Origin of the sequence: Pseudonocardia sp. NPDC046786 (assembly GCF_040645415.1) — a bacterium.
In the GTDB taxonomy this organism is placed as follows: domain Bacteria; phylum Actinomycetota; class Actinomycetes; order Mycobacteriales; family Pseudonocardiaceae; genus Pseudonocardia; species Pseudonocardia kongjuensis.
In genome coordinates, this window is record NZ_JBEYYF010000001.1 from 327439 (window position 1) to 383589 (window position 56151).

The 56151-nt window shown below is 74.2% G+C and carries 57 protein-coding genes and 1 pseudogene (2 of these 58 cut by a window edge); 24 read left to right on the forward strand and 34 right to left on the reverse strand.

Annotated elements, in window-relative coordinates:
* The 4 genes in view from ABZ881_RS01650 to ABZ881_RS01665 are tightly spaced (at most 10 nt apart) and all read left to right on the forward strand, a layout consistent with a single transcriptional unit that may run on beyond the window.
* Positions 1-62: the end of a class I adenylate-forming enzyme family protein gene (locus ABZ881_RS01650; protein WP_358480931.1), read on the forward strand. It extends 1318 nt beyond the left edge of the window; 62 of the gene's 1380 nt are visible here — the last part of the coding sequence; its start codon lies off the left edge, out of view; the stop codon is at positions 60-62.
* Complete coding sequence (locus ABZ881_RS01655) at positions 59-1180, forward strand: thiolase family protein (protein ID WP_358480933.1); 1122 nt, start codon at positions 59-61, stop codon at positions 1178-1180. Before ABZ881_RS01650 ends, ABZ881_RS01655 begins: the two co-directional genes overlap by 4 nt.
* A 10-nt stretch (positions 1181-1190) precedes the next feature.
* On the forward strand, positions 1191-1868 hold the full coding sequence (locus tag ABZ881_RS01660; protein ID WP_344024205.1) for an ABC transporter ATP-binding protein: 678 nt from the start codon (positions 1191-1193) through the stop codon (positions 1866-1868).
* Complete coding sequence (locus ABZ881_RS01665) at positions 1865-2650, forward strand: energy-coupling factor transporter transmembrane component T (RefSeq protein ID WP_358480935.1); 786 nt, start codon at positions 1865-1867, stop codon at positions 2648-2650. Before ABZ881_RS01660 ends, ABZ881_RS01665 begins: the two co-directional genes overlap by 4 nt.
* Before the next feature lie 141 nt (positions 2651-2791).
* Here ABZ881_RS01665 and ABZ881_RS01670 read toward each other — a convergent pair whose 3' ends face one another.
* Positions 2792-2932 (reverse strand): hypothetical protein, encoded by a 141-nt coding sequence (locus tag ABZ881_RS01670; RefSeq protein WP_358480937.1) that lies wholly within the window; start codon positions 2930-2932, stop codon positions 2792-2794.
* Between the two features lie 88 nt (positions 2933-3020).
* On the opposite strand from ABZ881_RS01670, the gene ABZ881_RS01675 reads away from it, so the two are divergent.
* Positions 3021-3509: a MarR family transcriptional regulator gene (locus ABZ881_RS01675; RefSeq protein ID WP_358480938.1), complete on the forward strand. Its 489-nt coding sequence runs from the start codon at positions 3021-3023 to the stop codon at positions 3507-3509.
* Positions 3506-4363, forward strand: coding sequence for an alpha/beta hydrolase (locus ABZ881_RS01680; protein ID WP_358480940.1), 858 nt, complete (start codon positions 3506-3508; stop codon positions 4361-4363). Before ABZ881_RS01675 ends, ABZ881_RS01680 begins: the two co-directional genes overlap by 4 nt.
* Here ABZ881_RS01680 and pseI read toward each other — a convergent pair whose 3' ends face one another.
* The 4 genes from pseI to ABZ881_RS01700 form a co-directional block, all read right to left on the reverse strand.
* Positions 4364-5422 (reverse strand): pseudaminic acid synthase, encoded by a 1059-nt coding sequence (gene pseI / locus ABZ881_RS01685; RefSeq protein WP_358480942.1) that lies wholly within the window; start codon positions 5420-5422, stop codon positions 4364-4366.
* Positions 5423-5683: 261 nt separating this feature from the next.
* Positions 5684-6061, reverse strand: coding sequence for a hypothetical protein (locus tag ABZ881_RS01690; protein ID WP_358480944.1), 378 nt, complete (start codon positions 6059-6061; stop codon positions 5684-5686).
* Positions 6062-6133: 72 nt separating this feature from the next.
* A complete protein-coding gene (locus ABZ881_RS01695) occupies positions 6134-6676 on the reverse strand; it encodes a DUF3558 family protein (protein ID WP_358480945.1) in 543 nt (180 codons plus the stop codon).
* A gap of 86 nt (positions 6677-6762) precedes the next feature.
* The gene (locus ABZ881_RS01700; RefSeq protein WP_358480947.1) at positions 6763-7761 is read right to left on the reverse strand and encodes a putative sugar O-methyltransferase; all 999 of its coding nucleotides are present in this window, start codon (positions 7759-7761) and stop codon (positions 6763-6765) included.
* A 127-nt stretch (positions 7762-7888) separates the two neighbouring features.
* Here ABZ881_RS01700 and ABZ881_RS01705 point away from each other — a divergent pair, with 127 nt between their 5' ends.
* From ABZ881_RS01705 to wecB, 3 genes are read left to right on the forward strand one after another with little or no spacing between them, the layout of a single operon-like run.
* Complete coding sequence (locus tag ABZ881_RS01705) at positions 7889-8566, forward strand: glycosyltransferase family 2 protein (RefSeq protein WP_344024185.1); 678 nt, start codon at positions 7889-7891, stop codon at positions 8564-8566.
* A gap of 4 nt (positions 8567-8570) precedes the next feature.
* On the forward strand, positions 8571-9035 hold the full coding sequence (locus tag ABZ881_RS01710) for a DUF2304 domain-containing protein (protein WP_358480948.1): 465 nt from the start codon (positions 8571-8573) through the stop codon (positions 9033-9035).
* 45 nt (positions 9036-9080) lie between these two features.
* Entirely contained in the window at positions 9081-10142 is a 1062-nt protein-coding gene (gene wecB / locus ABZ881_RS01715) for a UDP-N-acetylglucosamine 2-epimerase (non-hydrolyzing) (protein ID WP_358480949.1), read from the forward strand.
* Here wecB and ABZ881_RS01720 read toward each other — a convergent pair.
* The 5 genes from ABZ881_RS01720 to ABZ881_RS01740 form a co-directional block, all read right to left on the reverse strand.
* Entirely contained in the window at positions 10125-11306 is a 1182-nt protein-coding gene (locus ABZ881_RS01720) for a glycosyltransferase family 4 protein (protein ID WP_358480950.1), read from the reverse strand. The genes wecB and ABZ881_RS01720 overlap by 18 nt on opposite strands.
* Complete coding sequence (locus ABZ881_RS01725) at positions 11303-12295, reverse strand: Gfo/Idh/MocA family oxidoreductase (protein WP_344024177.1); 993 nt, start codon at positions 12293-12295, stop codon at positions 11303-11305. The genes ABZ881_RS01720 and ABZ881_RS01725 overlap by 4 nt, the downstream gene beginning before the upstream one ends.
* On the reverse strand, positions 12295-13386 hold the full coding sequence (locus ABZ881_RS01730) for a DegT/DnrJ/EryC1/StrS family aminotransferase (protein ID WP_358480952.1): 1092 nt from the start codon (positions 13384-13386) through the stop codon (positions 12295-12297). The genes ABZ881_RS01725 and ABZ881_RS01730 overlap by 1 nt, the downstream gene beginning before the upstream one ends.
* A gap of 172 nt (positions 13387-13558) precedes the next feature.
* Positions 13559-15046 (reverse strand): oligosaccharide flippase family protein, encoded by a 1488-nt coding sequence (locus ABZ881_RS01735; RefSeq protein ID WP_358480955.1) that lies wholly within the window; start codon positions 15044-15046, stop codon positions 13559-13561.
* Positions 15043-16020, reverse strand: a complete 978-nt coding sequence (locus ABZ881_RS01740; protein WP_358480957.1) for a hypothetical protein — start codon at positions 16018-16020, stop codon at positions 15043-15045. The genes ABZ881_RS01735 and ABZ881_RS01740 overlap by 4 nt, the downstream gene beginning before the upstream one ends.
* A 43-nt stretch (positions 16021-16063) precedes the next feature.
* Here ABZ881_RS01740 and ABZ881_RS01745 point away from each other — a divergent pair, with 43 nt between their 5' ends.
* Positions 16064-17260 (forward strand): hypothetical protein, encoded by a 1197-nt coding sequence (locus tag ABZ881_RS01745; protein WP_358480959.1) that lies wholly within the window; start codon positions 16064-16066, stop codon positions 17258-17260.
* On the opposite strand, the gene ABZ881_RS01750 is transcribed toward ABZ881_RS01745, so the two are convergent.
* Both ABZ881_RS01750 and ABZ881_RS01755 read right to left on the reverse strand, forming a co-directional pair.
* On the reverse strand, positions 17221-17814 hold the full coding sequence (locus ABZ881_RS01750) for an acyltransferase (RefSeq protein WP_358480961.1): 594 nt from the start codon (positions 17812-17814) through the stop codon (positions 17221-17223). The genes ABZ881_RS01745 and ABZ881_RS01750 overlap by 40 nt on opposite strands.
* Positions 17807-19096: a nucleotide sugar dehydrogenase gene (locus ABZ881_RS01755; RefSeq protein ID WP_358480963.1), complete on the reverse strand. Its 1290-nt coding sequence runs from the start codon at positions 19094-19096 to the stop codon at positions 17807-17809. Before ABZ881_RS01755 ends, ABZ881_RS01750 begins: the two co-directional genes overlap by 8 nt.
* A gap of 169 nt (positions 19097-19265) precedes the next feature.
* Between ABZ881_RS01755 and ABZ881_RS01760 the strand changes: the two genes are divergently transcribed.
* Positions 19266-21296, forward strand: coding sequence for a DUF6541 family protein (locus tag ABZ881_RS01760; RefSeq protein WP_358480964.1), 2031 nt, complete (start codon positions 19266-19268; stop codon positions 21294-21296).
* 20 nt (positions 21297-21316) lie between these two features.
* Positions 21317-22264 carry an NAD-dependent epimerase/dehydratase family protein gene (locus tag ABZ881_RS01765; RefSeq protein WP_358480966.1) on the forward strand — a complete coding sequence of 316 codons (948 nt, stop codon included), beginning with the start codon at positions 21317-21319 and terminating at the stop codon, positions 22262-22264.
* Positions 22265-22280: 16 nt separating this feature from the next.
* Here ABZ881_RS01765 and ABZ881_RS01770 read toward each other — a convergent pair whose 3' ends face one another.
* The 3 genes from ABZ881_RS01770 to ABZ881_RS01780 all read right to left on the reverse strand — a co-directional run bounded on the left by ABZ881_RS01770 (position 22281) and on the right by ABZ881_RS01780 (position 25094).
* Complete coding sequence (locus ABZ881_RS01770; protein ID WP_358481104.1) at positions 22281-23174, reverse strand: decaprenyl-phosphate phosphoribosyltransferase; 894 nt, start codon at positions 23172-23174, stop codon at positions 22281-22283.
* A gap of 247 nt (positions 23175-23421) precedes the next feature.
* Entirely contained in the window at positions 23422-24015 is a 594-nt protein-coding gene (locus ABZ881_RS01775; RefSeq protein WP_358481106.1) for a phosphatase PAP2 family protein, read from the reverse strand.
* 239 nt (positions 24016-24254) lie between these two features.
* On the reverse strand, positions 24255-25094 hold the full coding sequence (locus ABZ881_RS01780) for an HAD family hydrolase (protein WP_358480969.1): 840 nt from the start codon (positions 25092-25094) through the stop codon (positions 24255-24257).
* A gap of 81 nt (positions 25095-25175) precedes the next feature.
* On the opposite strand from ABZ881_RS01780, the gene ABZ881_RS01785 reads away from it, so the two are divergent.
* Positions 25176-26288 (forward strand): nucleotide disphospho-sugar-binding domain-containing protein, encoded by a 1113-nt coding sequence (locus ABZ881_RS01785; protein WP_358480971.1) that lies wholly within the window; start codon positions 25176-25178, stop codon positions 26286-26288.
* A 27-nt stretch (positions 26289-26315) separates the two neighbouring features.
* Here ABZ881_RS01785 and ABZ881_RS01790 read toward each other — a convergent pair whose 3' ends face one another.
* The 3 genes from ABZ881_RS01790 to ABZ881_RS01800 are packed head-to-tail and all read right to left on the reverse strand — an operon-like array spanning position 26316 to position 28572.
* Positions 26316-26768: a DUF350 domain-containing protein gene (locus tag ABZ881_RS01790; protein ID WP_344024157.1), complete on the reverse strand. Its 453-nt coding sequence runs from the start codon at positions 26766-26768 to the stop codon at positions 26316-26318.
* Positions 26769-26799: 31 nt separating this feature from the next.
* Positions 26800-27966: a glutathionylspermidine synthase family protein gene (locus ABZ881_RS01795; protein WP_358480973.1), complete on the reverse strand. Its 1167-nt coding sequence runs from the start codon at positions 27964-27966 to the stop codon at positions 26800-26802.
* Between the two features lie 3 nt (positions 27967-27969).
* Complete coding sequence (locus ABZ881_RS01800) at positions 27970-28572, reverse strand: hypothetical protein (RefSeq protein WP_344024153.1); 603 nt, start codon at positions 28570-28572, stop codon at positions 27970-27972.
* Between the two features lie 248 nt (positions 28573-28820).
* On the opposite strand from ABZ881_RS01800, the gene ABZ881_RS01805 reads away from it, so the two are divergent.
* Positions 28821-30212: a septum formation family protein gene (locus tag ABZ881_RS01805; protein ID WP_358480975.1), complete on the forward strand. Its 1392-nt coding sequence runs from the start codon at positions 28821-28823 to the stop codon at positions 30210-30212.
* A gap of 4 nt (positions 30213-30216) precedes the next feature.
* On the forward strand, positions 30217-30567 hold the full coding sequence (locus ABZ881_RS01810; RefSeq protein ID WP_358480977.1) for a metallopeptidase family protein: 351 nt from the start codon (positions 30217-30219) through the stop codon (positions 30565-30567).
* A gap of 12 nt (positions 30568-30579) precedes the next feature.
* Here the strand turns inward: ABZ881_RS01810 and ABZ881_RS01815 are convergent, their stop codons facing one another.
* The gene (locus ABZ881_RS01815; protein ID WP_358480979.1) at positions 30580-31734 is read right to left on the reverse strand and encodes an LLM class flavin-dependent oxidoreductase; all 1155 of its coding nucleotides are present in this window, start codon (positions 31732-31734) and stop codon (positions 30580-30582) included.
* Positions 31731-32540 (reverse strand): alpha/beta fold hydrolase, encoded by an 810-nt coding sequence (locus ABZ881_RS01820; RefSeq protein WP_358480980.1) that lies wholly within the window; start codon positions 32538-32540, stop codon positions 31731-31733. Before ABZ881_RS01820 ends, ABZ881_RS01815 begins: the two co-directional genes overlap by 4 nt.
* A gap of 232 nt (positions 32541-32772) precedes the next feature.
* On the opposite strand from ABZ881_RS01820, the gene ABZ881_RS01825 reads away from it, so the two are divergent.
* A complete protein-coding gene (locus ABZ881_RS01825) occupies positions 32773-33774 on the forward strand; it encodes an AraC family transcriptional regulator (RefSeq protein WP_358480981.1) in 1002 nt (333 codons plus the stop codon).
* Between the two features lie 132 nt (positions 33775-33906).
* On the opposite strand, the gene ABZ881_RS01830 is transcribed toward ABZ881_RS01825, so the two are convergent.
* Entirely contained in the window at positions 33907-34896 is a 990-nt protein-coding gene (locus ABZ881_RS01830) for an AraC family transcriptional regulator (protein ID WP_358480983.1), read from the reverse strand.
* 201 nt (positions 34897-35097) lie between these two features.
* Here ABZ881_RS01830 and ABZ881_RS01835 point away from each other — a divergent pair, with 201 nt between their 5' ends.
* Positions 35098-36294 (forward strand): acyl-CoA dehydrogenase family protein, encoded by a 1197-nt coding sequence (locus ABZ881_RS01835; RefSeq protein WP_358480985.1) that lies wholly within the window; start codon positions 35098-35100, stop codon positions 36292-36294.
* Positions 36295-36300: 6 nt separating this feature from the next.
* On the opposite strand, the gene ABZ881_RS01840 is transcribed toward ABZ881_RS01835, so the two are convergent.
* From ABZ881_RS01840 to ABZ881_RS01850, 3 genes are read right to left on the reverse strand one after another with little or no spacing between them, the layout of a single operon-like run.
* Complete coding sequence (locus ABZ881_RS01840) at positions 36301-37026, reverse strand: histidine phosphatase family protein (protein ID WP_358480987.1); 726 nt, start codon at positions 37024-37026, stop codon at positions 36301-36303.
* On the reverse strand, positions 37023-37991 hold the full coding sequence (gene pheA, locus ABZ881_RS01845; protein WP_358480989.1) for a prephenate dehydratase: 969 nt from the start codon (positions 37989-37991) through the stop codon (positions 37023-37025). Before pheA ends, ABZ881_RS01840 begins: the two co-directional genes overlap by 4 nt.
* A gap of 4 nt (positions 37992-37995) precedes the next feature.
* Positions 37996-38904 (reverse strand): hypothetical protein, encoded by a 909-nt coding sequence (locus tag ABZ881_RS01850; RefSeq protein ID WP_358481107.1) that lies wholly within the window; start codon positions 38902-38904, stop codon positions 37996-37998.
* 138 nt (positions 38905-39042) lie between these two features.
* On the opposite strand from ABZ881_RS01850, the gene ABZ881_RS01855 reads away from it, so the two are divergent.
* A complete protein-coding gene (locus tag ABZ881_RS01855; protein WP_358480990.1) occupies positions 39043-39825 on the forward strand; it encodes a DUF2470 domain-containing protein in 783 nt (260 codons plus the stop codon).
* A gap of 8 nt (positions 39826-39833) precedes the next feature.
* Here the strand turns inward: ABZ881_RS01855 and ABZ881_RS01860 are convergent, their stop codons facing one another.
* On the reverse strand, positions 39834-40157 hold the full coding sequence (locus tag ABZ881_RS01860; protein WP_358480992.1) for a DUF3817 domain-containing protein: 324 nt from the start codon (positions 40155-40157) through the stop codon (positions 39834-39836).
* Complete coding sequence (locus ABZ881_RS01865; RefSeq protein WP_358480994.1) at positions 40154-40666, reverse strand: hypothetical protein; 513 nt, start codon at positions 40664-40666, stop codon at positions 40154-40156. Before ABZ881_RS01865 ends, ABZ881_RS01860 begins: the two co-directional genes overlap by 4 nt.
* A gap of 56 nt (positions 40667-40722) precedes the next feature.
* On the opposite strand from ABZ881_RS01865, the gene ABZ881_RS01870 reads away from it, so the two are divergent.
* A complete protein-coding gene (locus ABZ881_RS01870; protein WP_358480995.1) occupies positions 40723-41547 on the forward strand; it encodes a CPBP family intramembrane glutamic endopeptidase in 825 nt (274 codons plus the stop codon).
* Here ABZ881_RS01870 and ABZ881_RS01875 read toward each other — a convergent pair.
* The gene (locus ABZ881_RS01875; protein WP_358480996.1) at positions 41514-41738 is read right to left on the reverse strand and encodes a hypothetical protein; all 225 of its coding nucleotides are present in this window, start codon (positions 41736-41738) and stop codon (positions 41514-41516) included. The genes ABZ881_RS01870 and ABZ881_RS01875 overlap by 34 nt on opposite strands.
* A gap of 98 nt (positions 41739-41836) precedes the next feature.
* On the opposite strand from ABZ881_RS01875, the gene ABZ881_RS01880 reads away from it, so the two are divergent.
* Entirely contained in the window at positions 41837-42856 is a 1020-nt protein-coding gene (locus tag ABZ881_RS01880; protein ID WP_344024132.1) for a hypothetical protein, read from the forward strand.
* 336 nt (positions 42857-43192) lie between these two features.
* Positions 43193-43729, forward strand: coding sequence for a ferritin (locus ABZ881_RS01885; protein WP_358480998.1), 537 nt, complete (start codon positions 43193-43195; stop codon positions 43727-43729).
* 62 nt (positions 43730-43791) lie between these two features.
* On the opposite strand, the gene ABZ881_RS01890 is transcribed toward ABZ881_RS01885, so the two are convergent.
* Positions 43792-44724, reverse strand: coding sequence for a DUF5926 family protein (locus ABZ881_RS01890; RefSeq protein WP_358481000.1), 933 nt, complete (start codon positions 44722-44724; stop codon positions 43792-43794).
* A gap of 21 nt (positions 44725-44745) precedes the next feature.
* On the opposite strand from ABZ881_RS01890, the gene ABZ881_RS01895 reads away from it, so the two are divergent.
* The 3 genes from ABZ881_RS01895 to ABZ881_RS01905 all read left to right on the forward strand — a co-directional run bounded on the left by ABZ881_RS01895 (position 44746) and on the right by ABZ881_RS01905 (position 47413).
* On the forward strand, positions 44746-46056 hold the full coding sequence (locus ABZ881_RS01895; protein WP_358481002.1) for a cytochrome P450: 1311 nt from the start codon (positions 44746-44748) through the stop codon (positions 46054-46056).
* A gap of 192 nt (positions 46057-46248) precedes the next feature.
* Positions 46249-46842, forward strand: coding sequence for a hypothetical protein (locus ABZ881_RS01900; protein ID WP_358481004.1), 594 nt, complete (start codon positions 46249-46251; stop codon positions 46840-46842).
* Positions 46843-46984: 142 nt separating this feature from the next.
* Positions 46985-47413: a hypothetical protein gene (locus ABZ881_RS01905; RefSeq protein WP_358481006.1), complete on the forward strand. Its 429-nt coding sequence runs from the start codon at positions 46985-46987 to the stop codon at positions 47411-47413.
* Between the two features lie 965 nt (positions 47414-48378).
* Here the strand turns inward: ABZ881_RS01905 and ABZ881_RS01910 are convergent.
* The 6 genes and pseudogenes from ABZ881_RS01910 to ABZ881_RS01935 form a co-directional block, all read right to left on the reverse strand.
* A complete protein-coding gene (locus ABZ881_RS01910; protein ID WP_358481008.1) occupies positions 48379-49623 on the reverse strand; it encodes a DUF4328 domain-containing protein in 1245 nt (414 codons plus the stop codon).
* A gap of 4 nt (positions 49624-49627) precedes the next feature.
* A complete protein-coding gene (locus tag ABZ881_RS01915; protein ID WP_344024366.1) occupies positions 49628-49957 on the reverse strand; it encodes a rhodanese-like domain-containing protein in 330 nt (109 codons plus the stop codon).
* A 387-nt stretch (positions 49958-50344) separates the two neighbouring features.
* Positions 50345-51937 (reverse strand): annotated as a pseudogene (locus ABZ881_RS01920) (cation acetate symporter); the annotation flags it as partial.
* The gene (locus ABZ881_RS01925; protein WP_358481010.1) at positions 51934-52290 is read right to left on the reverse strand and encodes a DUF485 domain-containing protein; all 357 of its coding nucleotides are present in this window, start codon (positions 52288-52290) and stop codon (positions 51934-51936) included. The pseudogene ABZ881_RS01920 and the gene ABZ881_RS01925, both read right to left, overlap by 4 nt.
* 206 nt (positions 52291-52496) lie before the next feature.
* On the reverse strand, positions 52497-54254 hold the full coding sequence (locus tag ABZ881_RS01930) for a cation acetate symporter (RefSeq protein WP_358481011.1): 1758 nt from the start codon (positions 54252-54254) through the stop codon (positions 52497-52499).
* Positions 54251-56151: the 3' portion of a hypothetical protein gene (locus tag ABZ881_RS01935; protein ID WP_358481013.1), read on the reverse strand. 271 nt of this gene lie beyond the right edge of the window; only the last 1901 of its 2172 coding nucleotides appear in the window; its start codon lies beyond the right edge, outside the window; it ends in the stop codon at positions 54251-54253. Before ABZ881_RS01935 ends, ABZ881_RS01930 begins: the two co-directional genes overlap by 4 nt.

The window sequence follows — 56151 nt, forward strand, 5'->3', positions numbered from 1 at the left end:
CCCTGCGCGACGGCACCCTCGGCACGCGGCCGTTCCCCGAGCCGTCCGGTGGCCGGGCGTGACCGGCGATCTCACCCCGGTCGTGATCGCCGCCCGGCGGACCCCGATCGGCACCGCGGGCGGCGCGCTGCGCGCGTTCACCGTCGACGAGCTGGCCGCCCCGGTCCTCGCCGCGCTCGCGACGTCCCTCGACACCCCGGCCAGGACCGGCACCCCGGTCGACGACGTCCTGCTCGGCAACGTCTTCGGCCCCGGCGGCAATCCCGCGCGGGTCGCGGCCCTGCGCGCCGGGCTCGGCGACCACGTCCCCGGGATGACCGTCGACCGGCAGTGCGCGAGTGGGCTCGCCGCGATCGTCATCGCGGCCACCGCGATCCGGGCCGGAGCCGGCTCGGCGTACCTGGCGGGCGGCACCGAGTCCCCGTCGACGGCACCGGCGCGGCTCCGGCCGGACGGCACCGCCTACACCCGCGCACCGTTCGCCCCCGCCGGGTGGCCGGACCCGGACATGGGCCCGGCCGCCGACGCGGTCGCCGCCCGGTGCGGCGTCTCCCGGGAGCGGCAGGACGCCTTCGCCGCCCGCAGCCACGCCCGTGCCGTCGCCGCCCAGCGGGCCGGCCGGTTCGACGCCGAGATCGTCGCGGTCGGCGGCGTCGGCACCGACGAACGCCCGCGCGACCGGTTCACCCCGGAGCGCCTCGCCCGGTTCCGGCCCGCGTTCACCCCGGACGGCACCGCCACCGCCGCCAACTCCTGCGGCGTGAACGACGGCGCCGCCGCCGTGCTCGTCGTCTCCGAGCAGCGGCGCCGGGAGCTCGGCGTCCCCGGGCTCGCACTGGATGCCGCCGCCACCCGCGGCTGCGATCCCGCGCTGCTGGGTCTCGGCGCGGTCCCGGCCGTCCGGGCGCTGCCCGGTCCCGCACCGGACGTCGTCGAGTTCACCGAGGCGTTCGCCGGCCAGGTGCTCGCCTGCCTCGACGCCGGCGGCCTCGACGAGCGCACGGTCAGCCCGGACGGCGGCGCGCTCGCGCTCGGCCATCCGTGGGGCGCGTCCGGCGCGGTACTGGTGGTACGGCTGTTCCACCGGCTCGTCGTGCAGGGTCACGGTGAGACCGGTCTGGCGGCGCTGTCGTCCGGCGGCGGGCTCGGCGTCGCGACCCGCTGGCGGGTCGTCCGGTGAGGGGAAGACGATGATCGAGTTCAGCGGGGTCGGGCACCGCTACGGCGAGCGGACCGTGCTCGACGGCGTCGACCTCACGCTGCCCGAGCGCCGGGTCGCGCTGGTGGGCGCGAACGGCTCCGGCAAGTCGACGCTTGCCCGGACGGTCAACGGGCTCGTCACCCCCACCGCGGGGTCGGTCCGGGTCGACGGCCGCGACCCGGCCCGCCAGGGCTCGGCGGTCCGCCGTCGGGTCGGGTTCGTGTTCAGCGACCCGGACTCCCAGATCGTCATGCCGACCGCAGGTGAGGACGTCGCCTTCTCCCTGCGCCGCACCGTCCGCAACCACGCCGAACGCGCGCGGCGGGCCGCCGAGGTGCTCACCGGGTTCGGCCTGGGCGATCACGTCGAGCACCCGGCGCACCAGCTCTCCGGCGGGCAGAAGCAGCTGCTCGCGCTGTGCTCGGTGCTCGTGCTCGATCCGGACGTCCTGGTGTGCGACGAGCCCACCACCCTGCTCGACCTGCGCAACAAGCGGGCGTTCGCGCAACGCCTGGCCGGCCTGCGACAGCAGGTGCTGCTCGCCACCCACGATCTCGACCTGCTCGACGACTTCGACCGGGTCGTGGTCCTCGACGAGGGCCGGGTGGTCGCCGACGACGAGCCGGGCCCCGCCGTCGCGTACTACCGGAAGATCTGCGCGGCGTGACCCCGCTCGGCCTCTACGAGCCCGGCACCAGCCTGCTGCACCGGACGCCCGCCGGGCCGTCGCTGCTCGCGCTGCTGGTGTTCGCGGCGGGCACCGTCGCCGTCGCCGATCCGCGGCTGCTCGCCGGGGCGTGCGGGCTGGTCGCGCTCGGGTTCGTCGTCGCCCGGATCCCGTGGCGCCGGATCCGGCCGCTGCTGCGGACGCTGGTGCTGGTGCTGGTGCTGGTCGGCGGCATCCAATGGTGGCTGCTCGGGCCGGAGCGGGCGACGGTGATCGCGCTGCGGCTGGTCGCGGCGATCGGCGCGGCGACCCTGTTCACCCTGACGACCCGGGTGGACGACCTGGTCAGCGCGGTACAGCGGGCGATGGGGCCGCTGCGGCGGTTCGGCGTCGATCCGGAGACCGTCGGTCTTCTCGTCGGTCTGACGATCCAGTCGGTGGGGACACTGTCGGGGATCGCCGGGCAGGTCCGTGCGGCGGCGAAGGCGCGCGGGGCCGGCGGATCGGTGACGGCGTTCGCGGTGCCGTTCATGGTCCGCACGTTGCGGCACGCGGACGCGCTCGGCGAGGCGCTCGCCGCCCGCGGATGGGGCGACAGCGGCGACAGCCGGGAGGACGGGCAGGACGGGCAGGACGGCACGAACGACGGCCGTGGCGACCCCGGCAGCCGGACCACCGGCAGCACATCCAGCGCAGCCAGCGCAGCCAGCGCAGCCAGCGCCGACGATCCCAGGGCCGGCAGCGCCGATGGTGAGGCCCGTCGCCCGACCGGCACCCCCTGACCCCTCCGGCCCTCGGCAGCCCCGGCCCGGACCGTCCCGCCCGCGCCCCGGCTCGGCGAGCTCCCGAGCCGTGTGCCGCTCCGCCCGGCACCAGCGCCCCGGCACCGTCAGCAGTCCGGCACCGTCAGCAGCCTGGCACCGTCAGCCGGTCGGGACCGGCTCGTCCGGCTCGGGGGCGGGCTCGCCCGACGGCACGTCCGGCTTGGCGGGCACCTCCTCGTCCGGATCCTGCTTCCCGGGATCCGGCGAGCGATCGGGATCGGCGGCCATCGTGGTCGTCATGCCTCCCGGGTACCGCAGGCGCGGCCGGCCGAAACACCCGCACATACAGTTGTTGCAGTAATTGCTGCAATGACTGTACGGTCATCTCATGACACCGACGGAACCTGAGCTCGACTTCGTCGACGAGGTGGCCGCGTCATTCGAGCGGGAGGGCATGCCGCTGATCACCGGACGGGTGATCGGCTGGTTGTTGATCAGCGACCCGCCGGAGCAGTCCGCCGCCGACCTGGCCGCCGTGCTGGGTGTGAGCCGCAGCTCGATCAGCACCGCGACCCGGATGCTGACGCCCGGCGGGCTGGTCGAGCGGGTGCGCCGCCGGGGCGACCGCGTCGAGCTGTTCCGGATCGCACCGGACGGCTGGAGCCGGATGCTGGCCGCCCGGTACGCACGGGCGACCGAGTTCCGGGCGGTGCTCGAACACGGGTTGGACGCCCTGACCGGCGCCCCTGCGGCCCGTCGCGAACGGCTCGCGCACGTGCACGAGCTCTACCTGTTCCTGGAGGCCGAGCTGCCGGCGCTCTGGGAACGCTGGGAGGCAGGCCGCGCGCAGCAACACGACGCCGGAGGAGACCGATGACCACCCTGCGCGAACACGTGATCGACCGCCCCGAGGGGCGGCTGCACGTCCACCTGGCCGGCGACACCGGCCCCCCGGTGCTGCTGCTCTCCGGCGCCGGGATGGACAACGCGAATCTCAGCTGGGCCCGGATGATCCCGGACCTCGCCCGCGACCACCGGGTGATCGCACCGGACTGGCCGAAGCAGGGCCGCAGCCGCCCGTGGCACGGTCGCGCCACGCACGACGTCCTGCTCCGCACGATCACCGACGTGCTCGACGACCTCGGCGTCGAGCGGGCCGCCGTCGTCGGGCTGTCCCAGGGTGGTGCGCTGACGCTGGCCTACGCGATCGAGCATCCCGAGCGGGTGGAACGCCTGGTCGCGCTGGCCCCGGCCGGAACGCTGTCGTTCCCCCCGGTCGTCCATCAGCTGCTGTGGCTGACGGCGAAGCTGCCGCTGCTGAACCGCACGCTGCCGAACCTGGCCTTCCGGAACCGGCCGACCGTCGCGTGGTTCGTCCGGAGGGCGCTGTTCGGAGCCGGCGTCCCGGACGACTTCGACGCGATCGTCGACGAGTGCCTGGCCGAGGCCCGCCGGGGTGGCGCGACCAGCTCGGACTGGCAGAACGACTCGATCGGGTTCCGGCGGATGCGGGTCGACCTGCGACCCCGGCTGGGGGAGATCCGGTGCCCGGCGCTGTTCGTCCAGGGCGACCGGGACGCCGGGGTCCCGGTCGCGCGCACCCGGGAGGTGGCGGCCGCCGTGCCGGGTTCCCGGCTCGAGGTGCTGCCCGGGCGCGGGCACTGGTCGAACCGGGAGTCCCCGGACGAGGTGAACGCCCTGGTCAGAGCCTTCCTCGCGGAGGGTCGCTGATCAGATCAGGTCCCAGGTGAGCGGTGTGCCGCGGGCGACGTCGCGGGTGAAGGTCCGCCCCAGGACGGTCCCGATGGTGTCGGTCGGCAGTCCGCCTGCGGGCCGGATGGAGCGCACGTTCTCCTCGGTCACCTTGTCCCCGGCGGCGACGTCGGCGACGACGTAGAGCGACCGGCGCAGCGCCAGGGTGTCCCGCTCGGACTCCCGCGGCCCGAACCGGGCGGGGCCCATCGCACGCCGGGCCACGTCGGTCTCGGTGACGAGCGCGGCCAGCTCGGCGGGCTCCAGCGAGAAGTCGGAGTCGACGCCGCCGTCGGCCCGCTGCAGTGTCACGTGCTTCTCGATCGCGACCGCGCCGAGTGCGACGGCGGCGACCGGGACGCCGATCCCCGGGGTGTGGTCGGACAGTCCGATCGGCACGCCGAACGCCTCGCGCAGCGCGGGGATCGTCTGCAGGTTCGCGTCCGCCGGGTCGGCCGGGTACGAGGCCGTGCAGGCGAGGAGCACGATCTCGGTCGCCCCGCCCTCCCGGGCGGCGGCCAGCGCGGCGTCGATCTCGGCCAGCGTCGCCATCCCGGTCGAGACGACCAGCGGCTTCCCGGTGGCGGCCATCGCCCGGATCAGCGGCAGGTCGACGAGCTCGGCGGAGGCGACCTTGTAGGCCGGCGCGTCGAGGGACTCCAGCAGCTCGATCGCCGTCGGGTCGAACGGCGACGAGAACGGGACGAGGCCCAGCTCGCGGGCCCGGGTGAACAGCGGCTCGTGCCACTCCCACGGCGTGTGCGCCTGCTCGTAGAGCTGGTAGAGGTTCCGCCCGCCCCACAGGCCGTGGTCGTCGCGGATCCGGAAGGCCGGGCCGTCGGCGTCGATGGTGATGGTGTCGGCCCGATAGGTCTGGAACTTCACCGCCTGCGCACCGGAGCCCGCGATCGCCTCGACGATCTCCAGGGCGCGGTCCAGCGACCCGTTGTGGTTGCCGGAGACCTCGGCGATGACGAAGGGCTTCTCGCCGGGGCCCACGCGGTGGCCGCCGAGCTCGATCGGGTCCGGGGTGCGCATGTCCCCGAGGGTAGCCAGCGTCCCCGACAGCGTTCCGGGCGACGGACGGACGTGACCGGGTTCGGCTGGAACATCTGCTGGGCGTCGCGCGACACCGTGCGTCGATGTCCGTGCCGGCGACGGCAGGAGGCCCGGCGATCGACCGGAGTGTCCTGGGAACGGCCTCCGCGGACCCGCCGGACACCCCGCGAGCACGACGTCCACCACGAACACCACACACACCCACGGAACAGATCGAGCCACCCGGTCCCTCGAAGATCATCAAGAAGGGCCCCGGGCTTGACCCGACGGGGTCTCGACGGAGCCGAACGATCCGGCGGCCTCGTCCTCGACCAGCCCGTACTGCCGGGCCGCTTCGCCCAGCCGGGCGCACGCCTCGTCGAGCTCGGCGACGTGTGCCCGATGCGCAGCGAAGATCGAGTCGATCTTCGCCTGGAACATCCGCTGGGCGTCCCGCGACACCGGATCGTCGCCGCAGCGCCCGATGTTCGCCAGCCCGTACGCTTCCCTCAACGCCTTCTGGATGGAGCGGGCCTGCTGGGCGAGTGCGTCCCGGACCTGCAACACGTTGCCGATGTCGATCTGCGTCATCAGGCTGTCCGAGGCGGTCCCGCGGGGCAGTCGTGCGTCGATGTCCATGCCGGCGAACCGTAGGAAGCTCGACCTCCGACGGAGCCCGGTCCGGCGGAACCGGTTCGCTCGCGCGAACGCTCAGGGCGCCGCCGCGCCGAGGTTCCGGATCGCCGTCGACGCGAGGGACCTGGCCCGGCCGCACACCGTCTCGAACGACGGGATACCGGTCGCGTCGTCCTTGGTCGCCTGCGCCTGGACCCGGATCGCCTGGGCGTCGGAGACGTCGACGTAGACGCTGCAACCCGGCGCCGACGCACCGTGCGCCGTCGCCACGACCACCCCGTACCCATCGATGACATCGACCGTCGTGTCCTCGCCACCGACCGCGACCACGGCAGCGTCGGCGATCGTCTGGACCCCGTAGTTGTAGCCGTCGACGTAGTTGCTCCACCCACAGATGCGGGTCGGACCGTTGGACAGCTCCCCGGTACTGGCCTCCCCCGGTTCGACACCCAGCTCGGCCTGCTCCTCCGCGGTGAGAGCGCGACAGAGGTCGACGGTGGACACGTCGATCTCGGCCGGACGCTCCGGGAAGGGGCTCTCCGGCTCGCCGCTACCGCACCCGGCGAGCAGCGCACCCACCGTGACCAGCACGAACAGGATCAGGACAGGGCGGGCCACCTGGACCTCCGGAGAACTCGGAAGATCCACAGGCTAGTGCCGGACCGGCCCCCGCGGACGCGATCGGCGGAACCGGCGGCCGTCCCTCACTTGCGCGCGAGCACCATCACCTCGGACACCGTGCCCTCGGAGTCCTGCCCGTACAGCCCGGCGTCGGAGTCGACGAGCTCGTAGTGGTCGAAGAACTCCAGGTAGCGGTGCCGCAGCATGGGCTCCCGGACGTTCGGCTTGCCGGTCGGCGAGTTGCGCAGCAGCAGCCAGCGGGCGCCGAGATCGGTGACGAGGTTCGCGTAGTTCTGCACCACCTCGGGCTCCATCTCCTGGAACGAGATGAAGTTGGCGAACAGGTCGACGGTCCCGGTCAGCCGCGGCAGCTGCCACGGGCAGAGCACCGTCGCGGGCTCGGCGATCTCGTCGATCACGATCTTCTCCTGCTCGCGGGTCGCCGCGTAGTCGAGCACCCGGGAACCACCGAGCACCTCGCGCAGGTAGTGCGTGGCGACCGCGGCGACCGGCGGGATGTCGACGTCGATGTAGCGGATGCCGTCGTTGCGCGGGACCAGGATCTCGCCGAGCGTGCCGAACCCACCGCCGATCTCCAGCACCGTCGAGACGTCCAGATCGGGGGCGGCCCGCTTGAGCATCACCAGGCCACGCAGGTAGTTCAACGACGAGCGGCTGAACCGGCGGCCGTCGAACACCAGCTGCTCGGTCGGGGCGCCGACCGTCGACTCGGAGAAGCCGTCCAGGTACGGGGCCCGGTCGGCGGGATCGAGCGCGCGCACGGTGGCGTGGTGCGCCCGCGCCACCGGGACCTGGTCGATCCGCTCGGAGATCAGCTTGCCGGGCGTTCCGGCCATGCCGAACGCGCGCGACAGCGCCGCCGCCGGACGCGAGACGGGCGCGTACCGCGGCGCGTAGAAGAAGGTCGCGCTCGGGTGCCTGCGGAACTCGGCGAAACCGCGCTCACGCAGGTCGGCGACCACCTTCTCCAGCCCCGTCTGCCAGAAGTTCGTCGGCCGGTAGAGTTCCGGCGCGCCTTCCAGATCAGACAGCATCAGCTCGAGCAGCGTCCTGGGGTCCACCGGACCACCGTACGAAATGTCACGTGAGTCCGGTTCGTTGCCCCACCGTCCCGGGACGCCGCGAGCGGGGGCGATAGCCTGCCCGGGCGGCGCACGACAGCCGTCCGGCCGTGACGAAGGAGTGGACGTGGTCGCCGACACCGGCACCTGGGTGGTGGTCCCCGTGTACAACGAGGAGACCGTCATCGCCGACGTCGTGACCGAGATCCGCACCCGGTTCCCGAACGTCGTGTGCGTCGACGACGGCAGCCGCGACGCCTCCGCCGAGCGCATCGCGGGCACCCGGGCGCATCTCGTCCGGCACCCGATCAACCTCGGCCAGGGCGCGTCCCTGCAGACCGGGATCGACTACGCGCTGCGGCAGGGCGCGAAGCGGATCGTCACGTTCGACGCCGACGGCCAGCACGACATCGACGACGCCGAGCGGATGGCCGCGATCGTCCGCGACGGCGAGGCCGACGTCGTGCTCGGGTCGAGGTTCCTCGCCTCCACCGAGCCGATCCCGCTGCTCAAGCGGATCGTGCTGCGCACCGTCGCGACCCTGTCGCCGGCCAGCCGCAAGCTGAAGCTGACCGACGCGCACAACGGCCTGCGGGTGCTGTCCCGGCCGGTCGTGGAGGAGCTGCGGATCTCGATGAACGGGATGGCGCACGCCTCCGAGATCGTGGCGGCGCTGGCCTCCTCGTCGTGGCGGATCCGTGAGGAACCGGTCACGATCCGCTACACCGAGTACTCCCGGTCCAAGGGCCAGTCGTTGTTCAACGGGGTGAACATCCTGTTCGACCTCTCCGTCCGACAGAGGTGACGCCGTGATCGTGCAGATCGTCCTCGTGGCCGCGGCGCTGGCGGCGCTCGTCTACTTCGTCCGCAGCGGGCAGAACGTCGGGATCCGGGCCAGCAAGCGGCTCGCGTTCGGCCTGTTCGTGCTGCTCAACATCTACGCGGTGCTCCGCCCGGAGGACGTCACCGCGCTCGCGCGGATGGTCGGCGTCGGCCGCGGGACCGACCTCATCGTGTACCTGCTGGTCGTGGCGTTCGTGTTCGGGATGCTGAACACCTACCTGCGGGACCGGGAGATCAGCCAGCACCTGACCAACCTGGCCCGGCAGATCGCGATCCGGGACGCCGAGCTGGCCCGGCGCGAGGAGGAGCTCACCGCGATGCTGCGGCGGCACGAGGCGCCGGACGCCGGGAGCGCGGAGACTGCGGAGACCACGGTCGGCGCCTCGCCGAACGGCAGCCGCTCGGCCAGGGATCACGAGACGACGTCCTGACGGCCGATGCGAGCGGGTGACGCACCCGTCCGTATGCTCCGCCGCGTGCGCGTGCTCAGTGTCGTCGGTGCCCGGCCGCAGTTCGTGAAGCTGGCCCCGGTGGCCGCCGCGGCCGCCGGACGGGTGGAGCACCTCATCGCCCACACCGGCCAGCACTACGACGCCAACATGAGCGACGCGTTCTTCGCCGATCTGGGCATCCCCGCGCCGGACGTCAATCTCGGTGTCGGCTCGGGCAGTCACGGCGCACAGACCGCGGCGATGCTCGAGGGGCTCGAGAAGGTCGTGCTGGAGACCCGGCCGGACTGGGTGCTGGTCTACGGCGACACGAACTCCACGCTCGCCGGCACGCTCGCCGCGGTGAAGCTGCACGTCCCGGTGGCGCACCTGGAAGCCGGGTTGCGATCGTTCAACCGGCGGATGCCCGAGGAGCAGAACCGGGTCCTGACCGACCACGCGGCGGACCTGCTGCTCGCTCCCACCGAGACCGCGGTCGGGCACCTGGGTCGGGAGGGGCTGGCCGAGCGGACGGTGCTGGTCGGCGACGTCATGACGGACGTGCTGCTCAGGGTGCGCGAATCGGTGGCCGGCGCCCCGCTGCCCGTCCCGGGCATCGAGCCCGGCGGGTACCACGTCGCCACCGTGCACCGGCCGGACAACACCGACGAGCCCGGACGGCTGCGGGCGATCGTGGCCGGGCTCGCCGCGGTCGACGGCCCGGTGCTGCTGCTCGCCCATCCACGGCTCAGGAGCCTCGCCGAGCGGCACGGGATCGCCCTCGACACCGGCTCGATCCGGGTCTGTGACCCGCTCGGCTACCCCGAGCTGGTGAACGCGGTCGCGCACAGCCGTGGCGTGATCACCGACTCCGGCGGGCTGCAGAAGGAGGCGTTCCTGCTCCGCGTTCCGTGCACGACGCTGCGGCCCGAGACCGAGTGGGTCGAGACGGTCGATCTCGGCTGGAACGTGCTGTTCGACGAGGGCTTCAACCGGCTGGCCGCGATCGTCGCCCGGCCCGCGCCGCAGGCGACGGAGGCGACCCCGTACGGCACCGGCGCGGCGGCCGCCGCGGTGATCGACGCCCTGGAGTCAGCCCGGGTCGGGTGACGGGCGGGCCGGCACCACGCTGCGGGTGGCGCATTTCTGCTCGATCCACCGTGCGGCTCGCCTGCCGGTGGAACGCAGCGAGGCGTTCTCCTCGGTCCAGCGCACGAGATGATCGGGATCGATCGCGGCGCCCGTGAGCAGATCGATCATCCGGTCCGCGACGTCGTCCGGGTTGTGGTCGGCGACCAGCCCCAGCCCGTTGTCCCGGACCAGGGCAGCGGCGTCGCCGGCGCCGGCGAACAGGACCGCGGTGCCGCAGGCGGTCGCCGCGTAGATCTTGGTCGGGCGGGCGAAGTCGTACCCCCGGCCGGGCACGATGCTGACCAGCGCACCCCGCGCGGACCGCAGCAGCCGGGCGGCCGCCTCCGGCGGGACGATCCCGCCGAACTCGACGGCTCCGGGCGCCAGTCGCGAGGCCAGCTCACGCAGCTCCGGCTCGGCCGATCCCTGGCCGAGGAAGACCAGCCGCGCGTCCGGCACGCTCCGGCGGACCTTGGGCAGCGCCCGGACGAACACGTCCGCCCCCTGCCACTCCGACATCGTCCCGGTGTAGACCAGCAGCGGCCCGGGGTCGTCCTCCTGGTGCGGACCGGGGGTGAACGTCGCGGTGTCGATACCGTTCGACACCACCTCGACCCGCCCGGGGGTGGCACCGAGTGCGACCGCCCGCTCCGCCACGCCGTCGGACACCGCGAGCACCCCGGTCGCCCGCCGCAGCGCGATCCGTTCCAAGCCGCGCATCACCGCGACCACCGGTCGTGGTGCCCCGGCGGCGACCAGCGCGTCGCTCCAGATGTCGGCCGCGTAGTAGAAGAACGGCACACGTCGCAGTGCGCAGACCGCCGCGACGACCACACCGGTGCTCGGCGGCGGTTCGCAGACCACCGCGTCCATCCGGCGCAGGAGCAGGCGGAACGCGAGCGGGACGTCGAAGCTCGCGTACTGCAGGTAGCCGCGGACGCTGCCGCTGCGGTCGCGCAGCACCGGCCGGCGCAGCACCCGGGCACCGGTCTCCGGTGGCGGTCCGGCGGCTTCCGGGGCCCTGGTCGTGAGCACGGTGACCTCGTGGCCCGCCCCGGCGAGCGCGTCGGTCAGCGCGCGGAGGCGGAACGCCGCCGCGGCGACCTCCGGGACGAACAGGCGGGACGCCAGCACGACCCTCATGCGGGCACCCCCTCCATCCGCGCTGCGGCCCCCGCGCTGATCAGCCACTCCGCGGTGCGCAGCGTCGCGAGCCCCTCGGCCAGCGTCACGATGCCGGTCCCGATGCCGAGGACGGCGTCACGGAAGCTCTCGTGCTCGGTGCGCAGCGGCTCCGGCTTGGGGATGGCGAACCGGGTCACGTCGCCCTCGCTGACGCCGCGGAAGTTCGCGACGGAGTCCCACTCCGTGTCGATGACGCCGTTCCCGTGGAAGGTGAGATCCGCGGTGAGGGTGTCGGCCACGAACGCCCCCTTCTCGCCGGTCACCACCGTGACCCGCTCCTTCATCGGCGACAGCCAGTTGACCAGGTGGTTCGTGATCACCCCGTTCGCCAGCCGGCCGGTCGCCGCGACCATGTCCTCGTGCTCCCGGCCCGACCGGCTGGTGACCTGCGAGTGCAGCTCCACGTAGGACGACCGGGCGAGCCACATCGTCAGGTCGATGTCGTGGGTGGCCAGATCCTTGACGACGCCGACGTCGGCGATGCGCGCCGGGAAGGGCCCCTGCCGTCGAGTGGCGATCTGGTAGATCTCGCCGAGATCGCCGTTCGCCATCCGCGCACGCAGCGACTGCAGCGCCGGGTTGTACCGCTCCACGTGACCGACGGCGCCGACCAGCCCGCGCGCGGTGAACGCCTCGGCGAGCCGCTCCCCCGCCTCGACGCTGTGCGCGATCGGCTTCTCGATCAGCGTGTGCACCCCGGCCTCGGCGAGCGCCAGGCCGACGGCCTCGTGCTGCGCGGTGGGCACGGCGCAGACCGCCATGTCGATGCCGGCCTCGATGAGCTGGTGCACGTTCTCCAGCGCGGTCAGCGGCCCGGCGACACCGTGCACGTCGCCGAACGGGTCCGCGACGGCGACCAGCTCGACCCCGCTGGTCTCGCGGACGACCCGGGCGTGGTGCCTGCCCATCATCCCGAGTCCGATGATGCCCACACGCAGATCGCTCATCAGGCTCCCGCCCTCGCCAGCGCGTTGACCGCGGTGACGATCCGTTCCCGGTCCTCGTCGTCGAGTGACGGGTGCACCGGCAGCGACAGCACCCGGTCCTTCGCCCACTCGGTGTTCGGCAGCCGCTCCTCCCTGGCGAACGCGGGCAGCCGGTGCACCGGCGTGGGGTAGTAGACGCCCGCACCGATCGCGTACTCCTCGCGCAGCGCGGCTGCGAAGCCGTCGCGGTCCTCGGGAACGGTGATCGTGTACTGGTGGTAGACGTGCACGACGCCGTCGCCGACGGCGGGGAGCCCGACACCGCGCAGGTTCGCGTCGAAGAACTGGGCCGTTGCCCGGCGGGCCTTGGTCCGCTCCGGCAGCGCCGCGAGCTGGACCCGGCCGATCGCCGCGTGGACGTCGGTCATCCGAGCGTTGAAGCCGACGATCTCGTTCGCGTACTGGGTGGCCATGCCCTGGTTGCGCAGCAGCTGCACGGTCCGGGCCAGCTCGCCGTCGGCGGTGGCGACCATGCCGCCCTCGCCGGAGGTCATGTTCTTGGTCGGGTAGAGGCTGAACGCCCCGAACCGGCCGAAGGTCCCGGCGAGCCGGCCGTGCAGGCTCGCGCCGTGCGCCTGGGCGGCGTCCTCGTAGATGTCCAGGCCGTGCTCGGCCGCGATCCGCTCCAATCCGCCCATGTCGGCCGGGTGGCCGTAGAGGTGGACCGGCATGATCCCGCGGGTCCGCTCCCCGACCAGCGCTTCCACATGCGCGGGATCGATCGTGTAGTCCGCGCGCCGGATGTCGGCGAAGACCGGGGTGGCACCGGTGAGTGCCACCGCGTTCGCCGTCGCGGCGAACGTGAAGGACGGGACGATGACCTCGTCACCCGGTCCGACGCCTGCGGCCAGCAGGCCCAGATGCAGGGCGGACGTGCCGGAGTTGACGGCGACCGCCGCGCGGCCGTCGAGCAGGTCGCGCCCGAACTCCTGCTCGAACGCGGCGACCTCCGCACCCTGCGCCAGCATCCCCGAACGGAGCACGGCATCGACCGCACTGCGTTCGGCACTACCCACTACCGGCTTCGCTGCCGGAATGAATTCAGTGCTCACCCGGTGTCCTTGTTACGCCTATGTGTCGGAGCGACAGTATCTCCACCTGCCTGACGTGGATCGCAGGGTCCATCCCCGACACACGCCGTGCATGTTTTCGACACCTGAATGCAACAACGCTCGAAGGGGCCCCGGCGATACGTTCACCGGGCGAGCCGAGCGGCGGGTCGTGTCAGGAGCCCCCGGAACGCCCGGAGCGCCCCGGCCACGGCAACCGGGCGGCGTCCCTCCGGTTGAGGGCGATCCATCCGATGAGGAACACGAGCGCCGCAACCACGTCGAGGCCCAGCGGCAGGCCGAACCGGTCCTGCGCGTCGTACAGCACTGCGAGCACGACGACCGCCGCGGCGATCCTCAGGTAGAGCCTGGCCCAGCGCTGCCGGGAGGTGCGCCAGACGTACCCGATCGGGATCGCGGCGATGACCAGAGTCCCGGCCAGGTAACCGGTGGCCACCCCGATCCCACCGGACGACGGCGCCACGACGGCCCAGACCGCCGCGCCGACCACCAGCCCGGTCAGGCTCGCCGCGACGTTGATCGCCATTCCGCGCTGCGACCGGGCCGTCATCGCGTTCACCGCGACGACCCCGAGCGTCGTGCAGAGCACGGCGACCGCGAGGACGGCGAGGATCGGTGCGGCGCCGGCGTAGGTGTCGCCCCAGACGACCCGGATCAGCAACCGGCTGCAGAGCACGATCGACCCGAAGACGGCGACGACGACGACGGCCAGCGACCGGTTGGCCTGGTCGGTGCGGGCACGGAACGCCGCCTCGTCGGCCCGGCCCAGGGTCTCGGACAGCGCAGGCAGCAGCACCAGTGACAGCGACACCGCGAGCATCGACGCGGGCGTGGCGAGCGCGACCGCCGCCGCGTACTCCCCGGCCCCCTCGTCCCCCGAGACGAGCCGGGTCACGATCTGGGAGAGCTGGAGGAACCCGGCGCTCGCGAGCGAGCCGACCGCGCCGAGCGCGACGAAGCCGTCCATCTCCCGGCGCCGGGCGGGCTCCGGTTTCCCGCCGCCGCCGAACGGCCAGCCCGCGACGGCGTACACGCCGTAGGCGACGGCGAGCGGGAGCACCAGCGCGACCCCGCGGACACCGCTCAGCAGCATGAGCGTCAGCGTGACCAGGCCGAGCGCGACACAGAGGACGTCCCAGCTGGTGGCCCGCAGGGTCTGACCGGTGCCGAACTGGACGCCCCGGGTGAAGCTGTAGCCCGAGTAGCCGATGGTGAGCAGCGCGACGGCGAGTGCGCCGGTCAGGCTTCCGCCGTCCAGGTAGACCCACACCGGGATTGCCGCGGCCGCGAGCACCAGCACCGCAAGCAGCATCCGGCGTCGCAGGTGGGCGGCGACCGCACGCGCCTGGTCGACCGATCCGGCCCCGCGCGCCCTGGCGAGGAACTTCGACGCCGCGCTGCCGGTCGAGGTCGGCCAGAGCAGCGCGAGGATCGTGGCCGCCGCGATCGCCGACGCCACGACGCCCAGCTCGGCCTGCCCCGCGAGCCGGCCCACCAGCCAGGAGGTCGCGAACCGGAGCACCCCCTGGGCGAGCAGCCCGGTCACCGCGAGCGAACCGCCACGGGTCAGTGAGGTCGGGGTCGGGTCGTCCAGCCGGACCGGGGTGAACATCCGGCCGAGTACCGGACGGATCCCGGTCATCCGCGGTCCGCCAGGACTTTCCGGTGCAGGCCGGTCACGACGTCCACCGCGGACGCCACCCCGTGCACCGACCGGGTCCAGCCGCGGACCGCCGCGGGATCGTGCGGCTGGGTGCCGTCGAGCACGGCGGCGACCGCGTCGGCGGCGTCCCCCGCGGGGACGGCGAGCACCGGCGGACCGTCGTAGAGCGGTAGCGGGTCCGGGACGACGAGCGGCGCACCGGCGGCCAGCGCCTCCAGCTCGCTCGCCGCGAGGATGCCGGCTGCCTGCCCGACGACCACCGACGCGCCGGCCAGCAGCGCGAGGTAGCCGGCGTGCCCGGTCCGCGGCACCAGCCGGACACCGGACGCCGCCGCCTCGCCGGCACAGGGCCCCCAGTCCAGGCCGGTCAGGTCGATCCGGTCGCCGAACCGGGCGATCAGCTCCCGGGCGACGGCGAGCTGGGTGCCGACGCCCTTGTCCGGGCTCCAGCGGGACGCGAACACCACCCGCCGGCGGTCGTCCGGCGCCCACTCCGGCACCGCGTCGACGTCGATCGGGACCGGCAGGTACACCGCGTCCGGCCGGTGCGCCAGCACGTGCTCGGCCAGGTCCGGGGTCGAGTAGAGCACCGCCTCCGCGCTGCGCAGACCGTCCACGATGGACGATCGCCGGGCCGGGTCGTACTGCGCGGTCCGGACGTCGGTGCCGTGACAGTGCACGACGTAGCGGGGTGCGCCCAGGCGTGAGTGCGCCAGCGTCGACGCCGAGTGGACGTGCACGATGTCGTGCCTGCGCGCGGCCACCGCCAGCCGGGCGACCCACGCCGCCCCGATCGCCGCGCGTCGCGCCCGCCCGGTGATCCCCCGCCACTCCTGGTCCGGTGCCGCCTTCGGCAGCAGCGTCCAGTCCAGCCCGCGCCGGTGCGCCTCGGTGATCATCCGCTCGGCCGTGAACGCGGCGTCGTTCACGTGCAGCACCGACGGCGACGACATGCGCGCGATCGTAGAGACCGGCAGGTCCCTAGACTGCGGCGCCATGGTCGACGGAGCGCCACGGCGGCGGATCCTCTGCATCTCGTTCTCCGACATCACCGCGGACGCCCGGGTGCTGCGCCAGCTCGATGTCCTCACCGGGCTCGGCGACGTGACGACGGTCGGCTACGGCGACGCCCCGGCCGGGGTCCACGAGCATCTGTCCGTCGATCCCGGCCTCGCCTCGCTGCCGCAGACCCTGGGTGGTGTCGCGCTGCTGGCCGCCCGGCGCTTCGACACCGTCGAGCTGCGCGCGCCGGCGCTCCGGGCGGCGGCCGAGCTGCTGGCCGGCCGCAGCTTCGACGTCGTGATCGCCAACGAGGCGCGGGCGATGGCGCTGGCCCACCGGGTGGCTCGCGGCGCGCCGGTCCTCGCCGACATGCACGAGTGGGCGCCCGAGGAACGCTCGCACGTGACGTCCTGGCGGCTGCTCGTCCGGCCCTTCATGTACCACCAGTGCCGCAAGTACCTGCCACTGATGTCGACCGTGACGACCGTGAACCAGGCGATCGGCGAGCTGTACCGGGACCGGTTCGCCACCCCGTGCCGGATCGTGCGCAACGCCGGGCCGTTCCACGACATCGCACCGAGCCCGCCGGCCGAGGGCCGGATCCGGCTGGTGCACAGCGGTGGTGCGGTGCCGGGCCGGAACATCGAGGCCCTGATCGAGGCCGTCCGCGGACTGGACGAGCGGTACACGCTCGACCTGTACCTGGTGCCGGGCCGCGACGGCGGCCGGTACCTGGCGAAGCTGCGTGACCTGATCGGCGGCGACCCGCGGATCGCGCTGCGCGATCCCGTCCGCCCGCACGAGCTCGTCCCCGTCCTCAACGGCTACGACGTGGGCATCTACAGCCTGCCGCCGCTCACCCCGAACCACCGCCTGATGCTGCCGAACAAGATCTTCGACTTCGTCCAGGCCCGGCTCGCCGTGGTGTTCAACTCCGCTCCCGAGACCGACCGGCTGATCACCGGCCACGGGTTCGGCACGATCGCCCCCGACCACACCGCGGCGGCGATGCGCGACACCCTCGCCGCGCTCACCCCCGAGCAGGTCGCCGGGTACAAGCAGGCCGCGCACCGCGCCGCCGCCGTGCTCAACTCGGCCGAGGACGCCGCGGTCACCCGCGCCGCCGTCGCCGAGCTGCTCGGGGACAGCGCTCAGCCGGTCTCGCGCAGCGAGCCGCCGTCCTCGGTGTAGACCGCACCGGACGACGGGCAGTGCCACTGCCCGTCCTTCTCCACCAGCGGGACGCCCGCCCGGCCCACCCAGCCGATCCGGCGGGCCGGGACGCCGACCATCAGCGCGTGCGCCGGAACGTCCCGGGTCACGACGGCCCCCGCCGCCACGGTCGCCCAGGCCCCGATCGTGACCGGTGCGACGCACACGGCGCGGGCGCCGATCGAGGCTCCCTCGCCGACCGTGACCCCGACGGAGTCCCAGTCGGATGCGCTCTTCTGCGTGCCGTCCGGGTTGACCGCCCGCGGGAAGGTGTCGTTGGTGAGCACGACCGCCGGTCCGATGAAGACACCCGCGGCCAGCTCCGCCGGCTCGTAGACGAGCGCGTGGTTCTGGATCTTCGAGTTCTCCCCGACCCGCACCCCGGTACCGATGTAGGCCCCGCGGCCGACGATCGAGTTCGCGCCCAGCTCGGCGTCCTCACGGACCTGGGCGAGGTGCCAGACCTTGACGCCGTCACCGAGCCGGGCGGAACCGGCCACGTCGGCACCGGGGGCCACGTACGGCTCAGGCACGGCCGATCACCCGGTACGTCACGCCCGGCCAGCGGTCCTCCGAGCTGATCCGCCTGCCGTCGACCAGCACCCGCACACCCGGCAGTCGGTCCGGCCCCAGCTCGGCGTACCCGGCGTGGTCGGCCTGGATCACCGCGGCGTCAGCCGGATCGTCCAGGTGGTACGGGTCGAGCCCGAGGGCGGTCAGCTCGTCGTCGGAGTACAGCGGGTCGTGCACCAGCGGCACCGCCCCGCGGTCGCGGAGCGCGGCGACCGTCGGGAAGACCCCGGAGAACGCCGTCTCCTTCACCCCGCCCCGGTAGGCCGCGCCGAGCACCGCCACCCGGGCACCGGTCAGGTCGCCGAAGGCGCCCTCCAGCAGTCCCACGGTGTAGGCGGGCATCGACGCGTTCGCCTCCCGCGCGGCCCGCACGACGGTCGCGTCCGGGTCGTTCCACAGGTAGAGCCGCGGGTAGACCGGGATGCAGTGCCCGCCGACGGCGATGCCCGGCTGGTGGATGTGGCTGTAGGGCTGCGAGTTCGCGGCCTCGATCACCCGGTGCACGTCGATGCCGGTCGCGCCGGCGAACCGCGCGAACTGGTTCGCGAGGCCGATGTTCACGTCCCGGTAGGTCGTCTCGGCCAGCTTCGCCAGCTCGGACGCCTCGGCCGAGCCGAGATCCCAGACGCCGTTCGGCCGCGGGAGGTCGGTGCGCCCGTCGAAGTCGAGGACGGCCGAGTAGAACGCGACGGCGCGCTCCGCGCCCGCGGCGGAGAGGCCGCCGACCAGCTTCGGGTACTTGCGCAGGTCCGCGAACACGCGTCCGGTCAGCACCCGCTCCGGCGAGAAGACGACGTGGAAGTCGATCCCCTCGGCCAGCCCGGAGCCCTTCTCCAGCATCGGCTTCCACCGGTCGCGGGTGGTCCCGACGGGGAGCGTCGTCTCGTAGGAGACCAGCGTGCCGGGGGTCAGGTGGGCCGCGAGCTCCTCGGTCGCCGCGTCCAGCGAGCGGAAGTCGGGACACGCCTCCTCGTCGACGAAGAGCGGGACGACCAGCACGACGACGTCGGCCGACGGGACGGCGTCGGCGTAGTCGGTCGTGGCGCGCAACGCTCCGGACGGCACGAGCTCGGCGAGCGCGGCGGCGAGGCCCGCCTCGCCGGGGAACGGCTCGACACCCTCGTTGACCAGCCGCACGACGTCCGGGGCGATGTCGACCCCGACGACGGTGTGGCCCTTCGACGCGAACTGGGCGGCCAGCGGGAGGCCGATCTTGCCGAGTCCGATGACTGCGATGTGCACGGGACAGGTCCTCCGGAAGCGGTGCGGACGTCGGCGGCGAGCCTACGGGCGGGGCCGGTCCGGCTCGTCGACGGTGTGGCGACGGACGACCGGAGCCGGGTGGGCGCTACCGTGTCGCGTTCGCTCGACGAGGCACCGGACGCCGGAGTTGGAGGTTCCGATCGACCGCATGATCCTGCTCGCGGCCCTCGTGACGGCCCTGCTCCCGGGCGCCGCGCTGGTGTTCGCCCTCCGGCTCCGCTCGCCGCTGCTGTCGGCCGCGGTGATCCCGACCGCGTCGGTCGGGCTCCTGCTCGCCGTCGCCACGGCGGCCGCCCCGCTCGGCCTGCCGTTCTCCCCCGCCGTCGTGGGGAGCGTCGTCGCACTCCTGCTGGCGGTGGGGCTGCTGCGGCGGCTGCGCAGCGGCGGTCTCCCCGAGCGGCCGGCGTACCGGCGCCCCACCGCACCGGCGGTCGTCGGGCTGCTCGGCGGCCTGGCCGGCGCCGCCCTCGCGGCCCGCATGTGGCTGCGCGGATTCGGCGGTCTCGACCGGATCCCGCAGGAACACGACATGATCACCCACCTGTTCCTGGTCGGGTACATCGAACGTTCCGGTGAGGCGGCGCCCTGGCTGATCCGACCGATCGATGTGCTCACCCGCGAACCGGTGCGGTTCTATCCCGGGGGCGGGCACCTGACCCCGGCGCTGCTGTCCCGGCTCGGGGCGGACCCGGTCGTCGCGATCAACGCCGTCACCGTCGTCTGTCTCGCCGTCTGCTGGGTCGTGTCGGTGGCCGTGCTGACGGCGGTGGCCGCCCGCCGGATCGGCACCGGCCCGGGAACCGCCTGGCTCGCCGCGGGCACGGCTGCGGTGATCGCGCCCGCGCTCTACCGGCCCGGCGTCCATCTCATGCACGACGGGGGCATCTACTCGGCGGCGGTGGCCCTCGCGCTCGCCCCGGGGCTGATCGCGGCGCTGCTCCTCACCGCCGACCGGCCCGGTGTCCCGGCCGCGGTCGCGTGCGGGGCAGGGGCCGGCGGGCTCCTGGCCGTCCACCCGAGCGCGGCGGCCACCGTCGCCGTCAGCGTGGCGACGTGGCTGGCCGGTGACCTGTTCGGACGCGACGGGTGGCAGCGGATCCGCCGCGCGATGCCGGTGCTGCTGGGCGCCGGGATCGTCGCGGGCGCGCTCGCGCTGCCCCTGGTCCTGCAGGGCGGTGACTCGGCGGGGGCGACCGGATCGTTCCCGGTCAACCGGCAGGGTCTCCCGCTGGGCGACTCGATCGGCAGCGCGACCAGCCTGGTCTACGGCGGCTACCTCGACCCGGCGCGCGCGATCGGGCCGGCCGGCCTCACCGTCCTGTACCTCTACGGCGTGCTCGTGGTGGTCCGCGCGTGCGGTGGGCTCGGCCTCGTCGCGGCCTGGGCGAGCTGGACCGCGATCACCGTGTCGACGATGTTCGCGCCCGCCCAGGGACCGCTCCGGATGCTGACCGGGCTGTTCTACAACGACCAGCCGAGGATCTGGTCGCACGTCGCGATGTTCGTACCCTCCCTGGCCGCGCTCGGGGTGGTGCTGACCGTGACCGGCGCGGTCCGGTGGGCCCGGCGCCGGGTGCGCCGGCCGCTCCCGGTGCCGCTGCGGCCCCGTCCGGTCGCCTCGGCGCTGGTGCTGGCGGCGATGGCGGTGCTCGTCGCGGTCCCGGTCGGGCGGGCGATGGCGACGAACACCGAGGCGATCAGCACCCGGTACGCGCATCCGGACTTCGTCCGGGTCGGACCGGACGATCTCGCCGCCGTCCGCTTCCTGGCGGGGCGGGTCACCCCGGGCGAGCGGGTACTGAACTCGGCGAACGACGGTTCGATCTTCCTCTACGTCGACGCCGGCATTCCGATCGTCAACACGACGACGCTCGGCACCGGCGCGGCTCCGTACACCTACCAGCTGATGCGGTCGTTCCGGGACTATCCGGAGGACCCGGAGATCCGTCGGATGCTGCGCGATCTCGACGTGGGGTGGGTCTACGTCGACTCGGAGGCACCCGGGATCGGGGCGGGGGGAGCACCCGAGGGCTGGGTGGACGCCTCGACTAGGTTCACGACCGCACCGGGCCTCACCGACCTCGACCACGCGCGGTTGCCCGGCCTCACGCCGGCCTTCCGGAGCGGCACGGTCACGGTGTACCGGCTGGACCTCGATGCAATCGACCCGCCCGCCTGACGGAGCGGCCCGGAGGAAACATGCGTGTGCTCGTGACCGGCGGAGCCGGCTTCATCGGTTCCACCCTGGTCGACGCCCTGGTCGCCCGGGGCGACGAGATCCTGGTCGTCGACGACCTGTCGTCCGGCAAGCGGGAGAACCTCCCGGCCGGCGTCGAGCTGGCCGAACTCGACATCCGCGACGCCGAGGGGCTGGCCGCGCTGGCGGACCGGTTCCGGCCGGACGCGGTGCACCACCTGGCCGCGCAGATCGACGTCCGGACGTCGATGGCCGATCCGCTGCACGACGCCTCGGTGAACGTCCTCGGGACGCTCTCGGTGCTGCGGGCAGCGCAGGCATCCGGGGCGGGCGCGGTCGTGGTCTGCTCCACCGGCGGCGCGATCTACGGCGACGGCGCCCCGCTCCCGACCACCGAGAGCGAGCCGGCCGATCCGGAGTCGCCGTACGGGCTGAGCAAGCTGGCCGCGGAGCGCTACACCCGGTTCTTCGTGCGGGCGCACGGGCTGCCCGCGCTGGTGCTGCGGTTCGCGAACGTCTACGGCCCGCGTCAGCACCCGTCGGGCGGCGCGGGCGTGGTGTCGCTGTTCTGCGACCGGGCGCGCACCGGCGGGCGGCCGACGGTCTTCGGCGACGGCGGCCAGACCCGCGACTTCCTGTTCGTCGGCGACATCGCGCGGGCCGCGCTCGCGTCCGCCGACCGGCTCGCCGCCGGGGAGCTGGCTGGCGAGGTGTTCAACGTCGGCACCGGCACCGAGTCGACGATCACCGAGCTGGCCGCGACGATCGGCCGGGTGGCCGGCCTCGACCCGGCGGCGTTCACCCCCGAGTTCGAGCCGGCCCGGCCGGGCGAGCTGCGGCGCAGCTGCCTGGACCCGTCCCGCGGCATCGCCGCGCTGGGGCTCCCGCAGCCGACCGCCCTCGCCGACGGGCTGGCCGCGACCTGGGCCTGGCACACCGCACGCGGGTGAGCCGGCCCAGGCGGGCTCAGCTGTAGACGGCCAGCGTCAGCATCCCGAGCCAGGCCACCGCGAGCACCTGCAGCACCCGATCGGCGAGCGCGATCTCCTCCGGCTCGCCGCCGGTGCCCCGGTCGACGTCCACCGAGTAGCGCAGCACCGCGATCACGAACGGCACGATCGACAGCACCGACCACACGGTGTTGTGGTGCGTCTCGCGGATCTCGAACGCCCACAGGCCGTAGGTCATGATCATGACCGTGGCCGACAGCGACCAGATGTAGCGCAGGTACGAGGCCGAGTAGCTCTCCAGCGACTTGCGGATCTTCGCGCCGGTCTGCTCCGCGAGCGTCATCTCGGCGTAGCGCTTGCCGGCGACCATGAACAGCGAGCCGAACCCGGCGACCAGCAGGAACCACTGGGACAGCGGGATCGCCGTCGCGACACCACCGGCGATGGCGCGCATCAGGAACCCGGACGCCACGATGCAGATGTCGATCACCGGCTGGTGCTTGAGCCACAGGCAGTACGACAGCTGCACGACGACGTACACCGCGAGCACCACGATCAGCTCCCAGGTGACCGCCACGGCCAGCCCGATCGACGCCACGAACAGCACGCCGGCCGCGACGTAGGCCAGCGGCAGCGGCACGATGCCGGCCGCGATCGGGCGGCGCCGCTTGGTCGGGTGCGCCCGGTCGGCCTCGACGTCGAGCGCATCGTTCACCAGGTAGACGCCGGACGAGGCCAGCGAGAACGCGACGAACGCGACCAGGCAGTCGACCAGCACCGACGAGTCGAACAGGCCCCCGCCGACGAACGGCGCGGCGAGCACCAGGACGTTCTTCACCCACTGCCGCGGACGCATGGTCCGCACCAGCCCGCGGGCGACCATCGCCGGCGTCCGCTCGGACGGGTCCATCGGGACATGCGGCGCCGGCCCGCGGCCGGCGGCGTCGGCGGCATGGCCCTCGGGGGCGCCCGCGTCGTCCGGGGCGTCCGGCACCACCGGGGTGGTCGGGTCGGCCGCCTCGGCGACGGCGGCCTTCGAGTCGGTGGCGGAGTCGGCGGCGGTGGTGCCGGTGGCCTTGGCGCCGGCGGAGTCGGCCGGGGTGTCCCGGTCGTCCTTACCGCTCTCGACGCGGGTGCGGTCGGTGCTGGTCATGCGCTCACCCTCCGGAGGTGGGGTTGCGACGTGCGGCGCTGCGCCGGATGACGGATCGCGCGCCGGTGGCCACGGCCGCGCCGAGCGCGGTGCCGGTGGCGACGTCGGTCGGGTAGTGCACGCCGAGGACCAGGCGGGAGAGCGCCATCAGCCCGACGGTCGCCGTCGCGGCGATCCGCGACCGGCGGCCGAGCAGGCCGCCGTACAGCACGGCGGCCGCGGTGGTGGACGTGGCGTGCGAGGACGGGAAGCTGAGCCGGCTCGGGGTGCCGACCAGCACCCGGACCGACGGGTGGTCCGGGCGGCGGCGGCGCACGACCCGCTTGACGCCGATCGAGGCGCCGTGCGCGAACGCGACCGCGGCCGCCGAGCCGAGCCACTCCCGCCGGCGCGGGCGGTCGAGCACGGCGCCGGCGACGCCGATGGCGAGCCAGCCCGCGGCGTGCTCGCCGAACAACGACATCCCGCGTGCGACGCGGACGGACGGCCCGTTCGCGAGGGCGTTCTGCACGCCCGCGAGGACGGCGGTCTCCCCGCTCGCGGGGGTCGCCGGGGTGCGGGCCGCGTCGGACGTCGGGTGCGGACCGGAGCGGTCCAGGGTGTCGGCCACGGGGTGGGGCCCTCCAGGCGTGCCGCTGGCACCCGGCTCGATCCGGGCGATGACAGCGGGTGATGGTACGCCCGGGCGGCCCGGCGACCGGCCCCGGGGCGGGCCGTCGCGGCCCGTGTGATGCTCCGGTGAACGCGCGGCCACCGCCGCGTGACCCGCCGGAGTACACGCCGCAACACCGCGCCGGTGTCCCGGCCGGCCGGCCCACGACGCCCGGGCGACGCCGGTCAGAACCAGCGCTCGAGGACCTCCGCGATCCCGTCCCGCGAGTTCGGCGCCGTCACCTCGTCGGCCAGCCCCACCAGGTCCGGGTGCGCGTTGCCCATCGCCACGCCGGTCCCCGCCCAGCGCAGCATCTCCCGGTCGTTCGGCATGTCCCCGAAGGCGATCGTCTGCGCCGCGGTCACCCCGAGCCGGGCCGCGACGTCGGCCAGCCCGGTCGCCTTGGTGACGCCCGGCGCGGACGCCTCCAGTAGCCCCGACGGGTGCGAGAAGGTCAGGTCCGCGATGCCGCCGACCTCCGGTTCGAACGTCGCCATCATCTGCTCGCTGGTCAGCTCCGGCGCGCGGATCAGCAGCTTCGTGACCGGCCGGGCGACCAGCTCGTCCCGGCTGGCCGGGCCGCCGTCGTGCGCACCCCAGGCGTGCACGTAGCCGGGCCCGGTGAGGAACTCGTCGACGGTGCCGAGCTCGACCCGGCCGGTGGCCGCGGTGCCGACCCGCTCGACGCCCAGGCCGCAGCCCGGGAACAGCTTCCCGGCCAGCGCGGCGAGCCGGCGGACCGCGTCCGGCTCCAGGGTGTGCGCGCCGAGCAGCACGTCGTCCACCGCGTCGTAGAGCACGGCGCCGTTCGCGCAGACGCACAGCCGGACCATCCCGGCCGGCAGCTTGGCGATCACCGGCGGGATCCAGCGCGGCGGGCGCCCGGTCACGAGCACGAAGCCGGCACCCGCGTCGACCAGCCGGGAGATGACGGCGGCGGTGCGCGGGGAAACGGCGTCGCGGTCGTCGAGCAGGGTGCCGTCGACGTCGGTCGCGACCAGCCGGGGCGGGTTGTCGGCGATCACGCCTCGAGCGTACGGAACACCGGCGCCCCGCCGGGTCGCCGGACATCCCGCGGGACGCGCCGGAGTGGTTACCCTCGGCGGGTGCGCGTTCTGGTTGTCGCGACCCCCCTGGCGGGGCACCTGACACCGCTGCTTCCGTTCGCGCACGCACTGTGGGACTCCGGCCACGAGGTGCTGGTCGCCTGCGGCGGGGAGGCGCTCCCGGCAGGCGGCACCGGCGCGCTGCCGTTCATCGACGTCGCCCGGAACCTGCGGATCGGCCGGCTCGCCGCCCGGTCGCTGGTAGCGCACCCGGTGACCGCGCGGGCCGAGCTCGCCGGGCGCGGCGGGGACGCGGGCGTCCGGTCGCTGTTCGGCCCGGTCAACGAGGAGCTCACCGACGCGCTGGTGACCGTCGCCGAGCAGTGGCGGCCGGACATCGTGCTGCACGAGCCGCTGGCCGCCGGCGGCGCGGTCGCCGCGGCCCGGCACGACGTGCCCGCGGTGCTGCACGAGAACGGCCTGCTCGACGGCCTCGCCACCACCCGGGTGCTGCTCGACTCGCGCCCGCTGCAGCGGGCCAGGGCCCGGCACGGCGTGCGCGGCGTGCCGCCGCCCGCGATGGCGCTGACGATCACCCCGCAGAGCCTGGCCGGCCCGCGCGACGCGCTCGCGGTGCGGCCCGGCCGGGCCGGTGCCGGGGGCCCGCTGCCGGGCTGGCTGCGGGCGCCGTCGGTGCGGCCGCGGGTGCTGGTGCTGCGCGGCGGCGGCCCGATGCGCGGCGACCTGCAGGCGTCCGCGCTGCGGGTGGTGGCTGCCGCGGACGACCTGGACTGCGAGCTCGTGCTGGTGCGCCCGCCCGCGCGGCTGCTGCGCCGGGGCGGGCGGGGGGTCCGGCCGGTCGGCCGGGTCGCGCTCTCCGAGCTGCTGCCGGCGTGCGCGGCGGTGCTGCACGGCGGGAGCTCCGGGCACGTGCTCGCCGCGCTGGGGGCCGGCCTCCCGCAGCTGGCCCTGCCCGGTCCGGGTGACCGCCGGTACAACGCGGAGCTCGTCGACGCGCGCGGCGCCGGGATCGGCGGCGCGGTCACCGAGGACGCGCTGCGCAGGCTGCTGCACGACGGCGAGATCGCCGCCGCCGCCCGGGAGGTGCGCGCCGAGATCGCCGCGATGCCCTCACCCCAGTCGCGGGTGGACATCGTCGCCGCACTGATCTGAGGACCGGGGCGCCGCGCCCCGCGGGGCTCAGAAGACGGCGACCGCCACGATCAGGCCCAGTGCGACATGTGCGGCGGCGACGACCTTCGCTGCCGCCCGCGGCTCCTCGGACTGGATGATCTCGCCGATGTCGATCCCGGTCACCCACTCCAGCAGCCGCACGGCGCCGACCTGGGCGATGATCCCGATCAGGCCGAACACCAGCGACGAGATGACGCCCTGCAACAGCGACCCGTAGGACGCGTAGATCGCCAGCACGATGATGAACGCCATCGAGATCATCCCGGCGGCGGTGATCGTGACGGCGTTCGGCAGCCCGGCCCGCACCATCTGCGGCAGCTTGCCCGGGGTGGTGAGGTCGATCGCCCAGAAGCCGATCAGCATCATCAGGGTGCCGATCACCGCGTAGAGCAGGATCGCGCCGATGCCACGGCCGAGGAAACCCCAGTAGGTGGCGTCGAGCGCCTGGGCGAGGATCACGGTGGTACCTCCGGAGGGGAGCGGGGAGCGGTCAGGAGTGCGGGATGCGGTGCGGCACGAAGGCCGCGCCGTCGTCGGTGATCAGGCCGGCGGTCTCGCGGATGCCCAGCCCGGCCGCGGTGTCACCGACCAGCCAGGCGCCGAGCACCGGCCGGAAGCCGTCGAACTCGGGCAGCGGGTCGAACAGCTGGTAGACGTACCCCTCGTCGCCGTAGACGCCACCGGTGGCCGTCTCGTAGCCGGGCGCGACGATCGAGATGTTCGCCCCCTCGCGCCCGAGCAGCGGCTTGCGCACGTACTCGGTGAGGATGCCAGGGTTGCCCAGCGACGCGGGCAGCAGGTTCGGGTGCCCGGGGTACATCTCCCAGAGCACCGCGAGCAGCGCCTTGTTGGACAGCAGCGACTTCCAGAGCGGTTCCAGCCAGAGCGTCTCCGGCTGACTGCGGGTGACGTGCTTGCCGAACTCGTCGGACAGCACCCACTCCCAGGGGTAGAGCTTGAACACCGACGACATCGGGACCTCCTCGAGGTCCACGAACCGGTCCAGCGCGGAGTCCCAGCCGATGTCCTCGATGGACAGTCCGACGGTGTCGATGCCCGCCTCGGCCGCCGTCTCCTGCAGGTAGCCGACGGTGATGTGGTCCTCCCCGGTCGACTCGGCCCCCGACCAGGTGAAGTGCACCTCCGGCGACGGCAGCGCGGCCTTGATCTCGGCCCACCGCTCGACCAGCTTCTCGTGCAGCGAGTTCCACTGGTCGTCGCCGGGATGGGTGTCCTGCAGCCAGTACCACTGCGGGATCGACGCCTCCAGCAGCGACGTCGGGGTGTCCGCGTTGTACTCCAGCAGCTTCGCCGGGCCGGAGCCGTCGTAGCGCAGGTCGAAGCGGCCGTAGACGTGCGGATCGGAGCGCCGCCAGGAGTCGGTGACCGCCTGCCAGCTCCACTCGGGCAGCGCGAAGTCGGCGAACCGGCCGGTGGTCACCACGTGGTCGACGGCGGACAGGCACATCGAGTGCAGGACCTCGACGTCGGCCTCCAGGGAGAGGATCTCGTCCATCTCGAACGTGTAGTGGACCGACTCGTCCCAGTACGGGCGCTCGCCGCCGGACCCGTCCAGGCCCGGCGACCCGAAGACCATGCCCTGGTCGGCGACGGTGCGCTGCCAGCCCGGCCGCGGGGTGCCGCGTTCGCGTCGCACGCCTCAGCTCCCGCTGGACGTGCCGGAGCCGCCGGAGGACGTCGATGAGCCGCCCCCGACGCCGAGCCCGCCGCGGGAGATCGTCCCGCCGCGGGTGGTCGATCCGATGGTGGAGCCGGTGGTGCCGCTGCGCACGGTGGTGCCGCTCGGCGGCGGGGTCACGTTCCCGCCGGTCGCGACCTGCCCGACGTTGCCGGTGCCGCCGTAGTTGTAGTGGTACTGCCGCCCGCCGCCGCCGAGGAAGATCGGCACGAAGGCGAACCCGCCGCCGCCGGTGCTGACCTGGCCGCTCTGCGAGGTGCCCGCGCAGTTCTCGTCCGGGACGACGACCTGGTTCTCGTCGACGCAGCGCGCATCGACCGTCTCGGTGCCGCCGCCGGACGCCGCGTAGACGGCCGCGATCAACGCGACGACGCCGACCGTGGCGCCGGTACCGATCAGCACCCGCTTCGTGGTCTTCGACCGGGCCTCGCGGCGGCGCACCTCCTCGCGGTCGGCGCGCAGCTTCTGCTCACGGGCCCGCTTCTCGGCGAGCGTGGGCTCGCGCGGCGTCGTGCTGCCGTCCTGGTGCCGGATCCGGCCCGGCCGCCCTGCCCCGTCGGTCATCGCTGTTCACCCATCGCCGCATCCCCCCTCGCGCACCCTAACGGTCCCCGCCGACCCCCGTGCGCGGACCGGCGACGCCGCCGGGCACCGGTCCGCGGCGCCCGGGCACCCCCGGCCGGACGAGCGGGACCGGCGCCGTCCGCGCGCGGCCGTCACCTGCACGTTCACAGCACCCGGCCGACCGACCGCCGCCCCGGTACCCCGGCCGGATGAAGCCGCGGGCCGGGCCGCTGCATCATGGACGGGTCATGGATCCCAGCTCCCCCACCGGCTCCGCTCCCCGCCGGCACGCCGACCCCGGGCCTGCCGACACCGGGGAGCAGGTCTACGACGGCTACGACGGCCGCTACGCCCGCGCCGCGCACGGCGCCCCGGGCGGCGGTGCGACGTCCGTGCTGACCCGCCCGGCCGGCACATCGACGACGGCGACCCCGGTGGCCCCCACCCGGAGCCGCCGCCGGGCCGCCGGGCCCGAGGCGACGGTCCCGCACGACCACGGCAACGACCACGGCGGCCCGCAGCGCGGGCCGCTCGGCGCCCGCCGGGTCGGCATCGGGATCCTGATCGGCGCCTTCCTCATGCTGACGGTCGCGTCGCTGGACTCGCTGCTCGGCGCGGAGGTGCCGGTGCTGGGCTCGTTCGCGTCGTCCGGGGTGCCGCCGCGGGTCGAGGCGCCGCCGCCGCTCCCGCCGCCGCCGGACACCCCGGGCACCTGCCTGAACTGGAGCCGGGCCGACGCGACCGACACCGTTGCCGTCGACTGCGCGCAGCCGCACCTGTTCGAGCAGGCCGGCCGGGTCGCGCTGGCCGACCAGGCGGTGTTCCCGGCCGACGAGTCCTGGCAGACTCTGGTCGCCGAGCGCTGCACCCCGGTCGTCACGCAGTACCTGGACGGGCGGTTCGATCCGGACGGCAAGTTCCGGGTGGGTGCGCTCAAGCCGTCCCAGCAGCGGTGGGACGAGGGCGACCGGGGGATGCGCTGCGGCCTGCAGATGGCGTCCCGCAGCGGCGCCATGTTGCCGATCACCGGGCGGGTCGCCGACCAGGACCAGTCCGCGGTCCAGCCGGCCGGGACCTGCCTGGCCATCGACGGGCGCACCGTCGGCGACCCGACCGACTGCGCAGGCCCGCACGCCGTCGAGGCCGTCGGCGTGATCGACCTGGGCACCGAGTTCCCGGAGGCGTTCCCCACGGTCGAGGACCAGGACCGCTTCCTGCAGCCCGCCTGCACCGAGGCCGCGAACACCTTCGCCGGCAACGACCGGGTGATCGGCGAGAAGGGCCTGACCGTCTACTGGGGCAACCTGTCCGAGGCGTCCTGGAACGCGGGCAGCCGCAAGGTCAACTGCAACATCGGCACCCTGCTGCCGGACGGCAGCGGGTTCGCCACGATCACCGGCTCGGTGCGCGGGGAGCTGGTCGTCGGCGAGCAGCCCGCCCCGCCCGCCGCGACGGTGCCGGGTGCCCCGGCCGATCCGTCCGCGCCCGCCGATCCGTCCGCCCCGGCCGATCCGTCCGCGCCCGGTTCGCCGGCGCCCGTCGAGCAGCCCGGCTCCGGGCAGCCCGCCGCGCCGGACGGCGGCACGACACCGCCGCCGGATCTCGACGTGCCGCCGGGGCTGCCCGGCCTCGACGGCTGACGCCGTGCCCGTCCCGATGACGCCGGACCGGTTCGAGGAACTGGTCGGCGACGCGCTCGACCTGCTGCCGGAGCGGCTCGCGGCGGCGATGGACAATGTCGTCGTGCTGGTCGAGCCGCGCAATCCCGACGAGCCGGACCTGCTCGGGCTCTACGAGGGCGTCGCGCTGACCGAGCGGACCGCCGACTACGCGGGCGAGCTGCCCGACCGGATCACCCTCTACCGGGATGCGGTGCTCGACTTCTGCGACGACGAGGAGCAGGTCGTCGACGAGGTCGCGATCACCGTGGTGCACGAGATCGCGCACCACTTCGGGATCTCCGAGGACCGGCTGCACGAGCTCGGCTGGGGCTGAGCTCGAGGCGGGTCAGCCGGCCGTCGCGAGTGCGGTCCTGAAGTGCGGGACCACCTCGTTCGCGAACAGGTCGGTGTTGCGACGCACCAGCTCGGCCGGCATGTCCCCGATCGCGAGCATGGTCATCATCTGGCCGAATCCGAGCTCGTCGCGCAGCTCTCCGATCCGGTTGCGGACCGACTCGGGCCCGCCGACGATCACGTACCCCTGCTCGACGAGCTCGGAGTAGGACAGCTCCGGATAGGGCTTGAGGTTCGCCTTGAGCAGGCCGCGCAGCGCCGGCGGGGACATGTAGCCGGGCGGGAACACCATCTCGGCGCTCTGCCGCAGTCCCTTGTGGAACAGCCACTCGACGTGCCGGCGTGCCTCTTCGTGCGCCGAACGCTCGTCCTCACCGATGAACACCGGCACCGCCAGCGCGATCTTCTCCCGCTCCACCTCGTAGCCGATGTCGGCGGCGGCGCCCCGGTAACCATCGAACCAGGTTTTGACCACCGCGGTCGGGGCGTACACCGAGACGTAGAGGAAGCGGTTCTCGGCGACCCAGCGCATCGTCTCCGGGCTGCCCGCGCCGGGCACCGCGATCGGCGGGTGCGGCGACTGCAGCGGACGCGGCCAGACGTTCACGTAGCGGTACTCGTAGTGCTCGCCCACCCACTGGAACGGCCCCGGCGTGGTCCACGCCTTCCGGATCAGGTCGAACGCCTCGTTGAACCGGGACCGCGACTCGGCGGGGCTGACGCTGTGCGCGAAGTGCTCCCACCCGATCCCGCGGACGAACCCGGACACCAGGCGGCCGTTCGTGAGGTGGTCGAGCATCGCCACCTCCTCGGCCACCCGGAGCGGGTTCCCGCGGATCGGGATGGCGTTGCCGAGGACCAGGATCGACGAGTTCGACGTCCGCCGGGCGAGCGCCGCGGCCATGATGTTCGGCGAGGGCATCATCCCGTAGCCGGACTGGTGGTGCTCGTTCACCACGATGCCGTCGAAGCCGACCGCGTCGGCGTGCTCCAGCTCATCGAGGTAGCGGTGGTAGAGCTGCACGCCGCGGGCCGGGTCGAAGTTCGCGTTCGAGTAGTTCAGCGACATCGACGGGTACTTCTCCAGGTCGTCGAAATCGTCCGGTAGGTACGGGTAAGGCATCAGGTGGAAGAAGTTGAACTTCACGACCGGCCTCCTGCGCGCTCGGAGAGGAAGGTGACGACGGCCTCGGCGACGGCGTCCGGGCGCTCCCCGTACAGCGCGTGCCCGCAGTCGTCGACGACGACGAGCTCGGCATCGGGGATCCCGGCGGCGTAGCGCTCGCAGTGCACCCGCGGCACGATCCGGTCCTCGCCGGCCGCGATCACCCGGGCCGGCATCGAGATCCGGTGCAGCCTGCTCTCCAGCCGCGGGTTGTTCAGGAACGGCCGCCAGCCGAACCGGGCCAGCGAACCCAGCTCCCGGTAGGTCGCGACGATCTGGTCGGTCCCCGGGGCGACCGAGAGGATCCGCTCGACCAGCGCCGGATCGTGGTAGAGCGCCGCGACCAGCTGCGGCGGCGTCATCAGGAACAGGTCGGCGACCAGGTGGCCGGGGATCCGCAGCCCGACCGGGCCGAGCAGCACCAGGCTGCGGAACCGCTCCGGCGAGTGCACCGCGAGCTCGGCGGCCAGCCACCCGCCGAACGACGCCCCGACCAGGTCGACCCGGTCCAGCTCGAGCCGGTCGAGCACGTCGAGGTAGTGGTAGACGAGGTCGTCCACACCGCGCAGCTCGGGCAGGTCGTCCGAGCCGCCCCAGCCGGGATGGTCAGGGGCGATGACATCGGCCGATCCGGACAGCCGTTCGTGGAACGGTCCCCACACCCCGGCCCCACCGGCCGCGTGCAGGAAGAGCAACGGGTGCCCGCTCCCGGACCGGAAGTAGCTGATCGATCCGCTTCCGGCCGCCAGCTCTCGCGCGACGGCCGGTCCTTCCACGACATCGGTCACCGGTGTCTGCCTCCCCTGGTCGGTCGCCCCGGCACCGTCCGGCGCCGCGGGGCGTGGCGACTGCCACAACCACGCCTCGACGCTACGAGCGGCGGCGCACACCCGCGATCCGTTCACCGCTGTGCGGCGATCCACTTCCTGCGCAGCCGCCACCGGACCGGACGTTGACATCAGCCGGGCTCGCTGGCCAGGCTGACGTCCATCGGACAGATGTCCGCCAATGGAGGCGAGCATGGCCGGATCGGCGCCGTCGGACGTGACACGCCCGGACGCCCGTCGGCTGAGCCGGGGCACCGGGTTCAGCACCCCGGATCCGCACCGGGCCAGGACCCGGACCGAGGCGTTGCTGGACTGCGCGCACGCGATGGCGGTGCGCGACGAGTCACGGTTCCGCGCGCAGGTGCGGTTCGCCTCGGTCGGCGGGATCGGCCTGCTGGCGACCACCTACCGCTCCCCGGTGGCGATCACCTGCGTGCCACCCATCCCGTGGGTCACGCTGAACTTCCTGTCCACCGGATCGGCCGTCTCGTCGGTGGAGGGCAGCCCGCCGCTCGCCCTCGACGCGGACCGCGCGACCGTGTTCACCTACGACCGCCCGCTGACCATCCGGCTGTCACCGGAGGCGTACCAGCTCATGGTGCTGATCGACCGTCGTCGGCTGGAGACCGCGCTGGAGCGGATGCTCGGCCGGCGGCCGGCCGGGCCGCTGTCGTTCGAGGCGGCCCTGGACGTCGGCACCAGCGGTGTCACGGCGGCCGTGTCGATGTTGCTCCACGTGCTGCGCACCAGTCCGGGCGGGCGGCCGCCCCCGGCCGTGGCCGCCGAGGCGGAACGGTCCCTGGTGTCGGCGTTGCTGCTCGGCCATCGGCACCGGCACACCCGGGCGCTGTTCGCCGAACCGGAGCGCCCGCCGCCGCGGACGGTGGCCCGAGTGCTCGAGCTGATCGAGTCGAGCACCGACGAGTCGCTGGGCGTCGCCGACCTGGCCCGGGAGGCCGGGATCAGCGAGCGCGCCCTGCACGCCGCGTTCGGCAGGCACACCGGCAGCACGCCGATGGCCTATCTCCGCCGGGTCCGGCTCGACCGGGCGCGGGCCGAGCTGGCCGCGGCGGATCCGGCGACCGACTCGGTCACCGAGGTGGCCCTGCGGCACGGGTTCGGGCACCTCGGCCGGTTCGCCGCCGCCTATCGGGCCCGGTTCGGGGAGTCGCCGTCGACCACCCTGCGCCGCTGATCCGACGGCACGGGTCGGGCGGAGCCGGCGGGGACGACCCCCGGCAGCCGGCCCGTCGGCGGTGGCCGCGGGAGCCGGCCCGGCGCAGGCGAGGCGGACGACCGGCCCGGCGGCAACAGGCCCGGCGGGCCGTCAGCGGCGCAGCGTGGCCGAGGGGTGCTCTCCGAACCGGGCCCGATAGGCGGCGGCGAACCGGCCGGCGTGGGCGAAGCCGTTGTCCTGCGCGATCCGGGTGACCGACGCGTGCGGGCCGCCCCCGAGCAGGTCGCGACGCGCCCGGTCCAGCCGGATCCGGCGGGAGTGCGCGGCAGGCGTCGTCCCGAGGTGCCGACGGAACGCGGCGAGCAGCGTCCGCTCGCCGACCCCGGCCACCCGGGCCAGCTCGGCGACCGGGACCGCCCTGTCCGGATTCGTCTCGAGGTGGGACAGCGCGTCCCGCAGCACCCGCGGCGACGGCAGCGCCAGGTGCCGGGTGAGCTGCTCGGACGACGAGTGCCGGTGCTCCAGCACCAGCAGTGAGCCGATCGTCCGCTCGAACTCGGCGGCCACCGTCGGCCGGAGCCCGGCGGGCCCGGACTCCTCGACGGCACCGAACAACGCCCGGACCGCCCCGGGAAGCGCCGAGCCGGCGTCGACGGCGGGCTCGAACACGAGATCGGCATCCACCTGCTCGCCGAGTACCGCCGCCCACCGCTCGCGCAGCGCCGCCCGCTCCAACCGCACCACCAGCAGCACCAGATCGGCGCTCCATTCCATCCGCAGCGGGGCGACGGCGGAGATCACCGCGCCCCGACCGGCACCGGCTGCCACCGACCGGCCCAGGTGATCCAGCCGGAAGCCGCCCCGGACCGGCAGGTGGATCGTCACGAAGTCGTCCAGCGGGGGCGCACCGATCTCGACCCCGGCGCCGTAGCGGAACGCCATCAGCCGCAGGCCGGCGACCTGGACACCGCGGATGTCCGCACGCAGCCGGGCCGCGCGGTCCGACAACCGCATCGAATGCCCGTTGAGCAGGGCGACCGCGCGTGAACGGATCTCGTCCGGATCGGAGGAGCGCAGCAAGGTGTGGGCCGCGAGCGGACCGGTCGGACGACACGCGGCTGTGGCCTCCGGGTCGGCCATGACCCTCCACTTCCCGTGACCCAGCGGAAGGTGCCCACTGATCGGACAGGTGTCCGTCATCGAAACGCCGCGCAGTCCCGGTGTCAACGCCCGTCCGGACCGACCCGTTGCGGGAATCGGACGGTGCCGGCGGATCGCGGCTCGCCGGACGGACCGGAGCCGCCCTACCGTCCGGCGACACTTCTCAACCGGAGGCCGCCGATGTCCTCGACACTCGACACCCAGACCCACTCAGGGACCACCCCGCTCCTGGCGGCGGTGGACGAACTCGTCCCGCTGTTGCGGGCGAACGCCGCCGAGGCCGAACGAACCCGGCGGATCCCGCAGGAGAGCATCCGGGCCCTGCAGGACGCGGGCGCCTTCCGGATGACGACGCCGCGGCGCTACGGGGGCTCGGAGACCGACATCGTCGAGCTGACCCGGGTGCTCGACGCGATCGGGCGCGGCTGCGGGTCGACGTCCTGGGTCACGTCGTTGCACGCCGTCGGCGCCTACTTCGTCGGCCGCTACGACGACCGCGCGCAGGACGAGGTCTGGGCCGACGGCCCGGACAGCCGGGTGGCCAGTGTGTTCAGCCCCGGCGGTGTGCTCACTCCGGTCGACGGCGGCTACCTGCTCAGCGGGCGCTGGCCGTTCAACACCGGCTGTCGCTCCGCCACCTGGGACGTGGTCGCCGCCCAGGTCGACGGGCCGGCGGACGGGCCGCCGGAGATCCTGCTCGCCCTGGTCCCGATGTCGGAGCTCACCATCGCCGACGACTGGCACCCGTCCGGGCTCGCCGGCACCGGCAGCAACACCACGGTGGCCGAGTCGGTGTTCGTGCCCGAGCACCGGTTGCTCCCGGTGGCCGAGGCCCTGGCCGGGGGCACCCGGTCCGTCGCGAACGCCGACGCCGACCTGTACCACTGCGCGCTCTTCCCGTTCGTCCTGGTCAGCAGCACCGGGACCCCGCTGGGGATGGCCCGGGCCGCGATGGACCACTTCCGCGAACGAGCACCCGGCCGGATGATCACCTACACCGGATGGACGGTGGCCGAGGCCCAGACCACGCACGTCACGGTGGCCGACGCCGCCGTGAACATCCGCGCGGCCGAACTGCTCACCCGCAACCTGACCGAGCGGCTCCGGGCCGCCGCGATCGCCCGCCGCGACCCGGGTGTGGCCGAGCGCGCGGCGATGCGGGCCGAGTCGGCGCACGTCGTCCGGCTGAGCAGGCTCGCCGTGGAAGCCCTGAACAGCATCAGCGGTGCGTCGTCGATCCAGGGCGACGTGCCCATCCAGCGGGTGTTCCGCGACATCGAGGCGCTGAGCCTGCACGCGGCTCTCAACCTGAACACCAATCTCGAGGTACACGGGCGGGTGCTGATGGGGCAGGACCCGGCGACACCGTTCCTCTGATCCGGGTCAGTGTGACCCGGTCCGGCCGTCCGGCATCGGATCCCACAGCTCGAGGGCCCAGCCGCCCGGGTCCCGGCGCAGCACCACCCGGCCGGTGTTCGGGACCGGCCGGTCCCGGCCGTAGGTCGCGGGCGGATTCGTGCGCTCGGGGTCCTCCCGGGCGCCGAGCAGCGCGAGCGTCGCGAGCCGGATCGCGGCGCCGTGGCTGACCACGACGACGGCGCCGCCGTCGACGCCGTCCAGCACCGCGTCCAGATCCGGCAGGAACCGGTCCCAGACGTCGCGCGCGGACTCGCCGCCGGGCATCGGCCGGTCGACCTCGCCGTCCCACCAGGAGGCGAAGACCTCGTCGAACGCCGCCCGCGCCTCGTCGTCGGCCCGGTTGTCGAGATCGCCGACGAAGATCTCGTGCGCGCCGGGGAGCAGCTGCACGTCGAGCCCGAGCACGGCACCGATCGGGGCCGCCGTCTCGCGGGCCCGGGTGGCCCGGGACGCGTACAGCGCGCGGACCGGCCATCCGGCGAACAGCCTGCCGACCTCGGCGGCCTGCTCGTGGCCGAGCTCGTCCAGTGACGGGCCGGGGACGGTGGTGTCGAGCGCGTGCCGGACGTTCGACGGGGTGCGGCCGTGCCGGACCAGCACCAGGCGGACCGCACCGTCGTCCGGCGGGACGGCCGGTTCCCGGATCCCGCCGCCGGCGGCGGCGAACGCGGTGGCGGTGTCGTCGCTCACCGGCCAGCCCCCTCGCGGATCGCGGCCAGCCAGCGCTGGGACGCGGCGTGGTCGTCGGCGGTGGCGACGGTGGGCGGTGCCACCGGGCTGCCGACACCGCCCGGCCGCTCCGGTCGCGGTTCGGAGCGCGGGAAGGAGCCGAGGTAGATCAGCCGGTCGCAGCGCCGGTGCAGGGCGGCCAGCGCCTCCCCCATCGCCGGGTCGGCGACGTGCCCGGAGCAGTCCAGATGGAACCAGTACTCGGCGTGCCGGTCCTTCACCGGGCGGGACTCGATCCGGGTCAGGTCGATCCCGCGGACGGTCAGCTCGGTGAGCAGGCCGAGCAGCGTGCCGGGCCGGTTCGTGGTGGTCGCGGCGAGCATCGTGCGGTCCCAGCCGGTCGGCTCCGGCGGCAGCGCGGGCCGGGTGAGCAGCACGAACCGGGTGACGGCCCCGGGATTGTCGGCGATGTCGTCGGCGAGCACGGCGAGCCCGTGCCGGGTCGCGGCGAGCGGCGCGGCGACCGCGGCGTCGACCTCGCCGCGGGCGACCTGGGCGGCGGCCTCCGCGGTGGACGAGCTGACCCGGACCTCGGCGCCGGGCAGGTGCTCGGCCAGCCAGCCGCGGGTCTGCGCGATGCCGTGGCCGTGCGAGGCGACCGTGCGCACCGCGGCGAGATCACCGGCCCGGTCGGTGCCGGGCCTTCCGAGCAGGCAGAACCGGACCGCGATCCGGGCCTCCCGGGTGACCACCAGCGGCGGATCGGCGACCAGGCCGTCGAGCACCGGCGGCACCGCGCCCTCGACGGTGTTCTCGATCGGGACGCAGCCGGCGTCGACCGAGCCGTCGCGGACGGCGGCGAGCACCGCCGGGGCGCCGGGCAGCGGCACCAGCTCGGCGTCCCGGGACTCGGGCAGGGTGTGCAGCGCCTGCTCGGTGAAGGTGGCGTGCGGGCCCAGGAACCCGATCCGCGGCGGGCTCGGCATCGGTTCAGTCCAGCAGCCCGAGCGCGACGAGATCGGCGATCGGCACCGGATCCGGGTCGACGCCGCAGCGCGGCAGCACGGCGCGGACCTGCTCGACGGCGGCCGGGGGCAGCTCGTCCAGCTCGCGGGCGAGCTTCTCGCCGTCGGTGCACTCCAGCGCGTCCTGCACCGGATCGGGCGACGCGCTGACCCCGGTCATCCGGGCGACCGCGGCGATCAGGTTGAGCAGGCCGTGCCTGCCCCGGGTGAACGAGCCGGACGGCTCCTCGCGGACGATCCGGTCGACGCCCTGCGCGGAGATCCCGCCGGTGCCGCTCTCCAGGCCGGCCTGCAGGAAGGCGTGCACGTCGTCGACCTCGGGCACGTCGGACGGCCGCGGGCCGCCCATCCGGATCTTCGGCGTGCAGCCGTGCTCGGCGACCCTGCGGACGGCGGCCAGCCAGGCCAGCGTGCCCTCGTCGTCGCCGTCGACCGGGCGGCGCGGTTCGACGACCGGCGTCACCTCGTCCGGGACGAACTCGGAGACGCGCTCCAGCCAGATGCCGTCGACGTCCGGCGGCGCGGCGCACTCCACGGTGCTCGGCGTGAGCAGGCTGGACCGGGAGAACACGGTGGACAGGGCCTTGGGGACCGCGCCCAGGCCGGTGTCGACGACGAGCGCCAGCTCGGCGGGGCGGCTCGGGGCGGACCGGGCCAGCTCGGTGACCACGGCGGGCAGCTGCGAGGCGGGGCAGACCAGCCGGCCGACGAGGCCTCCGTAGTGGCCGTCGCGAGCGGCGAGGTAGCGCGACACCACGGCGTCGACACCCGGTGCGACGCTCCGCGGCTGCAGCAGGCTGGTGTCGTCGACCAGCGCAGCCAACAGCGGCCGGATCGGCCACGGGTCGGCAGCGGAACCCGAGGGCACGGTCATCACGTCGACAGACGCTAACGGTCGGGTCACGGCGGGTGGACAACGGGGGTTGCCGGGCCGGTCGAACGGCGCCGCGTCCAGCACTGGACAGGGGACACTCACACCTGTTTAGGTAAGGGTTACCTAATGGAGGTGAGAGTGGGAACCACCCGCACGCGGCGCCCCCCGACGCCCGCCGTCGCCGAGCGCGCCCGCAGCCTGGTCACCCGTGGCGGTCGCGCCGCGCTCGTCGGGACCGGGGAGCCGGAACCGTGCGCGCCGCTGATGCACCACACCTGGCCGGACGGCACGACCGACATCCTGCTGCCCGACGACCATCCGGTCCGCAGGCAGGCCCGGCTCGCCGTCGACGGCCTCCCGGTGATGCTGGAGCTGACCGGACCGACCCCGGTGCCGCTGCCCGAGCCGGTGCGCGAGCTGCTCTGGCTGCTGGGCCGCCTGCACGAACCCGACCCGAGGACGGGCCGGGACCGGGCGCTGCGGCTGGCCGAGCGGTCGCCGCACCCGAACCTGCTCGACGCCGGGCGGGGCGCGACGCTGCTGCGCCTGCAGCCGTCGTCGGCGGTGTACTCCGACGCCGAGGGCTGCGCGCCGGTCTCACCGGTGGAGCTGTCGGCCGCCGAGCCGGACCCGTTCTGCCGGGTCGAGCAGGCGTGGCTGGAGCACCTGGACCGGGCGCACCCGGACATGCTGGCCGCGCTGCGCAGGCACCTGCCGCACGCGCTGCGCGCACCCGGCGACGCGACGGGGCGGATCCGGCCGATCGGCGTCGACCGGTACGGGCTGCGGGTCCGGGTGCCCGCGTCCGGCGGCGGCACCCAGGACGTGCGGCTGGCGTTCTCGGCCGAGGCGAGGACCCCGACCGAGCTGCAGAAGCGGTTCGCCGAGCTGGTCGGCTGCCCGGTGGCGCAGCAGCCCTGAGCCTGCTGTCAGGTACCCGCGGCCGCGAGGTGCTCGGTCTGCACCTTGCGGGTCACGTGCCGCTCGGCGAAGAACGACGCCACCGGCACGGTCCCCGCCGCCAGGATCACGACGGCGAACACCGGGTTCCACCGGCACCGCTCGGCCAGGATCAGCGTGCACACGATGTAGATCATGTACAGGAAGCCGTGCACCATGCCGATCAGTGCGACCGGGCGGGGATCGCCGAAGGTGTACTTCGCCGGCATGGCGTAGAAGGTGAGCAGCAGCAGGCCCACCCCGGTGACCCAGGCCGAGATCCGGAAGGCCTTGAGCGCGGTCGCGACGGTCACGGGGTCGCCTCCTCCTGCCGGGCCGCGAGGCGGGCCAGCTCATCGTTGTAGGCCCGCAGCTGGGGATCCACGGGCGGGGGTGCGGTCACGCCGGCCGGGCGCGCGGTGAACGGGGACGGCCGGGCCGCGGTGGCGGCAGGTTCCGGAGCGGCGGGCACCACGGTGGCTCCGGGGACCGCGGCGGCGAGGTCAACGGCACCGGAATCGCCGGCAGCGGGCCCACCGGCGGTGGGTTGGCCGCCGGCGGGCTCGCCGGTGGCGAACTCGTCCGCGGCGGCCTGGGCCGCGCGCAGGTCGCCGATCTCCAGGCGCAGGAACCGCCACCACATGATGCCGAAGAAGACCGCGAACAGCGGCCACTGCAGCCCGTACCCGATGTTCAGGGCCGAGCCCATCGCCGATCCGGCCCGGCCCCACTGCCAGGCGGCCAGCCAGCCACAGGTGACCATGGCACCGAGCGTGAGCACGTGCCAGGCCATCCACTTCGGGGACAGCAGCAACCGCAACACGCACCCAGGGTACGCACCGCGGTCGGCCGGAGCACCGGGCCTGCGAGGATCACCACGTGACGACGGCACCGGCCACCTCGGGTGGTCTGCGCGGATGGTTGAACCCGGCGGCACCGGCGGATCCGGTCGTCGTCACCGACCGGCGGGAACGACGGCTGATCGGCCTGGAGATCGCCGTCGTGCTGACCGTGACGCTCGGGCTCTCCGGGCTGCGCAGCGCGCTGTCGCTGCTGGAGGCGCTGCTCGCCCCGGCCCCGTTGACGGACCAGCAGGTGACGCTGAACGCCCCGGCGTCCACCGACACCTGGATCGACCTGGCGTTCCAGCTGGTCCGCGCGCTGCAGCTGGCCGGATGGGGTGCGCTGGCCGCGTACCTGCTGCTGCGCGCCGGGTTCGCGCTGCGCCGGGTCGGGCTGGACGGCCGCCGGCCGGGCCGCGACACGCTGCACTCGTTCGGGCTGGCCGCGCTGATCGGGATCCCCGGGCTCGGGCTCTACCTGCTCGGCCGGGTCGCCGGGATCACCCCGGACGTCGCACCCAGCACGCTGACCGACGACTGGTGGCGGATCCCGGTGCTGATCCTCTCCGCCGCCGCGAACTCCTGGGCGGAGGAGGTCGTCATGATCGGCTACCTGCTCACCCGGTTCCGGCAGCTGGGCTGGTCGGAGAACCGGTCCGCGCTGGTCGCCGCCCTCGTCCGCGGGTGCTACCACCTCTATCAGGGGGTGGGGGCGTTCGTCGGGAACGTCGTGATGGGGCTGGTCTTCGCCCGCTACTGGCAGCGGACCAACCGGCTGTGGCCGCTGGTCGGGGCGCACCTGGTGATCGACATCGTGGCGTTCGTCGGCTACGCGCTGCTGGTGGACGTCCTGCCGTTCTGACCGCCGGGGAGCCGCAGCGCCTGCTCGGCGGCGGACCGCAGGGAGCAGGGCCACCGCGTCGCGAGGCCGACCTGGGAGCCGCAGGCCCGGCAGCGGCCGTCCGGCCGGGCGACGTGCTCGCGCAGCAGCGCGTCACGCAGCACGGGATGGTCGGCGAGGAGCCGGGCGAGGCCGGACACGTCTCGGGTCACGCCGTGAGCCTCCGGCGCCGGACGCCGCCGGATCACCCGCCGGCGCCGGGTCGCAGGCAGCCGTACTCCCGGTCCGGCCCGGAGTACGGTCGCCGGCCATGAGCCGACGGTCCGAGCAGCTGCGGTTCGCCCGTTCCCTGCGCGACGCCGGTGCGACGCCCCCGGCGACGGCGCGGCAGCTGCGCGACCGGTTCGGCGTGCGCGCGCTCGCCGCGATGCGGCTGGCCCACGGCTGGAGCCAGGCCGATGCCGCCACCGAGTGGACCCGGCGCTGGCCGGAGGCACCACGGACGTTCAAGAACTTCTCCTCCTGGGAGAACTGGCCGGGACCCACCGGGCACGCGCCGTCCCTCGACGTGATCGACCGGCTGTCCCGGCTCTACCGGTGCGCCGCCCACGACCTGCTCGCCGACCTCCCGGACCACGGGCCGGGCGCGGACGGTCCGGGCGACGTCGAGGCGCTCGCCTGGCAGGTCGGGAACCTGGAGCTGCCGGAGCTGACCCGTGCCGTCGCCCACTGGGCCGAACTCGTGCCGGAACGGGAGCGACGTGCGTGGCTCCTCAAGCTGAGCACGGCGGCCGCCGCAGCGGCTCCCGTGCAGGTCGACGGCGTACCTGTGTCCGCTCTGACCCCCGTCTACGAAGCCCGGTCCGCGCAGGACAGGCTCACCGGGATATGGCTGAGCCGCTATCAGTACGTCAGCACGACCCGTGGCCCGATCCAGCGGCACCACCACGTCACTGTGTTCGAGAACAGCGAGAACCAGGTCGGGATCTCGAGCATCGAGCACTCCAACGACTCCCCCGTCCAGCTCGACCTGGTCCGTGATCGTCAGGTCCTCACCGGCACCTGGACCGAGTTCACCGCCGTCGACGGCCACTACCGCGGCGCCCGGTACCACGGCGCGATCCAGCTCGTCGTCGATCCGACGGGCCGGTCCGCCCGGGGCCGCTGGGTCGGCTACGACCGCGCGGGCGACGTCGATTCCGGACCCTGGGAGTTGACCCTTCTGACGACCGGCTCGGGACCCGGCGCGGTCCGCGAACACGCCCGTCCGGCGGCCCCGCCGAACTCAGGCGATGCACCGGGAAAGGGCCCCTCACCTGGAGAAAGGTGACCCTGTCCGAGACCGCAGCTCCGCCTCCCACGCCCGGTCCACGATCGGAAAGGGTAGGCCGCGTGACGACCTCGCACCCCGTCGCACGCCGAGATGCGGACCAGCGGGAGATGTCGATCTCTGCACCCCGCTGATCTGCATCTCGGCGCGGCACGGGGTGCGACGTGCGACGGGGTGGCGCGCGGTGGCGCACGCCCGTCCGAGCGGCCCCGCCGAGATCAGGCGATGCACCGGGAAAGGGCCCCTCACCTGGAGAAAGGTGACCCTGTCCAACTGAGACAGACCTCAACTCTGGAATGCCTCAAGACAAGCGCGATCGGCGCTAACCTGGATCTCATGACCGACGAGACCAAGTTCCACGCCCTGCTGCGCGACCAGATCCGCAGCGAGTTCACCGCCAGCCAGCAGTACACCGCGATCGCGGTCTGGCTCGACGACCAGGACCTCCCGCAGCTGGCCGCGCACTTCTACGCGCAGGCCCTCGAGGAGCGCAACCACGCGATGAGCATGGTCCAGTACATGCTGGACAACGACCTGCAGGCCACCATCCCCGGCATCGACGAGGTCAAGAACGACTTCACCTCCGTCGAGGACGTGGTGACCCTGGCGCTGACCCAGGAGAAGCAGGTCACCGAGCAGATCACCACGCTCGCCCGGACCGCCCGCGACGAGGGCGACTACCTCGGCGAGCAGTTCATGCAGTGGTTCCTCAAGGAGCAGGTCGAGGAGGTCGCCTCGATGACCACGCTGCTGACCATCGTCCGCCGGGCCGGCGACGACCTGTTCCACATCGAGGACTTCGTCGCCCGCGAGCTCGCCAGGGGCGAGGCGGCCGACGCGACCGCCCCGGCCGTCGCCGGTGGCCGCGTCTGAGCGAACGATCCCGTCGGTCCGCAGGGGCCCCGGTGCCGCACCGGCACCGGGCCCGCTGCCGGCTACCGCAGCGTGATCTGCTTCCCGGAGAGCACCTCGCGGGCCTTGTGCTCGGCATCGGTCAGCGGCTTCTCCGCCAGCCCCGCCAGCGCCTCGTCCAGCCGCTTGGCGAAGTCGGCCGCCGGACCGGCCCACTCCGAGGAGTGCATGTCCCGGTCGACGTCCCAGACCGGCACCAGCAGGCCGTGCGCCCGGAACGACCCGGCGTAGCGGGAGTCCTCGCCGAGTTCCAGGCCGCCCTGGTCGGACAGCCGGGCCAGCGCCGCCATCAGCGACGACTCGTCCTCGGCCCGCACCCAGCGCACGTGCGCCTTCGAGCCGGTGTCCACCCAGTACGCGCCGCGCACGCCGGGCGCCGTGACCGCCTCGGTCGGCATGATCACCGAGTTGGCGCGCTCCAGCATCGCCGCCGCCTCCGGGTCCGGGCTGTCCCCCGGCAGCCACCACGCGAAGTCGGCGTGCACCGTCGGTTCCAGCGCCGTCTCCGGTTCGAGCAGGTCCTGCAGCCGCTCCCCGGTCCGGCGGTCCGGGCCGACCACCGGCAGCGACGAGCCGGGCTCCGCCGAACGGGCCCAGGCCAGCGCGCCGGCGAGATCGGCGGACAGGTCCCCGGAGCGGGTCTGCACCTGCATCCCGAGCAGGATCTCGCCGTTGTCGCGGACCAGCGCGGCCGACGCGCCGGGCAGCACCGACGTCAGCGTCACCGGCCCGCCGCTGCGCAGCGGGAGCGGCGCCGTCGCCGACGGCAGGAACTCCCGCATCGCGACGAGATCGGGTTCGGCGGCCAGCCCCTCGAACGGCCGGACGACGATCACGTCGTCGCCGGCGCCGTGGCAGGCCTTGTACCGCTTGCCCGAACCGCACGGACACGGCCGGCGCGGGTTGTCGGCGGCCGTCTCGGAGCGGTTGGCGCGGTTGCGCGTCTTCTTGCCCATCACCCGGCAAGGTAGCGGGTGATGCATGCGTCCGAATCGCCAGACCCCCGGTCCCGTCCCGCCCCGGTGCCGTTCGACGCCGCGGACCCGGCCTTCCTCGACGACCCCTACCCCGCCTACGCCGCGCTGCGCGCCGCCGGCCCGGTGCACGACCACCCGGGACTGGGCCTGCCGGTCGCGGTCACCCACGCGGCCTGCTCCGCGGTGCTGCGTGACCGCGGTCTCGGCCGGATCTGGACCGACGCCCGGCCGGAGACCGAGCTGGCCGCGTTCAACCTGCTGCACCGTAACTCGCTGCTGGAGCGGGAGGGCGAATCGCACACCCGGCTACGACGGCTGGTGGCCGCCGCCTTCGCCCGCGGGCACACCGAGCGGCTGGCCCCGCTGGTCCGGGCCCGCGCCACCGCACTGGTCGGGGACCTCGTCGCCCGGGTGCGCGACGGCGAGCCGGCCGACCTGGTCGGGCTGGTCGCCGAGCCGCTGCCGGTGCAGGTGATCGCCGACCTGCTCGGCGTGCCCGACGACCGGCGCGCCCCGCTGCGGGACTGGTCGGACGCGATCGTGCGGATGTACGAGCCCGATCCCGGTCCGGCGGCGCAGCGGGCCGCCGAACGGGCGTCGGCCGACTTCGTGTCGATGCTCCGCGATCTGGTCGCCGAACGGGGCGCCGGCGCCGCGGGCAGGCCGTCCGTGCCGTGTGGAGCGGAGCACGCCGCCACCGGGGCCCCGGGCGGCGACCTCGTCGGCGACCTGCTCGCGGTGCGCGACTCCGGGGACCGGATCTCCGCCGACGAGCTCGTCGGCACCGCGGCGCTGCTCCTGATGGCCGGGCACGAGGCGACCGTGAACGTGATCGGCAACGGGGTGCACGCGCTGCTCCGGCACCCCGATCAGTGGCGACGCCTGGTGGTCGATCCGGAGCTGGTCGGAACGGCCGTCGAGGAGCTGATTAGGTTCGACGCGCCGTTGCAGCTGTTCGAGCGGACGGCGGGCGCCGACACGACGGTCGCCGGGTACCGGGTGCCCGCCGGCGGCCGGATCGGCACGCTGCTCGGCGCCGCCGGTCACGATCCCGCCGTGTTCGGCGAGCACGCCGACCGGCTCGACGTCTGCCGGTCACCCAACCCGCACCTGGGCTTCGGCGCGGGCGTGCACTACTGCCTCGGCGCGCCGCTGGCCCGGCTGGAGATCGTCGAGGTGCTGCGCGCGCTGGTGCGCCTGCTCCCGGACGCGGCGCCGGCCGGGAACCCGGTCCGCCGCCCCCGCTTCGTGATGCGCGGCTGGTCGAAGCTCCCGCTCACCGCATCGACCGAACGGCCCTCCGCACACTGAGCTGAAGGAATCATTCCGCAGGGCCGTTCGAAGAATTGCGTTGGTCGCACCCGAATGATTCCGGGGCCGTTTCCCAGAATTTCAGGTGCGCCGTCGACCGCGCCCGCCGGGCATGCTGGAATCACCCCGGTGGAATCGTGGTCGGAAGTGCTCAGGGATGCACTCGAGGCGCCGGGCGTGCGGTATGCGTGCGTGGCCGACCCGGCCACCGGCCAGGTGGTCGCCGCACACGGGACGCCGGCGGCGACCGGGCCGCGGGCCACCCGGCCCCCGATACCGGTGCTGTCGGTGCCGCCGGTGCGCTCCGGCGGACCGGGCCCGGGGAGCGTCCCCGAGGCGGTCGCCGCGGTGCTGGGCTGGGCCGGCACCGAGATCGCGACGACGGCGGCCGGGCCCCGCTTCGCCGACGCCGTGATCAGTACCGACGTGGCGTACCACCTGGTGCGCACACTGCACCGCGACGGCGCGCACCTGCTCGCATATCTGCAGGTGGACCGGGCGCGCGGCAATCTGGCGCTGGCCCGGCGGGCACTGCTCGCGCTCCCGGCGGACCCGGTACCGGTACCGGCCCAGCCGTCCGCGCCGGAGGCCGAACGGCTCCCGCCGGTCGCGATCCCGCTCCCCCGCCGGGCACCCGCACCGGCGGTGCAGCCACCGCCGCCGGCGAGCACCGCGGCGGAGCCCCCGGACCAGCCGGGCAGCCGCTGGTCCGACGACCTCCGCACGATGGCCCGGATCCTGGCCGGGCTGCGCCGCCTCGATCGGCCGTCCGCGACGGAGAGTTGACGTATCGTGATTCAGGGTTATTGTTGTGCCCTCGCCGGGACATTTCGATGAAGATCTTTCCGTCCCCCGCGGAAGATTCCCGGCGACCGCTCCCCGATCATCGAACACGGCCGCGTACACGCACCGTGCGGAGGCACAGCAAATGAACAACATCGATCGTTCGCTGGACATGGCAGCCAACATCAAGGGCGCCTTCGCGGTCGCGATCGTCGACTTCGACAGCGGCATGACGCTCGGCTCGCGGGGCGGCAGCCCGGAGTTCGACCTGGACGTCGCTGCGCCCGGCAACTCCGAGGTCGTGCGCACCAAGCTCGAGGTCATGCAGAAGCTCGGCCTGCGCGAGAACATCGAGGACATCCTGATCACGCTGGACAGCCAGTACCACCTGATCCGGATCATCCGCGGTACCGACGAGCAGCTGTTCTTCTACCTGGTGCTCAACCGCGCCCAGGCCAACCTGGCGATGGCCCGCCGCGACCTGCGCGTCATCGAGCAGCAGTTCACGATGTCCTCGCCGCAGGGGGCACCGCAGCAGGCCGGGCAGGCGTTCTTCCCCGCCCAGCAGCGCTGAGCCGCCCGCCCGCGTGGGACGTCACTGGCATGCGGTCACGGTGCGGACCGACGGCCTCGCCGCGGTGCTCGGGCCGCTGCTCACCGATCCCCGGATCCGGTCCGCCGCGCTGATCGACATCGACAGCGGGATGGTGCTCGACGTGTGCGGGCCGGACACCTCGGCCGGCCGGTTCGGGCTGGGCAAGCCCGCCGAGCACGACCACCGCGACGAGGTCCGCGGGGCCGCGCACGCCGAGCTGGTCCGGATCGGGCTCGCCCTGGCACCCGCCTCCGGCGGCCTGATCGCGCTCGTGCTGGAGGCCGGGCCGGACCGGCACGTGCTGCACACCGTCGCCGACCCGCACGGTGGGCGGCTCGCGATGTCGGTGGTCGTGCGCGGATCGGACCGGGCGGTCGCGAAGGTCCGGAAGCGGCTGCGCACGGTCTCGGAGAGCGCGCTCACCGCGGGACCGTCGGTCGCCGTGCGGCCGGGATCCGCGGGATGGGCCGTGCCCGGTCAGGCCGGGGCCGGTCGCCCGGCGCCGGGGGCCGGTGGTTCCGGTCGCCCGGCGTCCGGGGCCGCAACGCCGGGCCACCCGGCCGCGCCCGATCGCACCGCGACCGGATCGGCGGCACGCGGCCACGCGGCAGCCGTCCCGGGTTCCCGGCCGGTCCGGGCGGGCGGGGACGGCGGCCCGGCCGATCCGGACCGCACCGGCGGTGCGGACGCTCCGGGCGCTGCCGGGGCCGGCCGACCGGGCGGGTGGTATCCCGCCGGTCGGTTCCGCGGCGACTCCGCCGCCGATCCGGGCATCCCCGGCCGCGGTTACGCCGGAGCGCCCGCGGTCGCGCTGCCCGCACCCAGGAGCCCCGGCACCGGCCCGGCCGCGCCGCACGCCGGTCCGGCGACGGCCGATGCGCGGCCGGATCCCGGATCCGGCGGCGACGTCGAGGCCACCCTGCCGTCCCGGGCGGTCGCCCCGCTCAGCCCGGCCGCCGATCCGGGTCCGGCGCCGGATCCGCTGCCGGACCCGGCGCCGGATCCGACAAGGGCGAACCAGGCACAGCCGATCCCGGCGGGTCCGGCTGCAGGTCAGGCCCCGGATCCGGCTCCGGGTCCGGCTGCGGGTCCGGCTGCGGCTCCGACAGCGGATCCGACTGAAAGGGCCGAGCGGCAAGAGGGTTCCGGGCCACAAGAGGGGTCCGGGCAGCCGGACGGGTCCGGGCAGCAAGAGGGGTCCCGGCGGCCGGAGCGTCCGGGGGCGTGGGAGCACTCGCCACCGGGCCCGTCCGCACCAGGAGCTCCCGCGGACCACGCGGCTCCGGCTCCAGCAGACCGGTGATCCACCGCACGACCCGGATCGTCCGGTAGGCGGCGACGGCGGCGACGGCGTCGGCCCAGGCGTGCACCACGACCCCGTCGGCCAGTGCCTGGGTGCCGGTCCGGAACCGGCCGACCAGCGCCAGCCCGGCGAGCAGCACGCAGGCCGCCCACAGCACCCACCAGACCAGGATCTCCCGCGACGGTGCGGGCCGCCGGTCGGCGGGCAGCCCGAGCGCGGCGTGCTCGGTCTCGGCGAGCAGCGATCCGGGCGCGGCGAGGTTCCAGCCCGGGACCAGCCATCCGGCGATGATCCGGCGACGGCTGCGCCACGGCCGGGTCCTCGCCCGGTCGGCGGCCGCCCGGTAGGACCAGAGGCTCCAGGAGATCGTCAGCAACCCGGCGGCGATCACCGCGGCGACCGACGACCAGCCGCCGAACCAGACCATCGCGTCCGACCAGGCGACGGCGACCGGGGACAACGCGTCCGACCGGCTCTCCAGCAGCAGCGCGTACCGCCACACCTCGGCGGCGGCCGCGACCAGGCTCATCACGACCACGACCCACAGCACCGGAACGAGCTGCCCGGCGAGCCAGCGGACCCGGTCGAGCGCGGTGGACGGGCCGGCCGGGTCGCCGTCGAAGGCGACGGCGGGCATCCGCCACGGCCCGACCGGGAGACCCCAGCGCGGCACCGAGCGGTAGCGCGGCGGGCCGGTGTACCGGCCCGGGGCCGCGTCCGGTGGGCGCGGCCGCAGCGAGTCCGGCAGCGCCGCCGGATCCGGTGGCGTCGCCACCCAGTCCAGCGCCGACAGGTAGCGGCCGCACCAGGGACAGAACGCGCCGCTCCCCGGCCCGGCCTGCCGGCCGCACCGGGGGCAGGGCGGCGGCGCCGGTGGCTGCGCCAACGCCTCAGGCGATCCGGGGCGCGCTGCCGTCGTCGGTGATCACGTCACGCCCGACGGCGGCCCAGTCCTGCATGCCGCCGGCCACGTTCACCGCCGGGAAGCCCTGCTGGTTCAGGTAGGCCACCACCCGGGCGGAACGGCCGCCGGACCGGCACACAACGTAGAGCGGATCGTCTCCCGGCACCTCCGACACCCGCCCCGCCAGCTCGGACATCGGGAGGTGGCGGGCGGACGGGGCGTGCCCGGCCGTCCACTCGTCGAGCTCGCGGACGTCCAGCATCGGGGCGTCGGGGGGCAGATCGGACACGCTGACGGTGGGCACCGGCTCGGACATGTCCGCCATCCTGCCACGCTGCACCGTCAACACCCGGTGAGAGACGGCGGCGTCCTACCGCGGTGGATCGTCGCGGTAGAGCGAGCCGTGCGGGATCGTCATCTCGTTCGGGTCCAGCGGGGGTTCGACCGGCCCGGCGTTCGCCGGGACCGGCCCGTGCCCGCCCACCGTGTCGCCACGCACCGACGGCGGCCGGTACGCGCCGGTCACGCCGGAACCGCCGAACAGGTCCCCGGCCTGCCTGCTGGTCGGCTGCCTGCGCTCCGGCGAGATCCCCGGCACCGCCCGCCCGGCGCGGCCGCCGTCGTCACCGCGGTAGGTCGGGATCGCACCGACCGAGGTGGCCGTCACCGGCTGCCGCTTCGGCTCCTCCTTCGGAGCCGTGGTGGCCCGGACCGCGCCCGCACCGGTCAGCGACCGGACCTCCATCTCGGCGTAGCGGACGGCGGCGAACCGCTCGGTGCCGCCGAGGAAGGTGCCCACGATCCCGAGCAGGAACGAGATCGGGATCGACACCAGGCCCGGGTTCGACAGCGGGAACACCGCAAAGTCGGCGCTCGGGATCATCGAGGTGGGCGAACCGGACACCGCGGGCGAGACCACGATCAGCCCGACACAGATGAGCACGCCGCCGTAGATGCTGCACAGCGCCCCGGTCGTGTTGAACCGCTTCCAGAACAGCGAGAACAGGATCGTCGGCAGGTTCGCCGACGCCGCGACGGCGAACGCCAGCGCGACCAGGAACGCGACGTTCTGGCCGTTGGCGATGATGCCGCCTCCGATCGCGACCAGCCCGATCACCAGCGCGGTGGTCCGGGCGACCCGCACCTCGGCGTCCGGCGTCACGTCGCCCCGGCGGATCACGTTCGCGTAGACGTCGTGCGCGAACGACGCCGACGCGGTGATCGTCAGCCCGGCGACGACCGCGAGGATCGTCGCGAACGCGACCGCCGCGATCAGGCCCAGCATGATCTCGCCGCCGAGCGCGTACGCGAGCAGCGGCGCCGCGTCGTTCTGGTTCTCCCGGGAGATCGTGCCCGGCGGGAGCAGCGCCATCGCGCCGTACCCGAGCACCAGCGTGAACAGGTAGAACGTGCCGATCAGCCAGATCGCCCAGACCACCGAGCGGCGGGCCTCCTTGGCCGAGGGCACGGTGTAGAAGCGCATCAGGATGTGCGGCAGGCCCGCGGTGCCGAGCACCAGCGCCAGCCCCAGCGATATGAAGTCGACCTTGTTCGTGTACTGCAGGCCCGGGTCGAGCACCGCCTCGCCGTGCTCGGAGTTCTCGGTGGCCCGGTCCAGCACCGTGGACAGGTCGAAGCCGTACCGGCCGAGCACCCACGTCGTCATCACGGCGGAACCGACGAGCAGCAGGCCGGCCTTGATGATCTGCACCCAGGTGGTGCCCTTCATCCCGCCGAACAGCACGTAGACGACCATCAGACCGCCCACGACGACGATCACCATCGACTGCGAGAACGAGTCGTCCTTCGGGATCTGCAGCAGCAGCGAGATCAGTCCGCCGGCGCCGGCCATCTGCGCGATCAGGTAGAACAGCGAGACGACCAGGGTGGACGTCGCGGCGGCCGCGCGGACCGGGCGCTGGCGCATCCGGAACGCCAGCACGTCGCCCATCGTGAAGCGACCGGTGTTGCGGAGCAGCTCGGCGACCAGCAGCAGCGCCATCAGCCAGCCGACGAGGAAGCCGATCGAGTAGAGGAACCCGTCGTAGCCGTAGAGCGCGATCGCGCCGGCGATCCCGAGGAACGACGCGGCGGACAGGAAGTCCCCGGCGATCGCGGTGCCGTTCTGCGGGCCGGTGAACGCGTGCCCGCCGGTGTAGTAGTCGGCGCGGGTCGCGTTGGTGCGGCTGACCCGGAGCACGATCATCAGGGTCACGATCACGAACAGCAGGAAGAACCCGAGATTGGCGGTGACGCTGCCGACCGACTCGGCCTGCGCCAGCACGGTGCCGGTCATGCCCGGACCTCCGGGGTCCCGGCGAGGCCGGTCTCGATCCGGGCGCGCAGCTCGGCGGCCGGGCCGTCGATCTCGCGCTCGGCGAACCGCACGTACAGCGTGGTGATCACGAACGTGCTGACGAACTGGCCGAGGCCGACGAGCAGGCCGACCGTGATCGTCTCGCCGACCCGGATCGACATGAACCCGGGGGCGTAGCTGGCGAGTCCGACGAAGGCCAGGTACCAGGCCAGGAAGATCGCCGTCATGGGGAACACGTACCGGCGCAGCCGGGTACGGAAGGCCCGGAACTCCGGGCTGGCCTGGACCTGTTGGTACACGGTCCCGGCCGGGCCCTCAGCGGGGCTGCTCATGGCGCCGTTCACCGGCCTTTCGCGTCGTGCTGGCGGGGGGAGCCGGGCGCGCCGCGGCCGGTGGGCCGCGGGACACCCTTACCTCGCACAACGACGACGGACGCCCGGAGCGACGATCGAACGCACCGAACGGCGGTAAGTTGCCCGGTCCGGACCAACCATTCGGCCGATCCGGTCACGCGGGGTTATCGGGGACGGGGCCCCGATCAGGTCCGGTCGTCCAGCCTGTCACGCATAAGGCCCAGCCGTTCGGGTGCGTGGAGTCGCAACATCACCTGACCGGCATCCTCGGGACGGCGCGCCCGGGTGAGCAGCGAGACGGCGATCATCGTCGCGAACGCGAGCGGCACGCTCACGATCGCCGGCCGGTACAGCAGCACCTCGACCCAGCCGGCGGCCGGCCCGAGGAATCCGGTGTCCAGCCCGGCGAGCGCCGCGACCACCGCCGCGGCCGAGATGATCCCGCCGGCCAGGACCCCGGCGATCGCGCCGACGTCGGTGAGGCCGCGCCACCAGATGCCGAGCACGAGCAGCGGGCAGAAGGTGGACGCCGCCACCGCGAAGACCAGTGCGACGGCCTCGGCGAAGTTCAGCCCGGTCGGCACCAGCGCCACCACCGTCGGCGGGATCCCGGCGAGCACGGTCGCCAGCGGGAACCGCCGCGCCATCCGCCCCTTGCCGGGCAGCACGTCGGTGGACACGACGCTGGCCAGGCTCACCAGCAGGCCGGACGCCGTCGACAGGAACGCCGCCCACGCCCCGGCCGCGACCAGCCCGGCGACCAGGGCACCGAGCAGCCCGCTGCCCAGGATCGCGTTGGGCAGCAGCAGGACCGCGGCGTCCGACCGCCCGGTGACCAGCAGCTGCGGCGTGTAGACCCGGGACAGCATGCCGAGCAGCGTCACCAGGATGTAGAAGCCGCCGAGCATCGCGAGCACGACGACGGCGCTGCGCCGGGCCGCCCGGCCGTCGGAGTTGGTGTAGAAGCGGCCCAGCACGTGCGGCAGGCCCATGGTGCCGAGGAAGGTCGCCAGGATCAGCGAGTAGGTGCCCAGCAGCTGGTGCTCGCCGGAGCCGGCGAACGGGCGCAGCCAGCTCTCGTCGTCGGTGGGCGCGCCGCTGGTCACCGGCACCGGCTCGCCGGCCGCGAAGTCCAGCTCGGTGCCGGGTGCGATGGCGTGCGAGGACCCGGCGACCCAGCGCAGCGGGCCGTCGACCGGCACCCCGTCGACGGTGCCACGGACGGTCACGTCGACCGAGAGCCGGATGTCGAGGACGACCGGCGTCGTCACCGAGACGGTGGTCGGCTCGCGGAACTCGGGCGGCTCGTTGCGGGCGAAGGTGTGCCCGTCGCCGAACCAGACGGCGAGCCCGATCACCGCCGGGACGGCCAGCGCGGTCAGCTTGAACCAGTACTGGAACGCCTGCACGAAGGTCACCGACCGCATGCCACCGAACGCGACGGTGGCGAGCACGATCACACCGGCCCCGGCCGAGCCGATCCAGTCCGGCAGCCCGGTCACGATGCCGAGGGTCAGGCCGGCGCCCTGCAGCTGGGGCAGCAGGTACAGCCAGCAGATCACCATGACGACGGCGGCGCAGACCCGCCGCAGCGCCGGTGAGGCGAGCCGGGCGTCGGCGAAGTCGGGCACCGTGTAGGCGCCGGAGCGGCGCAGCGGGGCCGCCACGAACAACAGCAGCAGCAGGTATCCGGCGGTGTAGCCGACGGCGTACCAGAGCCCGTCGACGCCGTTGACCAGGATCAGCCCGGCGATCCCGAGGAACGACGCCGCGGACAGGTACTCGCCGGAGATCGCGCCGGCGTTCAACCGGGACGGCACGGTCCGGGAGGCGACCAGGAAGTCCGACGTCAGCCGGGTCCGGTGGGCGATCGAGCCGATCACCGCGGACACCACGGCCACCAGGACGATCGCGACCAGCGACGCGATGGCGGTCAGGCTCACCGGTCCGCCACGTCGTCGGCGAAGTCCTGTTCGACCGACTCGGCCGAGCGCACGTACCACCAGCCCAGGCCGAGCAGGAACGGGTAGACGAGCAGGCCGAGCAGCAGCCACGGCAGCCGGATGCCGACCACCTCGATCTCACCGAGCACCGGCAGCGCCATGAACAGCGCGGGCAGCATGCCGAGGGTGAACAGGGCGACCAGACTCACCCGCAGGGCGAGCAGCAGCTGGGTCCGGACCAGCGAGTTGCGGAGCAGGGTGCCGACCGCGCCCGGGTCCTGCACGTCGGAGAGCCCGCGCGAGGAGTGCGCGGTGGACCGGCGCTCGGACAGCACGATGCGCACCCGGTTGCTGCCGGGGCCGTCGTCGGTGCCGGTGCCGTCCGGTTCCGGTGCGTCGGTCGGCGCCGCGGCGAACCGGCGGGGCCGGGCGCCGGTGTAGGGAGCGAACGAGGTGGCCGCCAGGTCGGCGCCCGGGTCCGGGGCCGGGGCAGGGGCGACCGGGGCGTCCAGGCCGGGGGCGCGCCAGATGACCTCGGTGCGTTCGGCGGCCGGGCCGCGCAGCTCGTCGTCCGGGTCCGGGTCGAGACGGAAGTCCGGATCGAGCTCCGGGTGCAGATCCGGGTGCAGGTCCGGATCGTCCGCCGGGTCGTCGTCCACCGGCAGGCCGGGATCGGCGGGCGCAGCGGTGCCGGCCGGTTCGGCGGCCACCTCGCTGCTGCGGCGGCCGGCGGCCGTCCAGCGGGTCGGGACCGGCCTGGTCTCCGGGTGCTCCTCGGCGGCGGTGTCCGGGTCGGCGTCGGCGGGGCTCGCGTCGGCGGGGGCCGCACCGGCCACCCCGAGCAACGCGCCGCGGTCCGGGGCCCAGCCGTGGCTCCACTCCGAGGTCGCCCCGGGGATGCGCCGTGGCAGCCCGGCCGCGCCGGCGGCCGGCGGCCACTGCTTGCCGCTGTCGGCGGGGCGGGACTGCGGCCAGACTCCCTCGGCGGCGGAGTCGCGCAGGCCGGCCGGGGCATAGGGATCGGGCACCATGGTGGAACGCGGCCGCGGGTGCGCGGCGCGCGCCCGGGGGTGCTGCGGTTCGCGGTGGTCCTCGTCGGTCGCCGGGGCGTCGTTCACTGAGCCGCCGGTCACTGAGCCGTCGGGGGTCACTGAGCCGTCGGGGGTCACTGAGCCGTCGGGCGCCGGGCCGTCGGGCGCTGGGCCGGCCGGGGCCGGGCCGTCGGATTCCGGGTCCGTACCGGTGACTCCGCCGTCCGGCGCCGCGCCGGGGAGCGCGGCAGGCTCGGCCGCCTCGGCCATCTCGGCGCCGGAACGCTCGGCGGCCGGCTCGACCCGGGCGTGCCTGCCGGACCCGGCCGCCGTTCCGGATCCGCCCGCGCGGTCCGCGACCCGGCGCGCGATCTCCTGCTGCAGCCAGCTCGCGCCCTCGTCGGCGTCGGCCCCGGCGGCCTCGCGCCGGGCGCGACGCCGGGGGCGGTCCGCGGACCCGCTCGCCTCGGGGGTCCGGGGTGCGGCGGCCGGCTGCGCGGCCGGCTGCGCGGCCGGCTGCGCAGTGGGGTCGACTGCGGGGTGGGCGGCCGGGTGGGCGGTGGGGTGCGCGCCCCCGGCCTGCCCGGTCCCGGTGTCGGGGTACCCGGTCCACTCCCGCTCCGCCGCGGCCTGCTCGGTAACGGTCGGCGGGTCCACCGGCCGCGGAACGCCGCCGGAGAACGCCGGGCTGCGCGGCCGCGGGGCGACCGGGCCGGCGTGCGGGTGCCGACCGTCAGGGGCACCGGGGCCCGGCGCCTCCGGCTGCATCCCGGCCGGCGCGGGCGACCCGTGGTGCCCGGGCTGCCCGAACTGCCCGCCCGACCCCGGCTGCCCGGCCGACCCCGGCTGCCCGGCCGACCCGGGGT

Coding starts and splice junctions, on each gene's coding strand:
- ABZ881_RS01660 (WP_344024205.1), top strand. CDS start 1,191: ATGATCGAGTTCAGCGGGGTCGGGCACCGCTACGGCGAGCGGACCGTG.
- ABZ881_RS01670 (WP_358480937.1), bottom strand. CDS start 2,932: ATGACGACCACGATGGCCGCCGATCCCGATCGCTCGCCGGATCCCGGG.
- ABZ881_RS01675 (WP_358480938.1), top strand. CDS start 3,021: ATGACACCGACGGAACCTGAGCTCGACTTCGTCGACGAGGTGGCCGCG.
- ABZ881_RS01680 (WP_358480940.1), top strand. CDS start 3,506: ATGACCACCCTGCGCGAACACGTGATCGACCGCCCCGAGGGGCGGCTG.
- pseI (WP_358480942.1), bottom strand. CDS start 5,422: ATGCGCACCCCGGACCCGATCGAGCTCGGCGGCCACCGCGTGGGCCCC.
- ABZ881_RS01690 (WP_358480944.1), bottom strand. CDS start 6,061: ATGGACATCGACGCACGACTGCCCCGCGGGACCGCCTCGGACAGCCTG.
- ABZ881_RS01720 (WP_358480950.1), bottom strand. CDS start 11,306: ATGAGGGTCGTGCTGGCGTCCCGCCTGTTCGTCCCGGAGGTCGCCGCG.
- ABZ881_RS01725 (WP_344024177.1), bottom strand. CDS start 12,295: ATGAGCGATCTGCGTGTGGGCATCATCGGACTCGGGATGATGGGCAGG.
- ABZ881_RS01735 (WP_358480955.1), bottom strand. CDS start 15,046: ATGACCGGGATCCGTCCGGTACTCGGCCGGATGTTCACCCCGGTCCGG.
- ABZ881_RS01740 (WP_358480957.1), bottom strand. CDS start 16,020: ATGTCGTCGCCGTCGGTGCTGCACGTGAACGACGCCGCGTTCACGGCC.
- ABZ881_RS01745 (WP_358480959.1), top strand. CDS start 16,064: ATGGTCGACGGAGCGCCACGGCGGCGGATCCTCTGCATCTCGTTCTCC.
- ABZ881_RS01760 (WP_358480964.1), top strand. CDS start 19,266: ATGATCCTGCTCGCGGCCCTCGTGACGGCCCTGCTCCCGGGCGCCGCG.
- ABZ881_RS01765 (WP_358480966.1), top strand. CDS start 21,317: ATGCGTGTGCTCGTGACCGGCGGAGCCGGCTTCATCGGTTCCACCCTG.
- ABZ881_RS01770 (WP_358481104.1), bottom strand. CDS start 23,174: ATGGACCCGTCCGAGCGGACGCCGGCGATGGTCGCCCGCGGGCTGGTG.
- ABZ881_RS01800 (WP_344024153.1), bottom strand. CDS start 28,572: ATGACCGACGGGGCAGGGCGGCCGGGCCGGATCCGGCACCAGGACGGC.
- ABZ881_RS01805 (WP_358480975.1), top strand. CDS start 28,821: ATGGATCCCAGCTCCCCCACCGGCTCCGCTCCCCGCCGGCACGCCGAC.
- ABZ881_RS01825 (WP_358480981.1), top strand. CDS start 32,773: ATGGCCGGATCGGCGCCGTCGGACGTGACACGCCCGGACGCCCGTCGG.
- ABZ881_RS01830 (WP_358480983.1), bottom strand. CDS start 34,896: ATGGCCGACCCGGAGGCCACAGCCGCGTGTCGTCCGACCGGTCCGCTC.
- ABZ881_RS01835 (WP_358480985.1), top strand. CDS start 35,098: ATGTCCTCGACACTCGACACCCAGACCCACTCAGGGACCACCCCGCTC.
- pheA (WP_358480989.1), bottom strand. CDS start 37,991: ATGCCGAGCCCGCCGCGGATCGGGTTCCTGGGCCCGCACGCCACCTTC.
- ABZ881_RS01850 (WP_358481107.1), bottom strand. CDS start 38,904: ATGACCGTGCCCTCGGGTTCCGCTGCCGACCCGTGGCCGATCCGGCCG.
- ABZ881_RS01880 (WP_344024132.1), top strand. CDS start 41,837: ATGAGCCGACGGTCCGAGCAGCTGCGGTTCGCCCGTTCCCTGCGCGAC.
- ABZ881_RS01885 (WP_358480998.1), top strand. CDS start 43,193: ATGACCGACGAGACCAAGTTCCACGCCCTGCTGCGCGACCAGATCCGC.
- ABZ881_RS01890 (WP_358481000.1), bottom strand. CDS start 44,724: ATGGGCAAGAAGACGCGCAACCGCGCCAACCGCTCCGAGACGGCCGCC.
- ABZ881_RS01895 (WP_358481002.1), top strand. CDS start 44,746: ATGCATGCGTCCGAATCGCCAGACCCCCGGTCCCGTCCCGCCCCGGTG.
- ABZ881_RS01905 (WP_358481006.1), top strand. CDS start 46,985: ATGAACAACATCGATCGTTCGCTGGACATGGCAGCCAACATCAAGGGC.
- ABZ881_RS01915 (WP_344024366.1), bottom strand. CDS start 49,957: ATGTCCGAGCCGGTGCCCACCGTCAGCGTGTCCGATCTGCCCCCCGAC.
- ABZ881_RS01925 (WP_358481010.1), bottom strand. CDS start 52,290: ATGAGCAGCCCCGCTGAGGGCCCGGCCGGGACCGTGTACCAACAGGTC.